This window comes from Streptomyces sp. NPDC101165, from assembly GCF_044768135.1.
Taxonomy (GTDB): Bacteria; Actinomycetota; Actinomycetes; order Streptomycetales; family Streptomycetaceae; genus Streptomyces.
Genome location: NZ_JBIWPG010000009.1, coordinates 1 through 56,029 on the forward strand (window position 1 = coordinate 1; position 56,029 = coordinate 56,029).

Annotated in this window: 55 protein-coding genes (1 of these 55 cut by a window edge); 34 read left to right on the forward strand and 21 right to left on the reverse strand. The window is 71.6% G+C overall.

Features of this window, described 5'->3' with window-relative positions:
* Positions 1-128: 128 nt before the first annotated feature.
* A complete protein-coding gene (gene ileS / locus ACIRVH_RS20035) occupies positions 129-3,272 on the reverse strand; it encodes an isoleucine--tRNA ligase (protein WP_403954963.1) in 3,144 nt (1,047 codons plus the stop codon).
* A gap of 600 nt (positions 3,273-3,872) precedes the next feature.
* Between ileS and ACIRVH_RS20040 the strand changes: the two genes are divergently transcribed.
* The 5 genes from ACIRVH_RS20040 to ACIRVH_RS20060 all read left to right on the forward strand — a co-directional run bounded on the left by ACIRVH_RS20040 (position 3,873) and on the right by ACIRVH_RS20060 (position 9,311).
* On the forward strand, positions 3,873-5,486 hold the full coding sequence (locus tag ACIRVH_RS20040; protein ID WP_403954966.1) for a TraR/DksA family transcriptional regulator: 1,614 nt from the start codon (positions 3,873-3,875) through the stop codon (positions 5,484-5,486).
* 67 nt (positions 5,487-5,553) lie between these two features.
* Positions 5,554-6,156 (forward strand): signal peptidase II, encoded by a 603-nt coding sequence (lspA, locus tag ACIRVH_RS20045; RefSeq protein WP_403954968.1) that lies wholly within the window; start codon positions 5,554-5,556, stop codon positions 6,154-6,156.
* 74 nt (positions 6,157-6,230) lie between these two features.
* Positions 6,231-7,175, forward strand: coding sequence for an RluA family pseudouridine synthase (locus ACIRVH_RS20050; RefSeq protein WP_403954970.1), 945 nt, complete (start codon positions 6,231-6,233; stop codon positions 7,173-7,175).
* Complete coding sequence (locus ACIRVH_RS20055; protein ID WP_403954973.1) at positions 7,172-7,639, forward strand: GNAT family N-acetyltransferase; 468 nt, start codon at positions 7,172-7,174, stop codon at positions 7,637-7,639. Before ACIRVH_RS20050 ends, ACIRVH_RS20055 begins: the two co-directional genes overlap by 4 nt.
* An 85-nt stretch (positions 7,640-7,724) precedes the next feature.
* Positions 7,725-9,311, forward strand: a complete 1,587-nt coding sequence (locus ACIRVH_RS20060; RefSeq protein ID WP_403954975.1) for a Na+/H+ antiporter — start codon at positions 7,725-7,727, stop codon at positions 9,309-9,311.
* Between the two features lie 40 nt (positions 9,312-9,351).
* Here ACIRVH_RS20060 and ACIRVH_RS20065 read toward each other — a convergent pair whose 3' ends face one another.
* Positions 9,352-10,434 (reverse strand): mechanosensitive ion channel family protein, encoded by a 1,083-nt coding sequence (locus ACIRVH_RS20065; protein WP_403954978.1) that lies wholly within the window; start codon positions 10,432-10,434, stop codon positions 9,352-9,354.
* A gap of 107 nt (positions 10,435-10,541) precedes the next feature.
* Here ACIRVH_RS20065 and ACIRVH_RS20070 point away from each other — a divergent pair, with 107 nt between their 5' ends.
* Positions 10,542-11,120 carry a dienelactone hydrolase family protein gene (locus ACIRVH_RS20070; protein ID WP_403954981.1) on the forward strand — a complete coding sequence of 193 codons (579 nt, stop codon included), beginning with the start codon at positions 10,542-10,544 and terminating at the stop codon, positions 11,118-11,120.
* Positions 11,121-11,182: 62 nt separating this feature from the next.
* On the opposite strand, the gene ACIRVH_RS20075 is transcribed toward ACIRVH_RS20070, so the two are convergent.
* From ACIRVH_RS20075 to ACIRVH_RS20095, 5 genes are all read right to left on the reverse strand, one after another.
* Entirely contained in the window at positions 11,183-11,533 is a 351-nt protein-coding gene (locus ACIRVH_RS20075) for a hypothetical protein (RefSeq protein WP_403954984.1), read from the reverse strand.
* A gap of 96 nt (positions 11,534-11,629) precedes the next feature.
* The gene (locus ACIRVH_RS20080) at positions 11,630-13,300 is read right to left on the reverse strand and encodes an alkaline phosphatase D family protein (protein WP_403954986.1); all 1,671 of its coding nucleotides are present in this window, start codon (positions 13,298-13,300) and stop codon (positions 11,630-11,632) included.
* A 92-nt stretch (positions 13,301-13,392) separates the two neighbouring features.
* Complete coding sequence (locus ACIRVH_RS20085) at positions 13,393-14,202, reverse strand: thioredoxin domain-containing protein (protein ID WP_403954988.1); 810 nt, start codon at positions 14,200-14,202, stop codon at positions 13,393-13,395.
* Between the two features lie 66 nt (positions 14,203-14,268).
* Positions 14,269-14,952 (reverse strand): hypothetical protein, encoded by a 684-nt coding sequence (locus ACIRVH_RS20090; RefSeq protein WP_403954991.1) that lies wholly within the window; start codon positions 14,950-14,952, stop codon positions 14,269-14,271.
* 67 nt (positions 14,953-15,019) lie between these two features.
* Entirely contained in the window at positions 15,020-16,345 is a 1,326-nt protein-coding gene (locus tag ACIRVH_RS20095; RefSeq protein WP_403954994.1) for a DUF2252 domain-containing protein, read from the reverse strand.
* Positions 16,346-16,593: 248 nt separating this feature from the next.
* Between ACIRVH_RS20095 and dnaE the strand changes: the two genes are divergently transcribed.
* Positions 16,594-20,133, forward strand: coding sequence for a DNA polymerase III subunit alpha (dnaE, locus tag ACIRVH_RS20100; RefSeq protein WP_403954997.1), 3,540 nt, complete (start codon positions 16,594-16,596; stop codon positions 20,131-20,133).
* A gap of 71 nt (positions 20,134-20,204) precedes the next feature.
* On the opposite strand, the gene ACIRVH_RS20105 is transcribed toward dnaE, so the two are convergent.
* On the reverse strand, positions 20,205-20,378 hold the full coding sequence (locus ACIRVH_RS20105; RefSeq protein ID WP_403954999.1) for a hypothetical protein: 174 nt from the start codon (positions 20,376-20,378) through the stop codon (positions 20,205-20,207).
* A 242-nt stretch (positions 20,379-20,620) separates the two neighbouring features.
* On the opposite strand from ACIRVH_RS20105, the gene ACIRVH_RS20110 reads away from it, so the two are divergent.
* From ACIRVH_RS20110 to ACIRVH_RS20125, 4 genes are all read left to right on the forward strand, one after another.
* On the forward strand, positions 20,621-21,838 hold the full coding sequence (locus ACIRVH_RS20110; RefSeq protein ID WP_403955001.1) for an NYN domain-containing protein: 1,218 nt from the start codon (positions 20,621-20,623) through the stop codon (positions 21,836-21,838).
* Positions 21,839-21,931: 93 nt separating this feature from the next.
* Positions 21,932-22,945, forward strand: a complete 1,014-nt coding sequence (locus ACIRVH_RS20115) for an ABC transporter ATP-binding protein (protein ID WP_403955003.1) — start codon at positions 21,932-21,934, stop codon at positions 22,943-22,945.
* Positions 22,946-23,021: 76 nt separating this feature from the next.
* On the forward strand, positions 23,022-23,843 hold the full coding sequence (locus ACIRVH_RS20120; protein WP_403955006.1) for an ABC transporter permease: 822 nt from the start codon (positions 23,022-23,024) through the stop codon (positions 23,841-23,843).
* A gap of 34 nt (positions 23,844-23,877) precedes the next feature.
* Complete coding sequence (locus tag ACIRVH_RS20125; RefSeq protein WP_403955009.1) at positions 23,878-24,549, forward strand: AAA family ATPase; 672 nt, start codon at positions 23,878-23,880, stop codon at positions 24,547-24,549.
* Between the two features lie 5 nt (positions 24,550-24,554).
* On the opposite strand, the gene ybaK is transcribed toward ACIRVH_RS20125, so the two are convergent.
* The 4 genes from ybaK to ACIRVH_RS20145 all read right to left on the reverse strand — a co-directional run bounded on the left by ybaK (position 24,555) and on the right by ACIRVH_RS20145 (position 28,640).
* A complete protein-coding gene (gene ybaK, locus ACIRVH_RS20130) occupies positions 24,555-25,055 on the reverse strand; it encodes a Cys-tRNA(Pro) deacylase (protein WP_403955011.1) in 501 nt (166 codons plus the stop codon).
* A 22-nt stretch (positions 25,056-25,077) separates the two neighbouring features.
* Positions 25,078-25,818, reverse strand: coding sequence for an LON peptidase substrate-binding domain-containing protein (locus ACIRVH_RS20135; RefSeq protein WP_403955014.1), 741 nt, complete (start codon positions 25,816-25,818; stop codon positions 25,078-25,080).
* Positions 25,819-25,829: 11 nt separating this feature from the next.
* Positions 25,830-26,915: a hypothetical protein gene (locus tag ACIRVH_RS20140; protein ID WP_403955015.1), complete on the reverse strand. Its 1,086-nt coding sequence runs from the start codon at positions 26,913-26,915 to the stop codon at positions 25,830-25,832.
* A gap of 147 nt (positions 26,916-27,062) precedes the next feature.
* Positions 27,063-28,640 (reverse strand): oxidoreductase, encoded by a 1,578-nt coding sequence (locus tag ACIRVH_RS20145; protein ID WP_403955017.1) that lies wholly within the window; start codon positions 28,638-28,640, stop codon positions 27,063-27,065.
* Between the two features lie 201 nt (positions 28,641-28,841).
* On the opposite strand from ACIRVH_RS20145, the gene hisD reads away from it, so the two are divergent.
* The 10 genes from hisD to ACIRVH_RS20195 all read left to right on the forward strand — a co-directional run bounded on the left by hisD (position 28,842) and on the right by ACIRVH_RS20195 (position 36,482).
* On the forward strand, positions 28,842-30,167 hold the full coding sequence (gene hisD, locus ACIRVH_RS20150) for a histidinol dehydrogenase (RefSeq protein ID WP_403955018.1): 1,326 nt from the start codon (positions 28,842-28,844) through the stop codon (positions 30,165-30,167).
* On the forward strand, positions 30,164-31,273 hold the full coding sequence (locus tag ACIRVH_RS20155; RefSeq protein ID WP_403955021.1) for a histidinol-phosphate transaminase: 1,110 nt from the start codon (positions 30,164-30,166) through the stop codon (positions 31,271-31,273). Before hisD ends, ACIRVH_RS20155 begins: the two co-directional genes overlap by 4 nt.
* A complete protein-coding gene (gene hisB, locus ACIRVH_RS20160) occupies positions 31,270-31,863 on the forward strand; it encodes an imidazoleglycerol-phosphate dehydratase HisB (RefSeq protein WP_030783530.1) in 594 nt (197 codons plus the stop codon). The genes ACIRVH_RS20155 and hisB overlap by 4 nt, the downstream gene beginning before the upstream one ends.
* A 3-nt stretch (positions 31,864-31,866) precedes the next feature.
* Positions 31,867-32,031 carry a hypothetical protein gene (locus ACIRVH_RS20165; protein ID WP_403955024.1) on the forward strand — a complete coding sequence of 55 codons (165 nt, stop codon included), beginning with the start codon at positions 31,867-31,869 and terminating at the stop codon, positions 32,029-32,031.
* Complete coding sequence (hisH, locus tag ACIRVH_RS20170) at positions 32,022-32,666, forward strand: imidazole glycerol phosphate synthase subunit HisH (RefSeq protein WP_403955026.1); 645 nt, start codon at positions 32,022-32,024, stop codon at positions 32,664-32,666. Before ACIRVH_RS20165 ends, hisH begins: the two co-directional genes overlap by 10 nt.
* A gap of 3 nt (positions 32,667-32,669) precedes the next feature.
* Entirely contained in the window at positions 32,670-33,395 is a 726-nt protein-coding gene (gene priA / locus ACIRVH_RS20175; protein ID WP_403955028.1) for a bifunctional 1-(5-phosphoribosyl)-5-((5-phosphoribosylamino)methylideneamino)imidazole-4-carboxamide isomerase/phosphoribosylanthranilate isomerase PriA, read from the forward strand.
* Complete coding sequence (locus tag ACIRVH_RS20180) at positions 33,392-33,793, forward strand: RidA family protein (RefSeq protein ID WP_403955031.1); 402 nt, start codon at positions 33,392-33,394, stop codon at positions 33,791-33,793. The genes priA and ACIRVH_RS20180 overlap by 4 nt, the downstream gene beginning before the upstream one ends.
* Positions 33,790-34,545, forward strand: a complete 756-nt coding sequence (gene hisF / locus ACIRVH_RS20185; protein ID WP_403955034.1) for an imidazole glycerol phosphate synthase subunit HisF — start codon at positions 33,790-33,792, stop codon at positions 34,543-34,545. The genes ACIRVH_RS20180 and hisF overlap by 4 nt, the downstream gene beginning before the upstream one ends.
* Before the next feature lie 84 nt (positions 34,546-34,629).
* Positions 34,630-35,217 (forward strand): ArsR/SmtB family transcription factor, encoded by a 588-nt coding sequence (locus ACIRVH_RS20190; protein WP_403955036.1) that lies wholly within the window; start codon positions 34,630-34,632, stop codon positions 35,215-35,217.
* Between the two features lie 14 nt (positions 35,218-35,231).
* Entirely contained in the window at positions 35,232-36,482 is a 1,251-nt protein-coding gene (locus ACIRVH_RS20195; protein WP_403955038.1) for an MFS transporter, read from the forward strand.
* 3 nt (positions 36,483-36,485) lie between these two features.
* On the opposite strand, the gene ACIRVH_RS20200 is transcribed toward ACIRVH_RS20195, so the two are convergent.
* Together ACIRVH_RS20200 and ACIRVH_RS20205 are read right to left on the reverse strand one after the other, a co-directional pair.
* Positions 36,486-36,893 carry a VOC family protein gene (locus ACIRVH_RS20200; RefSeq protein WP_403955041.1) on the reverse strand — a complete coding sequence of 136 codons (408 nt, stop codon included), beginning with the start codon at positions 36,891-36,893 and terminating at the stop codon, positions 36,486-36,488.
* 10 nt (positions 36,894-36,903) lie between these two features.
* Complete coding sequence (locus ACIRVH_RS20205) at positions 36,904-37,539, reverse strand: TIGR03085 family metal-binding protein (protein WP_403955043.1); 636 nt, start codon at positions 37,537-37,539, stop codon at positions 36,904-36,906.
* Between the two features lie 138 nt (positions 37,540-37,677).
* On the opposite strand from ACIRVH_RS20205, the gene hisI reads away from it, so the two are divergent.
* The 11 genes from hisI (at position 37,678) to lgt (ending at position 46,534) form a co-directional block, all read left to right on the forward strand.
* A complete protein-coding gene (gene hisI / locus ACIRVH_RS20210) occupies positions 37,678-38,070 on the forward strand; it encodes a phosphoribosyl-AMP cyclohydrolase (protein WP_403955045.1) in 393 nt (130 codons plus the stop codon).
* Between the two features lie 11 nt (positions 38,071-38,081).
* Positions 38,082-39,560 carry an anthranilate synthase component I gene (locus ACIRVH_RS20215; RefSeq protein ID WP_403955048.1) on the forward strand — a complete coding sequence of 493 codons (1,479 nt, stop codon included), beginning with the start codon at positions 38,082-38,084 and terminating at the stop codon, positions 39,558-39,560.
* 76 nt (positions 39,561-39,636) lie between these two features.
* Complete coding sequence (locus ACIRVH_RS20220; RefSeq protein WP_403955050.1) at positions 39,637-40,275, forward strand: TIGR02234 family membrane protein; 639 nt, start codon at positions 39,637-39,639, stop codon at positions 40,273-40,275.
* Positions 40,276-40,407: 132 nt separating this feature from the next.
* Positions 40,408-40,668, forward strand: coding sequence for an HGxxPAAW family protein (locus tag ACIRVH_RS20225; RefSeq protein ID WP_403955052.1), 261 nt, complete (start codon positions 40,408-40,410; stop codon positions 40,666-40,668).
* Positions 40,669-40,755: 87 nt separating this feature from the next.
* Positions 40,756-41,205, forward strand: coding sequence for a DUF2752 domain-containing protein (locus ACIRVH_RS20230; RefSeq protein WP_403955055.1), 450 nt, complete (start codon positions 40,756-40,758; stop codon positions 41,203-41,205).
* A 165-nt stretch (positions 41,206-41,370) separates the two neighbouring features.
* Positions 41,371-42,180 (forward strand): indole-3-glycerol phosphate synthase TrpC, encoded by an 810-nt coding sequence (trpC, locus tag ACIRVH_RS20235; protein ID WP_403955058.1) that lies wholly within the window; start codon positions 41,371-41,373, stop codon positions 42,178-42,180.
* Positions 42,181-42,201: 21 nt separating this feature from the next.
* Complete coding sequence (gene trpM / locus ACIRVH_RS20240; RefSeq protein WP_403955061.1) at positions 42,202-42,432, forward strand: tryptophan biosynthesis modulator TrpM; 231 nt, start codon at positions 42,202-42,204, stop codon at positions 42,430-42,432.
* Positions 42,433-42,512: 80 nt separating this feature from the next.
* Complete coding sequence (gene trpB / locus ACIRVH_RS20245; RefSeq protein WP_403955063.1) at positions 42,513-43,796, forward strand: tryptophan synthase subunit beta; 1,284 nt, start codon at positions 42,513-42,515, stop codon at positions 43,794-43,796.
* Complete coding sequence (gene trpA, locus ACIRVH_RS20250; protein ID WP_403955066.1) at positions 43,793-44,611, forward strand: tryptophan synthase subunit alpha; 819 nt, start codon at positions 43,793-43,795, stop codon at positions 44,609-44,611. The genes trpB and trpA overlap by 4 nt, the downstream gene beginning before the upstream one ends.
* An 87-nt stretch (positions 44,612-44,698) precedes the next feature.
* Positions 44,699-45,472, forward strand: a complete 774-nt coding sequence (locus ACIRVH_RS20255; protein ID WP_403955068.1) for a DsbA family protein — start codon at positions 44,699-44,701, stop codon at positions 45,470-45,472.
* Between the two features lie 84 nt (positions 45,473-45,556).
* The gene (gene lgt / locus ACIRVH_RS20260; RefSeq protein WP_403955071.1) at positions 45,557-46,534 is read left to right on the forward strand and encodes a prolipoprotein diacylglyceryl transferase; all 978 of its coding nucleotides are present in this window, start codon (positions 45,557-45,559) and stop codon (positions 46,532-46,534) included.
* 68 nt (positions 46,535-46,602) lie between these two features.
* On the opposite strand, the gene ACIRVH_RS20265 is transcribed toward lgt, so the two are convergent.
* The 7 genes from ACIRVH_RS20265 to ACIRVH_RS20295 are packed head-to-tail and all read right to left on the reverse strand — an operon-like array spanning position 46,603 to position 54,207.
* Complete coding sequence (locus ACIRVH_RS20265) at positions 46,603-47,415, reverse strand: HpcH/HpaI aldolase/citrate lyase family protein (protein ID WP_403955073.1); 813 nt, start codon at positions 47,413-47,415, stop codon at positions 46,603-46,605.
* Entirely contained in the window at positions 47,412-48,638 is a 1,227-nt protein-coding gene (locus tag ACIRVH_RS20270; protein ID WP_403955076.1) for a CaiB/BaiF CoA transferase family protein, read from the reverse strand. Before ACIRVH_RS20270 ends, ACIRVH_RS20265 begins: the two co-directional genes overlap by 4 nt.
* The gene (gene rbsK / locus ACIRVH_RS20275) at positions 48,635-49,528 is read right to left on the reverse strand and encodes a ribokinase (RefSeq protein WP_403955078.1); all 894 of its coding nucleotides are present in this window, start codon (positions 49,526-49,528) and stop codon (positions 48,635-48,637) included. Before rbsK ends, ACIRVH_RS20270 begins: the two co-directional genes overlap by 4 nt.
* Complete coding sequence (locus ACIRVH_RS20280; protein ID WP_403955081.1) at positions 49,525-50,892, reverse strand: ADP-ribosylglycohydrolase family protein; 1,368 nt, start codon at positions 50,890-50,892, stop codon at positions 49,525-49,527. The genes rbsK and ACIRVH_RS20280 overlap by 4 nt, the downstream gene beginning before the upstream one ends.
* On the reverse strand, positions 50,880-52,055 hold the full coding sequence (locus tag ACIRVH_RS20285) for an ADP-ribosylglycohydrolase family protein (RefSeq protein WP_403955083.1): 1,176 nt from the start codon (positions 52,053-52,055) through the stop codon (positions 50,880-50,882). Before ACIRVH_RS20285 ends, ACIRVH_RS20280 begins: the two co-directional genes overlap by 13 nt.
* Positions 52,056-52,063: 8 nt before the next feature.
* Positions 52,064-53,275, reverse strand: coding sequence for an ADP-ribosylglycohydrolase family protein (locus tag ACIRVH_RS20290; RefSeq protein WP_403955086.1), 1,212 nt, complete (start codon positions 53,273-53,275; stop codon positions 52,064-52,066).
* Entirely contained in the window at positions 53,176-54,207 is a 1,032-nt protein-coding gene (locus tag ACIRVH_RS20295) for an ADP-ribosylglycohydrolase family protein (RefSeq protein ID WP_403955088.1), read from the reverse strand. The genes ACIRVH_RS20290 and ACIRVH_RS20295 overlap by 100 nt, the downstream gene beginning before the upstream one ends.
* Positions 54,208-54,512: 305 nt before the next feature.
* On the opposite strand from ACIRVH_RS20295, the gene ACIRVH_RS20300 reads away from it, so the two are divergent.
* Both ACIRVH_RS20300 and gltB read left to right on the forward strand, forming a co-directional pair.
* The gene (locus tag ACIRVH_RS20300; RefSeq protein ID WP_403955091.1) at positions 54,513-55,244 is read left to right on the forward strand and encodes a VIT1/CCC1 transporter family protein; all 732 of its coding nucleotides are present in this window, start codon (positions 54,513-54,515) and stop codon (positions 55,242-55,244) included.
* Positions 55,245-55,650: 406 nt separating this feature from the next.
* Positions 55,651-56,029 carry the 5' portion of a glutamate synthase large subunit gene (gene gltB, locus ACIRVH_RS20305; protein ID WP_403955093.1) on the forward strand. Its footprint extends 4,214 nt past the window's final position, so only the first 379 of its 4,593 coding nucleotides appear in the window; its start codon is at positions 55,651-55,653; the stop codon falls past the right edge of the window.

Below are 56,029 nucleotides of genomic sequence, written 5' to 3' on the forward strand. Positions count from 1 at the left end.
ACGCTCGGCTGGGAAACCCCAGCCGAGCGCCTGCATAAACTGCTCGCGGCCTGATCAACACAACCACCTGTTGCAATGACCCCTAGAAAGCGCCCGCCGGAGGCCGGGCCCTTTCAAACGATCAGCGCTTACGCCTTGCGCAGCCGGAACGTGAGGGAAAGCCCCTCGTCGGTGAACGGCTCGCCGAAGCTGTCGTCCGCCTCACCCTGGCCGAAGTCGGTCGACAGGACCTCCTCGGCGATCAGTTCGCTGTGCTCGGTCAGGGCCGCGATGACCGCCGGGTCCGTGGAGGTCCAGCGCAGCGCGATCCGGTCGGCGACGTCCAGACCGCTGTTCTTGCGGGCCTCCTGGATCAGCCGGATCGCGTCACGGGCCAGGCCCGCCTGCCGCAGCGCCTCGGTGATCTCCAGGTCCAGCGCGACCGTCGCGCCCGAGTCGGACGCCACCGACCAGCCCTCGCGCGGGGTCTCCGTGATGATCACCTCGTCCGGGGCGAGGGTGACCGTCTCCCCGTCGACCTCGACCGACGCCGTGCCCTCGCGCAGGGCCAGGGACAGCGCCGCCGCGTCCGCGTTCGCGATGGCCTTGGCCACGTCCTGGACGCGCTTGCCGAACCGCTTGCCCAGGGCGCGGAAGTTCGCCTTGGCGGTGGTGTCCACCAGCGAGCCGCCGACCTCGGACAGCGACGCCAGCGCGGAGACGTTCAGCTCCTCGGTGATCTGGACGTGCAGCTCGGGGTCCAGGTTCTCGAAGCCGGTGGCGGCGATCAGGGCCCGGGACAGCGGCTGGCGCGTCTTGACGCCCGACTCCGCGCGCGTGGCACGGCCCAGCTCCACCAGCCGGCGGACCAGGACCATCTGCTTCGACAGGTCGGGGTTGATCGCGCCGAGGTCCGCCTCCGGCCATGCGGCCAGGTGCACCGACTCCGGGGCGCCCGGGGTCACCGGCACGACCAGGTCCTGCCACACCCGCTCGGCGATGAACGGGGTGATCGGGGCCATCAGCTTCGTGACCGTCTCCAGCACCTCGTGCAGCGTGCGCAGCGCGGCCTTGTCGCCCTGCCAGAAGCGGCGGCGCGAGCGGCGGACGTACCAGTTGGACAGGTCGTCGACGAACGCGGAGAGCAGCTTGCCGGCGCGCTGGGTGTCGTACGCCTCCAGCGCCTGGGTCACCTGGTCCGTGAGCGCGTGCAGCTCGGACAGCAGCCAGCGGTCCAGCACCGGGCGGTCGGCCGGGGCGGGGTCCGCGGCGGACGGCGCCCAGTTCGACGTACGGGCGTACAGCGCCTGGAAGGCCACCGTGTTCCAGTACGTGAGGAGCGTCTTGCGGACGACCTCCTGGATGGTGCCGTGGCCGACCCGGCGGGCCGCCCACGGGGAACCGCCGGCCGCCATGAACCAGCGCACCGCGTCCGCGCCGTGCCGGTCCATGAGCGGGATCGGGTCCAGGGTGTTGCCCAGGTGCTTGGACATCTTGCGGCCGTCCTCGGCGAGGATGTGGCCCAGGCACACGACGTTCTCGTACGACGACTTGTCGAAGACGAGGGTGCCGACCGCCATGAGGGTGTAGAACCACCCGCGCGTCTGGTCGATCGCCTCGGAGATGAACTGCGCCGGGTACCGGCTCTCGAACAGCTCCTTGTTCTTGTACGGGTAGCCCCACTGCGCGAACGGCATCGAACCCGAGTCGTACCAGGCGTCGATCACCTCGGGCACGCGCGTGGCGGTCTTGCCGCAGCCGTCGTGACGGCAGGCGAAGGTGACCTCGTCGATGTACGGGCGGTGCGGGTCCAGGCCGGCCTGGTCGGTGCCGGTCAGCTCGGTCAGCTCCGCGCGGGAGCCGACGCAGGTGAGGTGGTCGTCCTCACAGCGCCAGATCGGCAGCGGGGTGCCCCAGTAGCGGTTGCGGGACAGCGCCCAGTCGATGTTGTTGTTCAGCCAGTCGCCGAACCGGCCGTGCTTGACCGTCTCCGGGAACCAGTTGGTCTGCTCGTTCTCCTGGATCAGGCGGTCCTTGATCGCCGTGGTGCGGATGTACCAGGAGGGCTGCGCGTAGTAGAGCAGCGCGGTGTGGCAGCGCCAGCAGTGCGGGTAGCTGTGCTCGTACGGGATGTGCTTGAAGAGCAGACCGCGCTGCTGGAGGTCCTCGGTGAGCTTCTCGTCGGCCTTCTTGAAGAAGACGCCGCCGACCAGCGGGACGTCCTCCTCGAAGGTGCCGTCGGGCCGGACCGGGTTCACCACCGGCAGGCCGTACGACCGGCAGACCCTGAGGTCGTCCTCACCGAAGGCGGGGGACTGGTGGACCAGACCCGTACCGTCCTCGGTCGTGACGTACTCGGCGTTCACCACGTAGTGGGCCGGCTCCGGGAACTCCACGAGCTCGAACGGACGTTGATACGTCCAGCGCTCCATCTCGGCACCCGTGAAGGACTGGCCGGTGGTCTCCCAGCCCTCGCCGAGCGCCTTGGCGACGAGCGGCTCGGCGACGACGAGCTTCTCCTCGCCGTCGGTCGCGACGACGTAGGTCACCTCGGGGTGCGCGGCGACCGCCGTGTTGGACACCAGGGTCCACGGGGTCGTCGTCCACACCAGGAGCGCGGCTTCGCCGGCGAGCGGTCCGGAGGTGAGCGGGAAACGGACGTACACGGACGGGTCCACGACCGTCTCGTAGCCCTGTGCCAGCTCGTGGTCGGACAGGCCGGTGCCGCAGCGCGGGCACCAGGGGGCGACGCGGTGGTCCTGGACCAGCAGGCCCTTGTCGAAGATCTCCTTCAGCGACCACCAGACGGACTCCACGTACTCGGGGTCCATGGTCCGGTAGGCGTCGTCGAGGTCGACCCAGTAGCCCATGCGGGTGGTCAGCTCGGAGAAGGCATCGGTGTGCCGGGTCACCGACTCGCGGCACTTGGCGTTGAACTCGGCGATGCCGTACCTCTCGATGTCCTGCTTGCCGGAGAAGCCCAGCTCCTTCTCGACCGCCAGCTCCACCGGGAGGCCGTGGCAGTCCCAGCCGGCCTTGCGGGCCACGTGGTAGCCGCGCATGGTGCGGAAACGGGGGAAGACGTCCTTGAAGACCCGCGCCTCGATGTGGTGGGCGCCGGGCATGCCGTTCGCGGTGGGCGGGCCCTCGTAGAACACCCACTCCGGGCGGCCCTCGGACTGCTCCAGGGTCTTGGCGAAGATCTTCTGGTCGCGCCAGAAGTCGAGCACGGCGTGCTCAAGCGCGGGCAGGTCGACCTGGGCGGGCACCTGGCGGTACGTCGGCGCTGTCATCTGCGAGCATCCTCCAACGGACTTGCTGCCTTCCGTCGGAGGGACGAGAGCCTTCATTCCTGCTACGCCGTGTGCGGCGCGCTCCCGCGGTACCACCCTCCTTGGCTCCCCGTCGCGCCGTACGCGCCGGTGAGCCCCCTCATTGGGGTCGCGAAGCCGGCTCTACTCGCCGTGGGGCCTCCACGGCTTTCTTCCGGCGGCTCCGGGGTGATCTTCACGTCGCGCTCGCCCCCGGGCTCACACCGTCCCCGGGTCGCTCTGGGCTGCGTACGTCGCTACTCGTCCCCATCCACGCTTTTCGCTTCGCCCAGTGTACGGCGCCGCGCGGACAGCGGCCGACCGCTTTTCGGGGCCCGCGCGGCCCTGCCGAGGCGGCGGCGGGATGACCCGAATGGCGAGGGGTACGGGTGCGCGCATCCGGGCGCGCCCGGCTCGGCGGATTACCCGGCGGGGAGCTGGGCACAACGGATGCAGGTCCGCTGCGCGGGGGGTGCGGGCGGGCGAATCGGGCGGTGTGCCCCGTTGCCGCGGGACTCAAGTCGATTTATCGTCCCAGCACGATTCGCGGGCAAGATCACAATATGTGAAGGGGTCGCGGCCATGGTGGCGAAGAAGACCGCCGTACAGCAGCCGGCGACCGGCCGCTCCCAGGGAGCCGGCCGCACGAAGACCACGCGCGCGGGTGCCGCCTCGGCCGGCCGGGCGGGACCGGAGAAACCGGTCCACTCCCGCGCCGACGGAACAGCGCGCTCCGACCACCCTCCGGGCAGCACGGCACCCGCCAGGACGGCGAAGAAGCCGCCCGGGGAGGAGCCGAGCGCTGCCACGACGAGCGCGCCCGCCGCGGCGGCGGAGGCCCAGCGGAAGCGGGGCTCCACGGCGAAGAGGAGCGCTACGGCGGGGGCCGGGAAGGGCACGGCCGTCGAGGACGCCGGGAAGGGCACGGCGGTCGGGAAGGCCGGGACGAGCGCTTCGGTCGGGAAGGCCGGGACGAGCGCTTCGGTCGGGAAGGCCGAGAGTGCTTCGGCCGGGGAGGCTGGGGAGAGCGCTCCGGTCGGGGAGGCCGGGAAGAAGACGGCGACTGGCGAGGCGGGCGCGAAGGCTGCCGCCGGCAAGGCGGGCGCGGGGAAGGCGGGCACCAGCAAGGCGGGTGCCGGAAGGACGGCGGCCGGGAGGACGGCTGGCAAGAAGGCCGCGGTTGGGGATGTGGTGGTCAAGCAGGCTGTGGCCGGCAAGGCGGCTGGGAAGAAAGCGGGCGCCGGGAAGGCCGCGGCTGAGAAGACGGTGGCCAAGGAGGCAGCGGCCGAGGAGACGGCACCGAAGAAGGCTGCGGCGAGGAAGGCAGTGGCCAAGAAGACGGCGACGGCCGCCGAGGACTCGGCTGCGAAAGCGGTGGCCAAGAAGGGCGCGGCCAAGGAAGCGGTCGCCGAGGACTCGGCCGCGAAGGCGGGAGCCAAGAAGGCAACGGCCAAGGTGACGGGCGCCAAGAAGACGGCTGTCGGCAAGAAGGGGGCCGGGAAGGGCGCCGTCGCTGAGAAGGGGGGCGAGAAGGCGGTGGAGGTGGCTTCCGAGGTGGTGGCCGCCGAGGAGACGGTCGCCGGTGGAGTCGTGAAGGGCGCCAAGAAGGCCGCCGGCAAGAAGGCGGTCGGCGAGGGCGTCTCCACAAGGGCGGCCGGGAAGAGCACGGCCAAGAAAGCGGGCGCGGCGCGGGCCGCGAAGCAGACGGGAGCCACGACGGTGGTTGCGAAGAAGACTCCTGGCACGGCCACGGCGGAGCAGACGGCCGTTCCCAAGGCGCGGGTCGCCGCGGTGGAGCCCGGCGAGCTGGCGGTGCGCCCGGGCGAGGACCCCTGGACCCCGGAAGAGGTCGCGGAGGCCCGCGCCGAGCTGCAGTCCGAGGCGGAGCGGCTGCGGACCGAGATCAGCTCCTCCGAGGCCTCCCTGGTGGGTCTGATGCGGGACTCCGGGGACGGCGCCGGAGACGACCAGGCCGACACCGGCACCAAGAACATCACGCGCGAGCACGAGATGGCGCTGGCCGCCAACGCGCGCGAGATGCTCATCCAGACCGAGCGCGCCCTGGAACGGCTCGACGCGGGCACCTACGGCCTGTGCGAGAACTGCGGAAACCCCATCGGAAAGGCCCGCATGCAGGCGTTCCCGAGGGCCACGCTGTGCGTGGAGTGCAAGCAGAAGCAGGAACGTCGCTCCTGAGCACGAGGGCCCGCCGAGACGTGCCGTAGTCTCGTCCCCAGTCAGGCACCTAGGTTGAGGGACTCACGTGGCAGAGGCGGAGCGCATCATCGGTACGCCGGACACCCCGGACGACAGCGGCGAGCAGACGTCCGGTGTGCCCGGTGCGGGTGAGCAGGGGGCGGCGGCGCCGCAGCGGACCGGCCGCGGGCGCCGGATCGCGGTGCTGTTCGCGGTGGCCGCGTTCGCGTACGCCCTCGACCTGATCAGCAAGATGATCGTGGTCGCGAAGCTGGAGCACCACGCCCCGATCGAGGTGGTCGGGGACCTGCTGGAGCTGCACGCCATCCGGAACCCGGGCGCGGCCTTCGGCTTCGGCGCGGCCTTCACGATCATCTTCACGCTCATCGCGGCCGCCGTGATCGTGGTGATCATCCGCCTGGCCCGGAAGCTCTACAGCTTCCCCTGGGCGATCGCCCTCGGCCTGTTGCTCGGCGGCGCGCTCGGCAACCTCACCGACCGGATCTTCCGGGAGCCCGGGATCTTCCAGGGCGAGGTCGTGGACTTCATCGCGCCCAAGGGCTTCGCGGTGTTCAACCTGGCCGACTCGGCGATCGTGTGCGGCGGCATCCTGATCGTGCTGCTGTCCTTCCGCGGCCTGGACCCCGACGGCACCGTCCACAAGGACTGACGCCGACCGGCACCGCGGGGGCGTTGTCCACAGGCTCGTTCGGAGCCGTCGGAGCCGTCCGGCATACTCGTCGGGTGAGCACGATTCCCGAGATCCGTACCCTGCCCGTGCCCGACGGCCTGGAGGGCGAGCGCGTAGACGCCGCCATCTCCCGCATGTTCGGCTTCTCCCGCACCAAGGCCGCGGAGCTGGCCGCGGCCGGCAAGGTCCAGGTCGACGGGACGGTGGTCGGCAAGTCCGAGCGGGTGCGCGGAGGCGCCTGGCTCGAGGTCGAGATGCCGCAGGCACCCGCGCCCGTCCAGGTGGTCGCCGAGCCGGTCGAGGGTATGGAGATCGTGCACGACGACGATGACGTGGTCGTGATCGTCAAGCCGGTCGGCGTGGCCGCGCACCCCTCGCCGGGCTGGAGCGGCCCGACCGTCATCGGCGGCCTCGCCGCCGCCGGGTACCGGATCTCCACCTCCGGCGCCGCCGAGCGCCAGGGCATCGTGCACCGCCTGGACGTCGGCACCTCCGGCCTGATGGTCGTCGCGAAGTCCGAGTACGCGTACACGTCGCTCAAGCGCCAGTTCAAGGAGCGCACGGTCGACAAGCGCTACCACACCCTCGTCCAGGGCCACCCGGACCCGACGAGCGGCACGATCGACGCCCCCATCGGCCGCCACCCGAACCACGACTACAAGTGGGCGGTCACGGCCGAGGGCAAGCCCTCCGTGACCCACTACGACCTCATCGAGGCCTTCCGCGCCGCCTCCCTGCTCGACGTGAAGCTGGAGACCGGCCGCACCCACCAGATCCGCGTCCACATGTCCGCCCACCGCCACCCCTGCGTCGGCGACCTGACCTACGGCGCCGACCCGACCCTCGCCAAGCGGCTGCGCCTGACCCGGCAGTGGCTGCACGCGGTGCGGCTCGGCTTCGAGCACCCCGGAGACGGGCAGTGGGTGGAGTTCGCCTGCGACTACCCGGAGGACCTGCAGAACGCCCTCGACCAGGTCCGCGAGGAGACGTGGGCGTGAGCACGCCGTACACCGTCCGGATCGCCGAGGACCCCGCCGACCGCGAGGCCTGCTTCGCGGTGCGCAAGAGCGTCTTCGTCGTCGAGCAGGGCGTCCCGCAGGACATCGAGTACGACGCGTACGACGCCGTGGCCGTGCATGTGCTGGCGGTCCGCGAGGACGGCGTGCCGCTCGGCACCGGCCGCCTGCTGTACGGCGAGGAGGCCGCCGCGAAGACCGGCGGGGACGCCTCGGTGGGCTCCCTGGGGCGGCTCGCCGTCACCCGTGAGGCGCGCGGGCTGGGCGTCGGCGTGGCCCTGGTGCGGGCCGTCGAGGAGGCGGCACGCGCGCGTGGCCTGGCCGCGGTGGACCTGCACGCGCAGACCCACGCCCTGGGCTTCTACGAGCGCCTCGGGTACGAGGCGTACGGCCCGGAGTACCCGGAGGCCGGGATCCCGCACCGGGCGATGCGGCGCGTTCTGTAGCCGAGGTGCCGTGACGGCCGGGGCGCGGGGGGCCGTGGCAGGCTGGACGCCTGCCGTGTGATCGTCGACTCCCGGAGCGCCTGCCGTGGATCAGTTGACCCTGTTGTTCGTGGTGCTGCTCGGGGCCCTGGTGAGCGTCCCGGTGGGGGAACGGCTCGGGGTGCCGGCGCCGGTGCTGATGACCGTGCTCGGCGGGCTCCTGGCGGTGGCCGCCTTCGTGCCCGACGTGGACATCCCGCCCGAGCTGATCCTGCCCGGACTGCTGCCGCCGCTGCTCTACGCCGCCGTAAGGCGGACCTCGTGGCGGCAGTTCGCGGCGAACAAGCGGCCGATCTTCCTGCTGGCCGTCGCCCTGGTCTTCGTGACGACGATCTGCGTGGCCGCCGTCGCCCATGCGATCGTGCCTGGCCTGCCGGTCGCCGCCGCCGTCGCGCTGGGCGCGCTGATCGCCCCGCCCGACCCGGTCGCGGCCACCGCCGTCGCCGGGCAGCTCGGGCTGCCGCGCCGACTGGTGTCGATCCTGGAGGGCGAGGGGCTCTTCAACGACGTCACGGCCATCGTGCTCTACCACGTGGCGATCGCCGCCGCCGTGAGCGGGGAGTTCTCGGCCTGGCGCGCCGGTCTCGACCTGGTCCTGTCGGCCGTGGTCGCGGTCGTGGTGGGGCTGGCGCTCGGCTGGGGCGCCAACAGGCTGATGGACCTGCTCGGCGACCCCACGCTGCAGATCGGGATGACCCTGCTGGTGCCGTACGCCTCCTACGTGCTCGCGGAGGAGCTGCACGGGTCCGGGGTGCTCGCCGTGCTCACCACGGCCCTCTTCCTCGCCGAGTACGCCACCGACGCCGACGACGTGATGACCCGGCTGGCCGGGTACACCTTCTGGGACATCGTCGACACGCTCGTCACCGGCGTCGCCTTCGGGCTGATCGGCCTCGAACTGCACAACGCGATCAGGACGGCGACCGGGCGCTGGGGCGAGCTGCTCGGCTGGGCCGCCATCATCGTCGGCGTCGTCGTCCTCGTACGGCTGCTGTGGCTGATGCCCGCGACCTGGCTGACCAAGCGGCTGCACGCCCGGCGGGACTACGACGAGGACATCCCGGTGAGCTGGCGGGAGACCGTGGTGATGTGGTGGTCCGGGATGCGGGGCGTGGCCTCGGTGGCGCTGGCGCTGGCGATCCCGCTCAGGACGGACGACGGATCTCCCTTTCCCCAGCGCAATGAGATCATCTTCATCGCGTTCGGGGTGATCATCGCCACGCTGGTGCTGCAGGGGCTGACTCTGCCCTGGCTGGTGAAGCGGCTCGGGGTGCGGGCGGACTCCGAGCGGGAGAAGGAGTTCGAGGAGGAGTTGGCGCGACGGGCCACGAAGGCCGCGAGGCGGAGGCTGCGGGAGATCGAGCAGGTGGAGGAGTTGCCGGAGGAGTTGTCGGAGCAGATGCTGCGGCGGGCCTTCGACATCGGGATCCGGATCAGCCCGGACATGGGGGAGACGGAGCGGCGGGAGGCGCATCAGCAGCGGGAGCGGCGGGTGAAGCGGGTGCGGCGGATTCAGGGGGAGCTGTTGAGTGCGGCTCGGCACGAGGTGCTGGCCGCGCGGAGTGAGCCGGGGGCGGATCCGGAGATCGTGGATCGGGTGCTGAGGCATCTCGATGTGCGGAGCTTGCGCTGAGATTCTTCCTCCCACCCGCGTACCGCCTGTTTTCGTCGCGTCAACGGTGGTATCGGGTCGAGCCGTTGGGGGAACGTGTGGGTTGCCACGGTGGGAGGGTCGCGTCCGCTGTGTTGACGCGGGGCAGGGCGTACGGGTGTTCGGTCGTCAGCCAGGTGATCATTTGTTCGCGGACGGTGACTCGGACCGTCCAGATGTCGTCCGCGTCCTTCGCGGTCACCAGGGCGCGGATCTGGATGGTGTTCGGGGTGGCGTCCGTCACGTAGAGGTTGGAGGTGCGGCCGTCCCAGGCCGGGCACTGGCGCAGGATGTCGCGGAGCCGCTCGCGCATCGCCTCGATCGGCGCGCTGTGGTCGAGGTGCCAGAAGACGGTGCCCGTCATCTGCGGGGTGCCCCGCGACCAGTTCTCGAAGGGTTTGGAGGTGAAGTACGACACCGGCATCGTGATCCGCCGCTCGTCCCAGGTGCGGACCGTCAGGAAGGTCAGGGTGATCTCCTCGACGGTGCCCCACTCCCCGTCCACCACCACCGTGTCGCCGATGCGCACCATGTCACCGAAGGCGATCTGCAGCCCCGCGAACATGTTCGACAGCGTCGACTGGGCGGCGACACCGGCGACGATGCCGAGGATGCCGGCGGAGGCCAGCAGCGAGGCACCGGCCGCGCGCATCGCCGGGAACGTCAGCAGCATCGACGCGCTCGCCACCACGATCACGATCGCGGAGACCACCCGCATGATCAGCTCCACCTGGGTGCGGACCCGGCGCACCCGGGCGGCGTCCGGGTGGGCGCGCGCGTACCGGGTGTAGGAGGTCTCGACGACCGCGGCGGCGATCCGGATCACCAGCCAGGCAGCGGACCCGATCAGCACCAGGGTCAGGGCCCGGCCCATGCCGGCCTGATGCCGTTGCAGCAGTTTCGTGTGGTCGTAGGAGCCTCTGAGCAGGGCGGTGCACAGGACGAGCTGATAGGGGATGCGGCCGCGCCGCAGCAGGTCCCACAGCGGGGTGTCGGGGTTTCGCTCGTCGGCCTTGCGCAGCAGCCGGTCCGTGGCCCAGCCGATGGCCACGGTGAGCAGTACCGAGCCGCCGAGCACGATCAGGGGGCGGAGCACGTTCTCCATGCCTTCGCGTCTTACCAGACTCGCGGGCTCCTGAACCTGCGTCTTCGTGGCGCACCAGGGGGAGGCCGCGCTACGGCGTTGTCGTACCCGGCTGGCACCATGGCCTCATGAACATCATGCTCTTGCACTCGGCCTACGGGCTCAGGCCCGCGGTGGGCGAGGCCGCGGACCGGCTGCGCGCGGCGGGCCACGAGGTGTGGACGCCGGACCTCTTCGAGGGGCGCACGTTCGACACGGTCGAGGAGGGGATGGAGTTCAAGCAGCGGATCGGCAAGGAGGAGTTGCTGAAGCGGGCCGTGCTGGCGGCGGCGCCGTACTCGGAGCGGGGGCTCGTGTACGCCGGCTTCTCGCTCGGCGCCTCCATCGCGCAGACCCTCGCCCTCGGCGACGAGAAGGCACGCGGCCTGCTGCTCCTGCACGGCACCTCGGACCTCGCGCCGAACACGCAGGTGGACGAGTTGCCCGTGCAGTTGCACGTGGCCGAGCCGGACCCGTTCGAGACGGACGACTGGCTGAGCGCCTGGTACCTGCAGATGGGCCGGGCCGGGGCCGATGTGGAGGTCTACCGGTATGCCGGCGCCGGGCACCTCTACACCGACCCCGAGCTGCCGGACTACGACCGGGAGGCCGCCGAGGCCACCTGGCGGGTGGCGCTCGGCTTCCTCGACGGCCTGCGGGCGGCGTAGGCAGCAAGTGGCCCGGGCCTGCTGTCAGCCGCGATCACCGGCGTTGTCGAACGTCGGGAACCTCAGCCCGGGAAGCACTCCTTGGGCGGGTGCACCAACGACATGAAGTGCCCGGACCACACCCACGCCGTCGGCTGGGAGTCGTAGATCCGGAACCACCGCGCCCCCGAGGGGGTCCTGGTGGTCGAGCACTGGATCCGCAGGGTCGTCTTGAACGGCTCGACGCGGAACCTCCTCGACGAGTCGGTGGGCTGCGCGTACGTGGGGGCACCGTGGGTGTCCAGCACGGTCAGATTGACGAAGGCCGGCGCCGCCGAGGCTTCCTGTGCCTGAGCGACGGAGGCGAGTCCGGCGAGGGTCATGGCAGCCGCGATCGTCGCGGTCTTCTTCAAGGCACCTTGGGGGGTGGCCATGTGTCTCCAATCATGAGGATGGTGACGAGTTGTCAACCACCCCGTCCGATGTGGCAATTTTCGCGCTGGTTGCCTCGGACCGGCCGGAGTGATCGGCTACACCGGGGTGTAGGTCCGCTCGACCTGCTGCGTGCCGCTGCGGGTGGAGTAGGAGCGCACCCACTTGGAGGTCGCGTTCGCGTCGGTGCGGTCGGACAGGACGTAGTAGTCCATCTGCGCACGGTCGGCGGTGATGTCCAGGACGCCGTAGCCGTGGCGGTCCGTGTCCACCCAGTGGACGTGCCGGTTGGCCGCCCTGATGACCGGTGAGGCGATCGCGGAGACGGTGCCTTCGGGGACCTTCACGATGTCGTCGAGGTTGTCGGAGGTCACCGAGGTGACCACGAACTCGGTGGCCGCCGAGGCCGACAGCGGGTAGGTGCCCGCGTCCACCGGCACGTCGTTGGCCCACGCCATGTGGATGTCACCGGTCAGGAAGACGGTGTTGCCGATGGCGTTGGAGCGCAGGTGGTCCAGCAGCTCGCGGCGGTCGTCGGTGTAGCCGTCCCACTGGTCGGTGTTGGCGGCGATCCCCTCCTGCGGCAGCCCGAGCAGCTTGGCGAGCGGCTTGAACAGGTCGGCGGAGAGCGAGCCGAAGGAGAACGGCGAGATCATCACCGAGTTGCCGACCAGCCGCCACTTGGTGTCGGAGGCCTTCAACCCGGCCTTCAGCCAGTCGAGCTGGGCCCGACCGGTGATCGTACGGTTCGGGTCGTCCACCGAGCCGCTCGCCGTGGCGGCCTGCTGGGAGCGGAAGGAGCGCAGGTCCAGCAGGGAGAGGTCGGCGAGCTTGCCGAAGCGCAGCCGGCGGTAGGTGGTGCCGGCGATCGCGGGGCGGACCGGCATCCACTCGAAGTAGGCCTGCTTGGCGGCGGCCTGACGGGCCGTCCAGGTGCCCTCGGCGCCCTCGGTGTGGTTGACCGCGCCGCCCGACCAGGCGTTGTCGGCGAACTCGTGGTCGTCCCAGATCGCGATGACCGGCGCCTTCAGGTGCAGCGCCTGCAGGTCGGGGTCGGTCTTGTACTTCGCGTGCCGGATCCGGTAGTCGGCGAGCGTGAGGATCTCGTTCGCGGGCGCGTGCGGGCGCACGACCGTGCCCCGGGCCGCGTACTCGCCGGACTTGTACTCGTAGATGTAGTCGCCGAGGTGCAGCCAGGCGTCGAGGTCGGTGCGGGCCGCGAGGTGGCGGTAGGCGGAGAAGTAGCCGGCCTCCCAGTTGGCGCAGGAGACCACGCCGAAGCGCAGGCCGGAGACGGCAGCGTCCGCCGCCGGCGCGGTGCGGGTACGCGCCACCGGGGAGTTCGTGTCGCCGGCCGAGAAGCGGAACCAGTAGTCGGTGGCCGGTTGCAGGCCGCGGATGTCGGCCTTGACGGTGTGGTCGGAGGCGGCGGTCGCCTTGGTCGAGCCCTTGGAGACGACGTTCGTCAGCGCCTTGTCCGTGGCGACGACCCAGCTCACCTCGGTGTCCGGGCCGATCCCGGAGCCGGGTATCGCCTCCGGGGTCGGGGTCACCCGGGTCCACAGCAGCACGCCGTCGGGCAGCGGGTCGCCGGAGGCGACGCCGTGCAGGAAGGCGGGGGTGTCCGTGGCGGCGCGCGCCGGCAGGGCGGCGGCGAGCGGGCCGGCCAGGACAGCAGTCGCCGCCGCGGCCTTGACGACCGTACGGCGGCGGGGAGACAGGGAGTTGAGGCGCTTGGCGGCCTCGGATGGCTTGTATCGACTGGTCACGACCGATCAGGTTACTGATCGGTACGCGTCAGAGCGGGCGAACTCCGAAAGTTCGCCCGCTCTTCATCTGAAGGCCGGTTTCCGAGGAGCCGTCAGCCCTTCAGGGCCGCGTCCACCCCGCTGTTGAAGTCGGCCACCGTCAGGATCACCTTGCCGCCGCTGAGCTTCTTGCCGTCCATGACGAAGCTCGGGGTGCCCGTGACGCCTTCCTTGTTGTCGTCGAACGTCTTCGACATGGCCATCGCCCAGGCGTCGTAGGTGCCCTTCTCGACCGCGTCCTGGAACTTCGTGTTGTTCTTCAGCGCGGGCACGGTGTCGGCGACCTTGATGAGGTAGCTGTCGTCCTTGAACTTGTCGGTCTGCTCGTCCGGGTGCCACTTCGCGGAGTACAGAGCGGTCTTGTACTCGACGAACGCCTCGGGGCTGACGTCGAGCGCGGCACCCAGCGCGCTCAGCGCGTTCTTGGAGCCGACGCCGTTGTCGTGGTTGTCGATGAACGTGCCGCTGATGAACTGCAGCTTGAACTTGCCGTCGTCGATGTCCTTCTTCACGGTCGAGCCGACGACCTGCTCGAACTGGGCACACACGGGGCAGCGCGGGTCCTCGTAGATCTTGAGCGTCTTCTTGGCGCTGTCCTTGCCGATGACGACGGTGGTGCCGTTCGTGCCCGTGGTGTTGGCCGGGGCGACGACCTTGGCGTCCTTCAGGCCCTCCCAGTAGCTGGGCTTGTTCATCTGGACGACGGCGTAGCCGATGCCGCCGGCCGCGGCCAGCACGCCCACGACCGAGGCGGCCACGATGATCTGCCGCCTGGCCCTGTCGCGCTTGGCCTGCCGCTCGCGCTCCTGGCGCAGTCGTTCCCGGGCCGCCGTCTTCGCCGTCTGGCTGTTCCGCTTGCTCATGTTGGTGATCTCCATGGGGGACGCGCACACGTCGTACGCGGGATACGTAAGGGGGACTGATCGTGCTCAGATGAATGCCGGAGAGCACGGCGGTCCACGCCGTCCCAGGGAGTGCACGAGGAGCCGGTCGCGTGCGGTGACCGGGCGGGGGGCCGGGCGCGGCGGCCGGCGTGCGGGCAGGAGCCGCACGGCGACTGCGGCCACCGCGAGCAGCAGCGGCCGGAAGGTGGTGGCGGCGACCGCGCGCAGTAGCTGGGTGAGGGCACGCTCGCCCCGCCGCAGCCAGGCGGCGGCCAGCAGCCCGACGCCGATGTGCGCGGCGAGCAGCAGCCAGGCGGCGGCCGGGCTGGCGTGCGCGAGCAGTGCCGCGCCGCCGCGGCCCGAGGCGCCGGTGACCTGAGCCAGCGGGGTGCCCACGCTGCCTTGGCACAGCACGTCCAGGCCGAGGGCGCGCAGCGGTCCGGCGACCGGCCCGCCCGCCCTGCCGTAACAGGCGTGCTGGCCGGTGGTGAACACCGTGTCCGCGGCCAGCTCCAGCGGGATCAGCAGGGCCGCGATCCGGCCGAAGCCACGCTCGCGGCCCGCCAGCGCGTACGCGGTCAGGAACACACCGGTGGCGACCGTGGCGACGGTCGACACCGGCAGCGGGGCCCTGGACAGCAGAACGTGCGACGCGGTGCTGAGCGTCACGACCACGGCCGTGAACAGCGCCGCGCGCACGGCTCTGAGCTGGGTCCCGGAAATGTCCATAGCGAAAGCAGAGTCTGTCACGTACGCGAGTAAGAGACCCCTAAAGAGTGCCTGTGAGTGTGCGAGGTTACAGCCCCGGAATCCGGCCGTTGCGGAACAGGTCGACGAAGATCTGGTGGTCGGCACGCGCGCGTGCGCCGTACTCGTGCGCGAAGGCCACCAGCACGGGCGCGAAGCCCTCCTCGTCGGCCGCGAGTGCCGCGTCGATGGCCCGCTCGGTGGAGAACGGCACCAGGGACTCGCCGGAGGTGTCGTCCGCCGCCGCGTGCATCGTGGCCGTGGCCCGGCCGAGGTCCGCGACGACGGCCGCGATCTCCTCCGGGTCGTCGATGTCGCTCCAGTCCAGGTCGACGGCGTACGGCGAGATCTCGGCGACCAGCTGGCCCGCGCCGTCCAGCTCGGTCCAGCCCAGCCACGGGTCGGCGTGCGCCTGCAGGGCGCGCTGGGAGATCACCGTGCGGTGGCCCTCGTGCTGGAAGTACTCCGCGATCGCCGGGTCCGTGATGTGCCGGGAGACGGCCGGCGTCTGGGCCTGCTTGATGTAGATCACGACATCGTTCTCCAGGGCGTCGCTGTGGCCCTCCAGAAGGATGTTGTACGACGGCAGGCCGGCCGAGCCGATGCCGATGCCGCGACGGCCCACGACGTCCTTCACCCGGTACGAGTCCGGGCGGGCCAGGGAGGAGTCCGGAAGGGTCTCCAGGTAGCCGTCGAAGGCCGCCAGCACCTTGTAGCGGGTGGCGGCGTCCAGCTCGATGGAGCCGCCGCCCGGCGCGAAGCGGCGCTCGAAGTCGCGGATCTCGGTCATCGAGTCCAGCAGCTCGAAGCGGGTCAGCGAGCGGGCGTCACGCAGCGCGTCCAGGAGGGGGCCCTGCGCGGAGTCCAGCGTGAACGGCGGCACCTCGTCGCTCTTGGCGCCGGTGGCCAGGGCGTGGATGCGCTCGCGGTAGGCGGCCGCGTAGATCGTCACCAGCTCGGCGATCTGCTCGTCGCTGAGCGCCTTCGCGTACCCGATGAGCGCGACGGAGGCGGCGAAGCGCTTCAGGTCCCAGGTGAACGGGCCGACGTAGGCCTCGTCGAAGTCGTTGACGTTGAAGACCAGGCGGCCGTTGGAGTCCATGTACGTGCCGAAGTTCTCGGCGTGCAGGTCGCCGTGGATCCACACCCGCGAGGTGCGGTCGTCCAGGTACGGGCCGCCGCGCTTCTCGGCGTCGAGGTCGTGGTAGAAGAGGGCCGCCGTGCCCCGGTAGAACGCGAACGCCGAGGCCGCCATCTTCCGGAACTTCACCCGGAACGCGGCCGGGTCGGCGGCCAGGAGCCGGCCGAAGGCGGTGTCGAAGACGGCGAGGATCTCCTCGCCGCGCTGCTCGTCGTTGAGCTGGGATACCGACATCGCGGGGTGCCTCCTGGTGCAGGACGGGTGGTGCTGGAATGTGCATGAAGGGGTACGACAGCGCTTCCGCCGTCTCCAACGGGCGACGCCTCGCGGGAGTGCCCGGTTCCCGCACGAAGGTACGTCCGGATCGCCCGCGGGTGTCAGTGGCGGGGCATAGGATTCGACGTTGTCCCCCAGACCGTCCGCAGTCGGTCCACAGCCGGTCGGAAGATCGTAGACGCCTGTTTCCCTTGGAGGCCGAAACCGTGTCAAAGCCGCCCTTCACGCACCTGCACGTCCACACCCAGTACTCGCTGCTGGACGGTGCCGCGCGGCTCAAGGACATGTTCGACGCCTGCAACGAGATGGGCATGACGCACATCGCCATGTCCGACCACGGCAACCTCCACGGCGCGTACGACTTCTTCCACACCGCGAAGAAGGCCGGAATCACTCCGATCATCGGGATCGAGGCGTATGTCGCCCCCGAGTCCCGGCGCAACAAGCGCAAGATCCAGTGGGGCCAGCCGCACCAGAAGCGCGACGACGTCTCCGGTTCCGGTGGTTACACCCACAAGACGATGTGGGCCGTGAACAAGACGGGCCTGCACAACATCTTCCGGCTCTCCTCCGACGCCTACGCCGAGGGCTGGCTGCAGAAGTGGCCCCGGATGGACAAGGAGACCATCGCCCAGTGGTCCGAGGGCATCGTCGCCTCCACCGGCTGCCCCTCCGGCGAGGTCCAGACCCGGCTGCGCCTCGGCCAGGAGGAGGAGGCCCTCAAGGCCGCCGCCGACTACCAGGACATCTTCGGCAAGGACCGGTACTTCCTGGAGCTGATGGACCACGGCATCGAGATCGAGCACCGGGTCCGTGAGGGCCTGCTCGACATCGGCAAGAAGCTCGGCATCCCGCCGCTGGTCACCAACGACTCGCACTACACGTACGCGCACGAGGCGGGCGCCCACGACGCCCTGCTGTGCATCCAGACCGGCAAGAACCTCTCCGACCCGGACCGCTTCAAGTTCGACGGCACCGGCTACTACCTGAAGTCCACGGACGAGATGTACGCCATCGACTCCTCGGACGCCTGGCAGGAGGGCTGCGCCAACACGCTCCTCGTCGCCGAGATGGTCGACACCACCGGCATGTTCGAGGCCAAGAACCTCATGCCGAAGTTCGACATCCCCGACGGCTACACCGAGGTGACCTGGTTCAAGGAGGAGGTCCGCCGCGGGATGGAGCGCCGCTTCCCGGGCGGCATCCCCGACGACCGCCAGAAGCAGGCCGAGTACGAGATGGACGTCATCATCCAGATGGGGTTCCCGGGCTACTTCCTCGTCGTCGCCGACTTCATCATGTGGGCCAAGAACAACGGCATCGCGGTCGGCCCCGGCCGAGGCTCCGCGGCCGGCTCGATCGTCGCCTACGCCATGGGCATCACCGACCTCGACCCGATCCCGCACGGCCTGATCTTCGAGCGCTTCCTCAACCCCGAGCGCGTCTCCATGCCCGACGTCGACATCGACTTCGACGAGCGCCGGCGCGTCGAGGTCATCAGGTACGTGACGGAGAAGTACGGCGCCGACAAGGTCGCCATGATCGGCACGTACGGCAAGATCAAGGCCAAGAACGCGATCAAGGACTCCGCGCGCGTGCTGGGCTACCCGTACGCCATGGGTGACCGGCTCACCAAGGCGATGCCCGCCGACGTCCTCGGCAAGGGCATCGACCTCGACGGCATCACCAACCCCTCGCACCCGCGCTACAACGAGGCCGGCGAGATCCGCGGGATGTACGAGAACGAGCCGGACGTCAAGAAGGTCATCGACACCGCGAAGGGCGTCGAGGGCCTGGTCCGGCAGATGGGTGTGCACGCCGCCGGCGTGATCATGTCCAGCGAGCCCATCGTCGACCACGCCCCGATCTGGGTGCGGCACACGGACGGCGTGACCATCACGCAGTGGGACTACCCGCAGTGCGAGTCGCTCGGCCTGCTGAAGATGGACTTCCTCGGCCTGCGCAACCTGACGATCATGGACGACGCCGTCAAGATGGTGAAGTCCAACAAGGGCATCGACCTCGACCTGCTGGCCCTGCCGCTCGACGATCCGAAGACCTTCGAACTCCTCCAGCGCGGCGACACCCTGGGCGTCTTCCAGTTCGACGGCGGACCCATGCGCTCGCTGCTGCGGCTGATGAAGCCCGACAACTTCGAAGACATCTCCGCCGTCTCCGCGCTCTACCGTCCGGGCCCGATGGGCATGGACTCGCACACCAACTACGCGCTGCGCAAGAACAAGCTCCAGGAGATCACCCCGATCCACAAGGAGCTGGAGGAGCCCCTGGAAGAGGTCCTGGCCGTCACCTACGGCCTGATCGTCTACCAGGAGCAGGTCCAGAAGGCCGCCCAGATCATCGCGGGGTACTCGCTCGGCGAGGCCGACATCCTGCGCCGCGTGATGGGCAAGAAGAAGCCCGACGAACTGGCCAAGAACTTCGTCCTCTTCCAGAAGGGCGCCCGCGACAAGGGCTACAGCGACGAGGCCATCCAGGCCCTGTGGGACGTGCTGGTCCCCTTCGCCGGCTACGCCTTCAACAAGGCGCACTCCGCCGCGTACGGCCTGGTCTCGTACTGGACCGCCTACCTGAAGGCGAACCACCCCGCCGAGTACATGGCCGGGCTGCTCACCTCGGTCAAGGACGACAAGGACAAGTCGGCCGTCTACCTCAACGAGTGCCGCCGCATGGGCATCAAGGTGCTCCCGCCGAACGTCAACGAGTCGGTGCACAACTTCGCGGCGCAGGGCGACGACGTGATCCTCTTCGGCCTGGAGGCCGTGCGCAACGTCGGCACCAACGTGGTCGAGTCGATCATCAGGAGCCGCAAGGCCAAGGGCAAGTACGCGTCCTTCCCCGACTACCTCGACAAGGTCGAGGCGGTCGCGTGCAACAAGCGCACCACGGAGTCGCTGATCAAGGCCGGCGCCTTCGACACCATGGGGCACACCCGCAAGGGCCTCACCGCGCAGTACGAACCGATGATCGACAACGTGGTCGCGGTCAAGCGCAAGGAGGCCGAGGGGCAGTTCGACCTCTTCGGCGGCATGGGCGAGGAACAGAGCGACGAGCCCGGCTTCGGACTCGACGTGCAGTTCACCGACGAGGAGTGGGACAAGACCTATCTGCTCGCCCAGGAGCGGGAGATGCTCGGTCTGTACGTCTCGGACCACCCGCTCTTCGGCCTGGAGCACGTGCTGTCCGACAAGGCCGACGCGGGCATCGCCCAGCTCACCGGAGGTGAGCACGCGGACGGCGCGGTGGTCACCATCGGCGGCATCATCTCGGGCCTGCAGCGCAAGATGACCAAGCAGGGCAACGCCTGGGCGATCGCCACGGTCGAGGACCTCGCCGGTTCCATCGAGTGCATGTTCTTCCCGGCGACGTACCAGCTCGTGTCGACCCAACTCGTCGAGGACGCGGTCGTGTTCGTCAAGGGCCGGCTCGACAAGCGCGAGGACGTGCCGCGGCTGGTCGCGATGGAGCTCCAGGTGCCCGACCTGTCGAACGCGGGCACCAACGCGCCGGTGATCCTCACCATCCCGGCGGTCAAGGTCACCCCGCCGATGGTCAGCCGCCTCGGCGAGATCCTCAGCCACCACAGGGGCGAGAGCGAGGTCCGCATCAAGCTCCAGGGGCCGACGAAGACGACGGTGCTCCGGCTGGACCGGCACCGGGTGAAGCCGGATCCTGCGCTCTTCGGAGATCTGAAGGTGCTGCTCGGCCCGTCCTGCCTGGCGGGCTGAGCCGATGCGGCGGGAAGGGGCGCACCCTCGGCGGGTGCGCCCCTTCCGTGTGCCTGGGCTTCAACTGCCCTTTAGTTGTGGCCGAAGCGCTGCTGCTTCTTACGCGCAACATCCGCCGGGCTGCCCGGGACGTGCATCGGGGACTCGTGGGTCTCCGAGGACGACCGCTGCGCGTGCTCCTGGGCCTGCTGGGCCTGCGAGCGCTGCTGCTGGCTGCCCTGCTTGCGGTTCTTGTTCTTGGCCATGGTGATCTGCCTCCTGTGGGGGATCTAGGGGCCAGGGCCGCGACCAGATTCACATAAGCTGACATCACGCGCATGTCGGATAATTACCGTGTGTAACAGGGTCGATGGGCGAGCGGCATGCGCAAACGCCACGCCGAAGATCGAGTTCCGGCCGTTAACCTCCGCGTGGTCGGGCAGACTCGAAGGAAGTCCGGAGCAAAGGAAGTCCGAAGCAAGAGCCTCCTGGGAAGAGGGTGAGTCGCGTGGACCGCTGCATCGTCCTGGTGGACGCCGGGTATCTGCTGGGAGCCGCCGCCAGCCTCCTTGCCGGTGAGCCCTCACGGTCCCGGATCACCGTCGACCACGCCGCGCTGATCCAGGCCCTGCGCGAACGCGCGGAGTCGGAGACCGAGCGCCCGCTGCTGCGCATCTACTGGTTCGACGGCGCCCCCGACCGGGTCCCCCAGCCGGAGCACCGCAGGCTGCGCGTGATGCCCCGCGTCACCGTCCGGCTCGGCGCCCTCACCCGCAGTGACGGACGCTGGGCGCAGAAGGGTGTGGACGCCGCCATGCACGCCGAGCTGACCGAGCTGGCCCGCAACCGCGCCTGCTCCGACGTCGTCCTGGTCACCGGCGACGGTGATCTGCTGCCCGGCATGATGGCCGCCAAGGAGCACGGCGTCGCCGTCCACCTGTGGGCCGTACAGGCCGCCGACGGGGACTACAACCAGTCCGAGGACCTGGTCGCCGAGGCCGACGAGCGACGCGTACTGGACCGGGCCTGGATCACCCAGGCCGTCCGCGCCAAGGAGCTGACCGGCGTCTGCGCACCCCCGCCCGCGCCCCGCCCCGAGATCGCCGCGATCCTCTCCGCGCCGCTGCCCGAGTCCACGCTCGCCACGGTCGCCGAAGCACCCGCCGAGGAGGGCGGCCACGCGCCTGCCGCCGCGGCCGAGGGCGGAGCCCAGGAGCGGGTGCCCGCCCCCAAGGGCGTACCGACCCCCAAGGACCTCGCCGCGCTGCGCGCACCCGGTGCGCAGGCCGTGCAGCATCCGGCGACCGCGACCCTCAGGTGGTCCTCCGACAAGGGCTGGGTGGACCGGCCCGGCGGGGTCTCCGAGCCGCCCGAGATCGCCTCCATGCCGACGCTGGCCCAGCTCACCACCGCCGAGCAGCGCTGGGCCGACCGGGAGGAGGACATCACCACGGTCGGCGGCGACCCGTACGAGGTGGGGCAGGTCTTCGCCCGCCGCTGGATGTCCCGGCTCGGCGACCAGGGCCATGTGCAGCGGCTGTCCACGATGTACCCGCGCATCCCGCACCGCATCGACGGCGAGCTGCTGCGCTACGCCGCCCGCTTCGGGCTGCTCGCCCACAAGGACGACCAGATCGACGAGCACGACCGTTACGCCATCCGGGCGGGCTTCTGGCGGGAGGTCGACGTACCGGCCGCGGCCGAGCACGCCCCTGCCGGGGAGTGAGCCGGGACTTTCCCGGTGGCGGAACGAGAAGCCAGGGGTGAGAAGAGGCCCCAAAGACGAGTAAAGGGGCCGGACCCCGTAGTCTCGTGCCTTGTGAGTACGCGCGCGGGACAGGCACTTCGGCATGACGAGGTCGTACGCGTGCGCGGGCTCAGCAAGACCTATCCGCCCGTGAAGGGGCGGCGCGGAGCGCCGGGAGCGCCCGAGGTGCGGGCCACCGACGGCGTGGAACTGGACGTACGGCGCGGAGAGATCTTCGGGCTGCTCGGGCCGAACGGCGCCGGCAAGTCCACCCTGGTACGGCAGCTCACCGGGCTGCTGCGGCCGGACACCGGCAGCGTCGAGATCCTCGGCCACGACATCGTCAGGCATCCCGAGCGGGCCGCCCGGATCCTCGCCTACCTGGGGCAGGAGTCCTCCGCCCTGGACGAGCTGACCGTCGCGCTCGCCGCCGAGACCACCGGACGCCTGCGCGGGCTGGACCTACGGCAGGCGCGCGCCGAGCGGGACGCGGTACTCGAGGAACTGGGCCTCACACCGATCGCCGGGCGGGCGCTGAAGAAGCTGTCCGGCGGACAGCGGCGGCTCGCCTGCCTCGCCGCCGCCCTCGTCGGCGAGCGGTCGCTGCTCGTGCTGGACGAGCCCACCACCGGCATGGACCCGGTGGCCCGGCGCGCGGTGTGGGCGGCCGTGGACCGGCGGCGGGCCGAGCGGGGCACGACCGTGCTGCTGGTCACCCACAACGTCATCGAGGCCGAGACCGTCCTCGACCGGGTCGCCGTCCTGGACCAGGGCCGGGTCATCGCCTGCGACACCCCGGCCGGGCTGAAGGAGCAGGTCTCCGGCGAGGTGCGGGTGGAACTGGTGTGGCGGGAGCGGGCGCCGCTGGACGTGCCCGAGGTCGCCGTGCTGCGCGAACGGGCCACGGAGTCCGGCCGGCGCTGGACGCTCCGGCTCGCACCCGAGGAGGCCCGGGCCGCCGTCGCCACGGTGACCGGCGGGGCCGCCTTCGCCGCCCTGGACGACTTCACGCTCGCCACGCCCAGCCTGGAGGACGTCTACCTGGCGCTGGGCGGGGCGGCACGGCAGGGGCTGGTGAAGGCGTGAGCGCGAGGAACGTCGTACCCGTATGGTCCCTGTGGGACGGCGGCGCGGCTGCCGTAGGGAAGAGGAGCAGCTCGTCGTGAGTGTCGTACCCGCGGAGGTGCTGCAGGGCGGTGCCCGGCCCGTGCCGGAGCCGCCCCGGCCCGCGGCCGAGCTCGGGCCGCCCGCGCGGCTGTGGCCGTCGCTGGTGGCCGTCTACCGGGCCCAGCTGTCCCGGGCCCGGGTGGCGCGCATCCCGCTGCTGTTCGTGGCTACCTTCCAGTCCATCGGCATCGCCGTGATGATGCGGGGCGTCGTCGACAGCGGCAGTGAGGCGCAGTCCGTGGTGGCCGGGTCCTCGGTGCTCGTCGTCGCGTACGTCGCGCTCAATCTGCTGTCGCAGTACTTCGGGCAGCTGCGGGCCAGCGGTGGGCTCGACCACTACGCCACGCTGCCGGTGCCGCCGGCGGCGGTGGTGCTGGGCGCGGCGGGGGCGTACGCCTCCTTCACCGTGCCGGGGACCCTGGTGACCGCCGTCTTCGGGTGCATGCTGTTCGGGCTGCCGCTGTCCAACCTGTGGATCCTGGTGGCCGTCATCCCGCTCGCCGGGGCCGCGCTCGCCGGACTCGGTGCCGCCTGCGGGCTGCTCGCGCCGCGGCCCGAGCTCGCCACGCTGCTCGGGCAGCTGGGCATGTCGGCGGCGCTGCTGCTCGGTGTGCTGCCGGCCGACCGGATGCCGGAGATCGTACGGCTGGCCCGGGACCTGCTGCCGTCGACCTACGGCGTGGAGGCCTACGCGCGGACCTTCGGGGCCGACCCGGACTGGGCCGCCGTCCTCGCTGACCTGGGGGTCTGCGCGGGTGTCGGAGTGATCTCGCTGGCCGTGGCGACCTGGGCCTACCGCAGGGCCGCCGTCCGATGACGCGGCCCACAGCGCGACCTGGCACGATGTCAGGGTGACCGCACCGCTGACTCCGCCCACGCCGCCGCACGACGACTCCCCGCACCAGGTCTGGCAGGCGCCGCCGCCTGCCGGGGCGGCGGGCGTGAGCCTGTACGAACAGGACGGCCCTGGGATGAAGAAAGAGATCCTGGAAGCCGTCGTGATCGCGATAGCGGTGGCGCTGGGCGGGGTGCTGTTCGGGCTGCTGTGGTGGTGGCTGGCGCCGCACGTGCCGCTGTTGGGGGACGAGGTCGGCAAGAGCTGGGTCGTCTACATCAAGGACACCGAGGGGGAGCAGGCGGCCGGGGTGGACGGCACGTTCACGCTGCTGGGGCTGGCCTTCGGGCTGGTCAGCGCGGTCGTCGTGTTCGCGCTGCGGCGGCGCGGCGGTGTGCCGTTGGTGGTGGCGCTGGGTGTGGGCGGTCTGCTCGGGTCGCTGCTGGCGTGGCGGCTCGGGGTGTGGCTGGGGCCCACGTCCGACGTGATCGCCCACGCGAGGCAGGTCGGGAAGGGGGTCACCTTCTCGGCGCCGTTGAAGCTGGGGGCGAAGGGTGCGCTGCTGGCCTGGCCGTTGGCCGCCTCGCTGGTGCATCTGGGACTGACCGCGCTGTTCGGGCCTCGGGACCCCGAGCCGTACCCGCAGGCTCCGGCCCCGAAGGACGGGTACGGAGCCCCGCTGACGTAATCCCGTCAGCCTCGGCCGATCGGTGCCAGCACCGCTTCGGTCAGCTGTGCCAGGTCTCCCGGGGTCAGTTCGACCTCCAGGCCCCTGCGGCCCGCCGAGATGCAGATCGTCGCGTGGGACTCGGCCGAGTCGTCCAGGACGGTGCGGAGCTTCTTGCGCTGGCCCAGGGGCGAGATGCCGCCGCGTACGTAGCCGGTGGTGCGTTCCGCGAGGGTGGGGTCGGCCATCGTCGCTCGCTTGCCGCCCACCGCCGCGGCCAGCGCCTTGAGGTCGAGCGTGCCGGAGACCGGCACCACCGCCACCGTCAGCGCGCCGTCCACGTCCGCCACCAGGGTCTTGAAGACCCGGTCGGGTGAGACGCCCATCGCCTCCGCCGCCTCCTCGCCGTAGGAGGGGTGGGAGGGGTCGTGGTCGTAGGAGTGCAGGGTGAAGCCCACGCCCGCCGCCGTCAGGGACACCGTCGCCGGAGTGCCACCGGACTGCTGCTTCTTCGACTTCTTCGCCATCGGGGTGTCGGCCTCGGTTCGCTCAGTTCAGGCTGGTCGGCGTCCGCGTCAGCTCGAACGCGGGCAACGACGGAAGGTTACGGATGATGGCCGTCTCCGCGCGAAGGAGTTTCAGCTCGTCCCGGAGCCGGGAGGCGGTGTCCTGCGCCTGCAGCAGCCGTTGCTTGGTCGGCGTGTCCAGGACCATCGCCGCCGCCACCAGGTAGGAGACCACCGAGGGGTCGTCCGGGAGGTCCGCGCCCGTCGACAGGGAGCGCTCACGGGCGCCCGCCAGGCGCTTCTGGTACTGGCGGAAGGCGCGCAGGACGCCCTCGGCCAGGGCGCCCGCCTCGTCGCCGGGGTCCTCCGGCAGCTCCTCCAGCTCCGCCGTCAGGAACGGGCCCGACGCGTCCACGGACAGCAGCCGTACCCGGGTCGTCCCGGTCGCCAGCACCTCGAACGTGCCGTCGGCGCGCTCCCGGATGGTCGCCGCGTCCGCCACGCAGCCCACGCCGTGGAAGGACGTGAGGGGCTCCGCGCCGAAGCCCGCCGACGGGCCCCGCTCGGGCTGTGTGGTCGGATCCGGCATGCCCGGCGCGCTCGGTGCCACCTCGTGGCCGTCGCGGATCGCCACGACGGCGAACCGGCGCGGTTCGTCCTCGGGGGTCTTCAGAAGCTCGCGCATCATGGCGCGATAGCGCTCCTCGAAGATGTTCAGGGGCAGCACGAGCCCGGGGAACAGCGCTGAGTTCAGCGGGAACAGAGGGAGTCGGACGGTGGTCACGGCGCCCCAGCCTAATGGTCGGAGGCGGCGGCTCGGCCGCGGTGTTCGTTCCGCGGTCGCGCCGGTGCCGCCAGCAGTTCGGTCAGGGTGGTGCCGCAAGCGGCCGTCAGGAGTGTCTCGCGCAGGCTGAGGAAGTGGCCCAGCGGGTCGTCGGAGAGCCGCTCCCAGGGGAACGAGGTGGCGTACGGGCCGATCAGGCGCAGCTGGGTGCGGGCGTCCTCCCAGCGTTCCAGCCGGGCGAGGACGTAGACCAGTTTGTTGCGGATCTCGGCGTACGACGGCGCGGCCGCCGGGAACCGGCCGGAGAGCGCGATCGCTTGGTCGGCCGCCGCGTCCAGCCGCTCGCGCGGCACCTCGGGGCCGCAGCCGTCGGTCAGGTAGGCGAGGGCCGCCCGGGCCGGCAGCGCCTGGACGAGCGAGTCGGGCGGGGCGTCCTGCGCGGCCAGGTCGGCGAAGTCGAAGCACTCGTGGTGCGAGGCACGGGGGGTGTGGGGGGTGTCCCCCCACATGACGCAGCAGGAGCTGCCCAGATAGCGCAGGGCGGCCACATGGCAGCCGTAGTGGTGCGGGGCCCGCCGGACCGCCGCCTCCCACAGCTCCTCGAAGTAGCGGTGCCCGGCCCGGGAGCCGCGTGCGTGGTCGAGCGCGATCCGCCACGGCACCGGGTCGCGGTCGTCGGCCCGCGCGGCGGCCGTGATCAGCGGGCTCACCTCGCGCAGCAGCTCGGCGCGGGCCGGGGAGGGCCAGGCGCGGTCCACCGCGAGCTGGGCCGCGACGAGCGTCACGTCGGGGTCGTTCGGGGCGGCGGCGCGCCAGGCCTCGAACCACTCGCAGCGCGAGCGGGCGAAGGCGGCGAGCCGCCGGGTGTAGCGGTCGTGGGCCTCCCACTCGGCCGCCGCGCGGGTGGTGGCGAGCAGGGCCGAGGCAGCGCCGTACTCGCCCCGGCCGGCCGCGACCAGCACGGGGGAGAGGCGTTCGTCGGGCGCGTCGAGGACGGCCTCGTCACCGGCCGGCCGGGGGCCGACGGGGCGCGAGGCATGTCGTGTCATCCGTGTGGGGCGGAGGAACGCCGGCAGCAGAGCCATGGTGTCGACCATTGAAAGACCGCAGGTCGGGGCAGCGCCAGAGGGTCCGGGTAAGTCGTGGAAGGTTGTATGTCCGATGGTCAAGGACAGGTAAAAGGTGATTGTTCAACCAATGTGGTGTACCTGCCCAATGTGACGTACGTGCCGATGGACCGGGCGTCAGCCGCGCCGCAGCAGCCGGGTCGCCCCCGCCGCCACCGTCGTCGCCAGGATCCAGCCCAGCAGGATCATGGCCGCCGCCAGCCACTGCCAGCCGCCGCGCAGCTGCCACTGGCCGACCTGGCCCAGGTCGATCACCGGCAGCAGCAGGTCCAGCGTGAACAGGGAGGCGCTCCAGGTCGGATGGCCGCCGGGGTTCACCGGCGGATGGTCGGCGTGCGAGAAGGCCAGCGTGCCCGCCGCCCACAGCACCGCCATCCACACCGCGGCCCGGCCCGGCCGGTAGCCGTAGGCCACCGTCCAGTCCTGGACGTACCCCCAGCACTTGGCGGCCGGCGGCAGCGTCTCGCGGCGCCGGCGCTGCTTGGCGAGCAGCACCTCGCGGGCGTCCTCGTCCTCCCCGGCCGCGCGCAGCACGGTGGCCAGCCGCTCGTACGGCTCCGGGTTGTACTCGGCGGTGGCCGCCGCCACCCAGTCCAGCCGCCGGGTCAGCGGGAACGGGCCCTGCGGTACGAGGTTCTCGTACGCGAAGCCGCCCATGTGGAGGTTGCCCGGGCCCGGCCAGCTGCCCGCGTGGTCCACCAGGTTCACGATCCGCGCGCCGGACAGCACCACCTTCCCGCGCTCCGGCCCGTCCCCGAGGAAGCGCAGCTCGGGCGTCTGCACCCGGCGCAGCGACAGCTCCTGGTCGTCGGTGAAGGCGAACCGGGCCCGCTCCAGGTCCACGGCGTCCCCGAACCGCCCGTCGTCCAGCCGTATCCCGCCCCGGCACTCGAAGCGCTGGATGCGGGTCCCGCGCGCGGGGGTCGTCCCGCTCAGCAGCGGGTTGCCCACGCCGGCCGGGGTCAGGTACAGGGTGCGCTCCACCGTCAGCTGGGGGGCGTTCAGAGCCAGGCGCGCGTACGGGTTGGCCAGTTTCGCTCCCCGCAGGCTCAGCGAGACCCCGACCTTGGCGCTGCGCAGGCTCAGCTCGCCGTGCGACTCCAGCAGCTCCGCCTGCAGGTCCTGGCCCACGGTCAAGCCGTCCGCGGCGATCGAGCGGCCGCTGCGGTCCCGGTAGACGATCGCCTGGTTGAGCAGCAGGTCCGTGCCGATGTGCGCATCGGTCAGCCGCACCCCGTTCTGGAAGCGGCAGCGCGGCAGATGCAGATCGCCCTCGGTGTGCACCCGGGCCGCCTCCAGGCGCGGCACCGCGCAGTCCACCAGGCGCAGGGTCGTGAACCGGGCCTCGGGCAGGAGGATCTGTTCGTCGAAACGGCAGCCGCGCAGCTCCACGTACGGCGTGACCGTGCCGCCCGCCAGGTCCACCGAGCCGGTGACCCGCACGCCGACCAGCTTCAGCGAGGACACCCGGCCCGCGAGCGCGGGCGGCCCGTCCAGCAGCAGCCAGCAGACGATGCGCGCCCTGACGCTCCGCTCGGGCCCCCAGGGGTGCCCGCCGTGCGGATCGTCCACGACGGTGTCCCCGCTGCTCAGGTCGTACATGCTGCCGTTGCGGAAGGCCTGCCACATGCCCGCCTCGGCCGCGGTCAGGTCGTCCGGCAGGTCCCCGGCGTGAAGGCCGGCCCCCTCGGTCACCGCTCTTCCTTCCTCCTCTGACTACTCGCTGTCACCTCTTCGTACACCCGTTCATGCCCGCTGAGTGACGCCTGTTACACAAGACGTGAAGGGGATCTTCCGGGTTCCGGCCAGGCTATGTACCGCCCGCTGTCCCGCGTTCTGTATCAGCCATTGATACGCGCGGACGGCTCCGGACCCCGGTCTGAGAGAATTGACACCGTGATCTCCCGAATCGATCTGCGCGGCGACGCCCTTCCCGAGGGCCCCGCCCTGCGCGACCTGCTGCCCCGAGCCGACTTCGACGTTCAGGCCGCCCTGGAGAAGGTGCGTCCGATCTGCGAGGCCGTGCATCATCGGGGCGACGCGGCGCTGATCGACTTCGCCGAGAAATTCGACGGAGTACGGCTCGAATCCGTCCGTGTCCCGGCCCAGGCGCTCGCCGACGCGCTCGAGGGCCTCGACCCGGCCGTGCGCGCGGCCCTGGAGGAGTCCATCCGGCGCGCCCGCCTGGTCCACCGCGAGCAGCGCCGTTCGACGCACACCACCCAGGTCGTGCCCGGCGGGTCCGTCACCGAGAAGTGGGTGCCGGTCGAGCGCGTCGGGCTGTACGCCCCGGGCGGCCGCTCGGTCTACCCGTCCTCCGTGGTCATGAACGTGGTGCCCGCGCAGGAGGCCGGCGTCGAGTCGATCGCGCTCGCCTCCCCGGCCCAGGCCGAGTTCGGCGGGCTGCCGCACCCGACGATCCTCGCCGCGTGCGCCCTGCTCGGCGTGGACGAGGTCTACGCGGCCGGCGGCGCCACCGCCGTCGCGATGTTCGCGTACGGCACCGAGTCCTGCCCGCCCGCCAACATGGTCACCGGCCCCGGCAACATCTGGGTGGCCGCGGCCAAGCGCTACTTCACCGGCAAGATCGGCATCGACGCCGAGGCCGGCCCCACCGAGATCGCGGTCCTCGCGGACGACACCGCCGACCCGGTGCACGTGGCCTCGGACCTGATCAGCCAGGCCGAGCACGACCCGCTGGCGGCCGCCGTGCTGGTCACCGACTCGGTCGAGCTGGCGGACGCGGTGGCCAAGGAGCTGGAGCCGCAGGTCGCGGCCACCAAGCACGTCGAGGACCGGATCGTCCCGGCCCTGAACGGCAGGCAGTCCGCAATCGTCCTGGTCGACGGTATCGAGGAGGGCCTGCGGGTCGTCGACGCGTACGGCGCCGAGCACCTGGAGATCCAGACGGCGGACGCCGCCGCGGTCGCCGACCGGGTCAGGAACGCCGGCGCGATCTTCATCGGCCCCTGGGCCCCGGTCTCGCTCGGCGACTACGCGGCCGGGTCCAATCACGTCCTGCCCACCGGAGGCTGCGCCTGCCACTCCTCCGGCCTGTCCGTCCAGTCCTTCCTGCGCGGCATCCACATCGTCGACTACACGAAGGACGCGCTGGCCGAGGTCGCGCACCACGTGGTGACCCTGGCGGAGGCGGAGGACCTGCCCGCGCACGGCGCGGCGATCAAGGCAAGGTTCGGGTGGAAGGTACCGACGAGCAAGTGAGCTTTGGAATCGACGATCTCCCCGTACGGGACGAGCTGCGCGGCAAGTCCCCCTACGGCGCGCCCCAGTTGGACGTCCCCGTACGGCTGAACACCAACGAGAACCCGTACCCGCTGCCCGAGCCGCTGGTCGAGCGGATCACGGAGCGGGTGCGCGAGGCCGCCCGGAACCTGAACCGCTACCCCGACCGGGACGCGGTCCAGCTCCGCACCGAGCTGGCCAAGTACCTGACGAAGACCGGCAAGCACCCGCTCGGCGTCGCGAACGTGTGGGCCGCCAACGGCTCCAACGAGGTCATCCAGCAGCTGCTGCAGACCTTCGGCGGACCGGGCCGCACGGCCATCGGCTTCGAGCCGTCGTACTCGATGCACGCGCTCATCGCGCGCGGCACGGGGACGGGCTGGATCTCGGGCCCCCGCAACGAGGACTTCGACATCGACCTCGCGGTCGCCGAGCAGGCCATCGCCGAGCACAGGCCCGACGTCGTCTTCATCACCACCCCCAACAACCCCACCGGCAACGCGGTTCCGCCCGAGACGGTCCTCGCGCTGTACGACGCGGCCCAGGCGGCCAAGCCGTCCATGGTCGTCGTCGACGAGGCCTACATCGAGTTCAGCCACGGCGACTCGCTGCTGCCGCTGCTGGAGGGCCGGCCGAACCTGGTCGTCTCGCGCACCATGTCGAAGGCGTTCGGCGCGGCGGGCCTGCGCCTCGGCTACCTCGCCGCGCACCCCGCGGTCGTGGACGCCGTACAGCTCGTACGGCTGCCGTACCACCTGTCGGCGATCACCCAGGCGACCGCCCTGGCCGCCCTGGAGCACACCGACACGCTGCTGAAGTACGTCGAGCAGCTGAAGTCGGAGCGGGACCGGCTGGTGAGCGAGCTGCGGGCGATCGGTTACGACGTCACCGAGTCCGACGCGAACTTCGTGCAGTTCGGCCGGTTCGAGGACTCCCACACCGCCTGGCAGAAGATCCTCGACCGGGGTGTCCTGGTCCGGGACAACGGCGTACCGGGGTGGCTGCGGGTGTCCGCCGGAACCCCCGAAGAGAACGACGCGTTCCTCGACGCGGTACGTGAAGTCAAGAAGGAGCTTGAGGTATGAGCCGCGTAGGACGTGTGGAGCGTACGACCAAGGAGACCTCGGTCCTCGTCGAGATAGACCTCGACGGCACCGGGAGGACCGACATCGCGACGGGCGTCGGCTTCTACGACCACATGCTCGACCAGCTGGGCCGGCACGGTCTGTTCGACCTGACCGTGAAGACCGACGGCGACCTGCACATCGACTCCCACCACACCATCGAGGACACCGCCCTCGCGCTCGGTGCCGCCTTCAAGCAGGCGCTCGGCGACAAGGTGGGGATCTACCGCTTCGGCAACTGCACGGTCCCGCTGGACGAGTCCCTCGCCCAGGTCACCGTCGACCTGTCCGGCCGCCCCTACCTCGTGCACACCGAGCCCGAGAACATGGCGCCGATGATCGGCGAGTACGACACGACGATGACCCGGCACATCCTGGAGTCCTTCGTCGCCCAGGCGCAGATCGCGCTGCACGTGCACGTGCCCTACGGGCGCAACGCGCACCACATCGTGGAGTGCCAGTTCAAGGCGCTCGCGCGGGCCCTGCGCTACGCCAGCGAGCGCGACCCGCGCGCGGCCGGCATCCTCCCCTCCACGAAGGGCGCGCTGTAACCCATGAACGGTCTGTCCACCCTCCTGATCGTCGTCGGCCTCTTCCTGGTCGGCGGCATCATCTCCTTCGCCAAGCAGAAGATGCCCACGAGCCTCATCGTGCTGCTGTCCATCGGCGCGGCCATGTGCCTCGTCTCGGGCGTCCTGAGGCTGGAGGTGTGGAATTGAGCGCCAAGCGAGTGGTCGTCTTCGACTACGGCTTCGGCAACGTCCGCTCCGCCGAACGCGCCCTCGCGCGCGTGGGGGCCGACGTCGAGATCACACGCGACTTCGACCGGGCGTTGAACGCCGACGGCCTGCTGGTGCCGGGCGTCGGCGCCTTCGCCGCCTGCATGCAGGGGCTGCGCGAGGCCCGTGGTGACTGGATCATCGACCGCCGGCTGTCCGGCGGGCGTCCGGTGATGGGCATCTGCGTCGGCATGCAGATCCTCTTCGCGCGCGGCATCGAGCACGGCGTGGAGACCGAGGGCCTCGACGAGTGGCCCGGCTCGGTCGAGCCGCTTCAGGCCGACATCGTGCCCCACATGGGCTGGAACACCGTCGACTCCCCGGCCGACTCGGAGCTGTTCGCCGGCCTGGACCGGGACGCCCGCTTCTACTTCGTGCACTCCTACGCCGTCCACGACTGGACCCTGGAGACCCACAACCCGCTCATGCACTCGCCCAGGGTGACCTGGTCGACGCACGGCAAGCCCTTCGTGGCGGCCGTGGAGAACGGTGCCCTGTGGGCCACCCAGTTCCACCCCGAGAAGTCCGGCGACGCCGGTGCCCAGCTCCTCACCAACTGGATCGGAACCCTGTAGACCATGGCCAAGCTCGAACTCCTTCCCGCCGTCGACGTCCGTGACGGCCAGGCCGTCCGCCTCGTGCACGGTGAGTCCGGGACCGAGACGTCCTACGGCTCCCCGCTGGAGGCCGCCCTCGCCTGGCAGCGCTCCGGCGCCGAGTGGCTGCACCTGGTCGACCTGGACGCCGCCTTCGGCACGGGCGACAACCGGGAGCTGATCGCCGAGGTCGCCAGGGCGATGGACATCAAGGTGGAGCTGTCCGGCGGCATCCGCGACGACGACACCCTCGCCGCCGCCCTCGCCACCGGCTGCACCCGGGTGAACCTCGGCACCGCCGCCCTGGAGACCCCGGAGTGGGTCGCCAGGGCCATCGCCGAGCACGGCGACAAGATCGCGGTGGGCCTGGACGTGCGCGGCACGACCCTGCGCGGCCGCGGCTGGACCCGTGACGGCGGCGACCTCTACGAGACGCTGGAGCGCCTCGACAAGGAGGGCTGCGCCCGCTACGTCGTCACCGACATCGCCAAGGACGGCACCCTCCAGGGCCCGAACCTGGAGCTGCTGCGCAACGTGTGCGCCGCGACGGACCGGCCGGTCGTGGCGTCCGGCGGCGTGTCGTCGCTCGACGACCTCCGGGCCATCGCCGAGCTGGTACCCCTCGGTGTCGAGGGCTCCATCGTCGGGAAGGCCCTGTACGCGAAGGCGTTCACCCTGGAAGAGGCCTTGGAGGCTGTGTCGTCATGAGCGATGCCGTGCGGCGCGTGCAGAGCGGAAGTCCCTGGGAAGAGAGCTTCGGGTTCGCGCGCGCCGTCGCGGCGGGCGACCGTGTGCTGGTGGCCGGTACGACGTCCTTCCGGGGCCGTGTGCTGTACGGGGAGGGTGACCCGTACGAGCAGGCCAAGGTGGCGTTCACCAGCGCACTGGAGGCGATCGCGGAGTTCGGGCTCGACATCGGGTCCGTGATCCGCACGCGGATGTACCTGACCCATGTGCGGGACGTGGACGCGGTGGGCCGGGCCCACAAGGAGCTCTTCGACTCCGTGCGCCCGGCCTCGACCCTGCTGGTCGTGGAGGGCTTCGTCGACCCGCGCATCCTGGTCGAAGTGGAACTAGAGGCATTCAGAGGAGCCGTGAACTCATGACCCTGGCGGTCCGAGTCATCCCCTGCCTGGACGTGGACAACGGCCGGGTCGTCAAGGGCGTCAACTTCCAGAACCTGCGCGACGCGGGCGACCCGGTCGAGATGGCCAAGGTGTACGACGCCGAGGGCGCCGACGAGCTGACGTTCCTGGACATCACCGCCTCGTCCGGCAACCGGGAGACGACGTACGACGTGGTGCGCCGCACCGCCGAGCAGGTGTTCATCCCGCTGACCGTCGGCGGCGGCGTCCGTACGGCCGAGGACGTGGACAAGCTGCTGCGGGCCGGCGCCGACAAGGTGGGCGTCAACACGGCGGCCATCGCCCGCCCGGACCTGATCCGCGAGATCGCCGAGCGCTTCGGCCGGCAGGTGCTGGTGCTGTCGGTGGACGCACGGCGGACGCCTGAAGGCGCCTTCGAGGTCACCACCCACGGTGGCCGCCGGGGCACCGGCATCGACGCCGTCGAGTGGGCGCACCGGGCCGCCGATCTGGGCGCCGGCGAGATCCTGCTGAACTCCATGGACGCGGACGGCACCAAGGACGGCTACGACCTGGAGATGATCGCGGCCGTCCGCAAGCACGTCACCGTCCCGGTGATCGCCTCGGGCGGCGCGGGCCGCCTGGCGGACTTCCCGCCGGCCGTCGAGGCGGGCGCGGACGCGGTCCTGGCCGCCTCCGTCTTCCACTTCGGCGACCTGCGCATCGGCCAGGTGAAGCAGACGCTGCGGGAGGCGGGGCACCCGGTGCGGTGACGCCGTGCTGAGCTTCGACAGATAGGAAAGGGAAGTTGCGCAAAATTTGTTGTGCAACTTTTCTTTCCTGTCTAGTCTGACGGCATGGCAGACAAGGAGCCACGACGGATCACCGACGTGGGGACGCTGAAGGCCCTGGCGCATCCGCTGAGGGCGAACCTGTACCGGCTGCTGTGCGTCGAGCAGGTGGCTACGGCGTCACAGCTCGCCGAGCATGTGGACGAAGCCGTCTCCCTGGTCAGCTACCACCTGCGCAAACTCGCCGAGCACGGGCTGATCGAGGAGGCGGAGCCGCAGAGCGGGGACGCACGGGAGCGGTGGTGGCAGCCTGCGTCCGACGGGCTGAGCATCCGGGGCGAGGACTTCCGCGGCGAACCGGGAAAGGCCGCGGCCCACCTGGCGGCCAGCCGCCTCTTCCACGACCAGCGTGCCGACCGCTACCGGCGCTATCTCGACGAACGCCCCACGTGGAACCCCGAGTGGAACACCGCGTCCGTGGACAGCGAGTCCTGGATGCGGCTGACCCCGGCGGAACTCACCGCGCTGAAGGGCGAGTTGGAGGCGATCCTGCGCCGGTACGACGAGCAGGGCCGGGCCGCCGAAGCCGCAGGCGGGACCGAGGGGCGCGAACACGTCGCGCTGTTCATGTACGGATTCCCGTTCCGCGTCTGAGAGAGGGCACCGCCGTGACCGTCCTGTCCGGCATACCCGCGCGGCAACTCGAAAAGGCCGCCCACCGCGACCCCAACGTCCTGCGCTGGCTCGGTGCCTACACCTCCTCGATGCTCGGCGACAGCATCTACTACATCGCCCTGTCCTGGGCCGCCGTCCAGGCCGGAACGCCCGCACAGGCCGGTGCCGTGATGTCGGCCAGCGCGCTGCCGCGGGCCGTGCTGATGCTCGGCGGGGGAGTGCTCGCCGACCGGCTGGGCCCGCGCCGCGTCGTCATCGGCAGCGACGCCGTGCGCTGTGCCGCCGTCCTCGCGGTGGCCGCCCTGCTGCTCCTCACCAGCCCCGGGCTGTGGCTGCTCGCCCTGCTGGCCCTCGTCTTCGGCACCGTCGACGCCGTGTTCATGCCCGCCGTCGGTGCCCTCCCGGCACGGATCACCGGCAAGGACCAGCTGGCCCGGGTACAGGGCATGCGGGGCCTCGCGATCCGCTTCGCGAGCGTCGTCGGCGCCCCGCTCGGCGGCCTCGGCGTGGCGCTCGGCGGCGCGGCGGCCGCGTTCACCCTCGCCGGACTGCTCATCGCGGTGTCGGTGCCGCTGCTGGTCTCCGTACGGGTCCGGAAGCTGCCGGCGGACGACCGGAGCGACACTCGGGACACGTCCGCCCGGCGGGATCTGCGGGAAGGCCTGCGCTACATCCGCCGGCACCGCGTCCTCGCCCCGCTCATGCTGGCCATCGCCCTCGGCGACTTCGGCTTCGTCGGGCCGTTCAACGTCGGCCTGACCCTGCTCGCCGACCGGCGCGGCTGGGGCGCCTCCGGGATGGGCTGGATCCTCGCCGGGTTCGGCGTCGGCGCGGGCGCCGCCTCGTTGCTGCTCACCGCCCGCGGACGGCTGCCGCGCGCCGGGCTGGTCGCCGCGTACGCCATCCTCGGGGGCTCCGTCGCGATCGGCGCCCTTGCCTTCCTCCCGAGCCTCGCCGGGGCCGTCGGGGTGGCCCTGCTCGTCGGACTCCTCGCCGGGCTCAGCGGCGCCATGTGCGGGGCCCTGCTCCAGACCCAGGCCGACCCCGCCTACCTCGGCCGGGTCACGGCCGTCTCCAGCCTGGTCAGCCTCGGACTCGCCCCGCTGAGCATGCCGTTCGCGGCCGCCGCGATCGGCGCCTGGGGCCTCGGCCCGGTCTACGTCGTCAGTGCCGTCGTCTGCGGCCTCGGCGGGCTCGTCGCCCTGTGCGTCCCGGGCCTGCGCCGGGCCGAACTGCCCCGCTGAGACTCAGCCGTGGGCCGGCTTGGGCTGGGTCAGCTGGATCAGGTTGCCGACCGTGTCGTCGATCACGGCCGCGATCACCGGACCCTGCTCCTGCGGCTCGTGCGTGAAGCGCACGCCGAGGTTCACCAGCCGCTTGTACTCCGCCTGGATGTCGTCCACCGAGAAGACGATGCACGGGATCCCCGCCTCGTACAGGGCCCGGCGGTACGGCTCCGCGATGGGGCTGTCACCGGGCTCCAGCAGCAGCTGGAGATCGTGCTGGGCCCCGCCGGGCGCGCCGACCGTGACGAACAGCGTGCCGCCGCCCAGGTCCAGACGGGTACGGGTCTCGAAGCCGAGGACGTCCGTGTAGAAGGCGTGCGCCTTCGGCACGTCGTCCACGTACACACCGGTCATCGCGACCTTGATCATGAGGTGCCTCTCAGATGCCCAGCTGCTTGGACTCGTGCAGCTTCGCGATGGCGTTCTCGTCGCCGTCCAGCTCGACCTTCGCCGCGCTCTGCCGGCCGAACGCGAACATCAGCAGCTCCGCCGGCTCGCCGGTCACCGTCACCACGGGCGCACCCCGGTGGGCGACGGCCGTCTGGCCGTCCGGACGCCGCAGGACCAGACCCGTCGGCACACCCCGGCCCACCAGGCGGGCGGTGCGCTCCAGACGGGACCACAGCGACTCCTGGAAGACGGGGTCGAGCTCGCGCGGCGTCCAGTCCGGCTGGGCGCGGCGCACGTCCTCCGTATGGACGTAGAACTCCACGATGTTGGCCGCCTCGTCGATCTGCTTGAGCTGGAAGGGTGAGAAACGCGGCGGGCCGGTCCGGATCAGCTGGATCAGCTCCTCGTACGGCTTCGCGGCGTACTCGGCCATCACCTTCTCCAGCCGAGGCGCGAGCTGCTTGATCAGCGTGCCCCCGGCCGCGTCCGGCCGCCGTTCCCGCACCACCACGTGCGCGGCCAGATCGCGCGTCAGCCACCCCTCGCAGAGGGTCGGTGCCTCCGGACCGGTGGTCTCCAAGAGGTCGGCGAGCAGAAGCCGTTCACGCTGAGCGAAGGTCGACATGCAGTCAGCCTACGACCACGCACAGGGTCCGCCCACCCGTCACCCGACCACCGCCCCTCAACGAGGCGCTGCGCGCCGCAGGGCTCGATCAGTGGACTTGGGCCGTCACCGTCAGTACCGCGCGGCAGAATGGCACCCATGACCAGTACGCCTCCGCCCAGCAACCTGGACCCCGAGATCGCCGCGCGCCTGAAGCGCAGCGCCGACGGGCTCGTCCCCGCCATCGCCCAGCAGTACGACACCGGTGAGGTGCTGATGCTCGGCTGGATGGACGACGAGGCGCTGCATCGCACGCTCACCACGGGCCGCTGCACCTACTGGTCGCGCAGCCGCCAGGAGTACTGGGTCAAGGGCGACACCTCCGGCCACTTCCAGTGGGTCAGGTCCGTCGCCCTGGACTGCGACGCCGACACCCTGCTGGTCAAGGTCGACCAGGTCGGCGCCGCCTGCCACACCGGCGCCCGCACCTGCTTCGACGAGGACGTGCTGCTCAAGGACGCCGATTCCGGCGTGCAGGCACAGGATCAGTAAGGTCAGCCGCCATGGACCTCGAGACCTTCCGCAAGCTCGCCACCGACCGGCGCGTCATCCCGGTCACGCGCAAGCTCCTCGCCGACGGCGACACCCCGGTCGCGCTCTACCGCAAGCTCGCCGCCGAGCGCCCCGGCACCTTCCTGCTGGAGTCCGCGGAGAACGGCCGCTCCTGGTCCCGCTACTCCTTCGTGGGCGTGCGCTCCGCCGCGACCCTCACCGCACGGGACGGCGAGGCCCACTGGCTCGGCGCCCCGCCCGTCGGCGTCCCCACCGGCGGCGACCCGCTCGCCGCCCTGCGTGCCACCCTCCAGACCCTGCACACCCCGCACCAGGAGGGCATGCCGCCCTTCACCGGCGGCATGGTCGGCTACCTCGGCTACGACATCGTCCGCCGTCTGGAGAAGATCGGCCCCGGCGAGCGCGACGACCTGAAGCTGCCCGAGCTGACCATGCTCCTCACCAGCGACCTCGCCGTCATGGACCACTGGGAGGGCTCGGTCCTGCTGATCGCCAACGCGATCAACCACAACGACCTCGACACCGGGGTGGACGAGGCCTACGCCGACGCCGTGGCCCGGCTCGACGCCATGGAGGCCGACCTGTCCCGGGCGGTCGCCCAGCCCCCGGCCGTCCTGCCGCCCTCCGAACTGCCCGAGTACACCGCCCTGTGGGGCGGCCCCGACTTCCAGGCGGCCGTGGAGGACGTCAAGGAGCGCATCCGCGCGGGCGAGGCCTTCCAGGTCGTGCCCTCCCAGCGCTTCGAGACCCCGTGCACGGCGAGCGCGCTGGACGTCTACCGGGTCCTGCGGGCCACCAACCCGTCCCCGTACATGTACCTGTTCCGCTTCGACGGGTTCGACGTCGTCGGCTCCTCCCCGGAGGCGCTGGTCAAGGTCGAGGACGGGCGCGCCATGGTCCACCCCATCGCCGGCACCCGGCACCGTGGCGCCACCCCGCAGGAGGACCAGGCCCTCGCCGAGGAGCTGCTCGCCGACCCCAAGGAGCGCGCCGAGCACCTGATGCTGGTCGACCTCGGCCGCAACGACCTGGGCCGGGTCTGCGAGCCCGGCTCGGTGGAGGTCGTGGACTTCATGTCCGTCGAGCGCTACTCGCACGTCATGCACATCGTGTCCACGGTCACCGGCCGGGTCGCCCAGGGCCGTACGGCCTTCGACGTGCTGACCGCCTGCTTCCCGGCGGGCACCCTGTCCGGCGCCCCCAAGCCCCGGGCCATGCAGATCATCGACGAACTCGAACCGTCCCGGCGCGGCCTGTACGGCGGCTGCGTCGGCTACCTCGACTTCGCCGGCGACTCCGACACCGCCATCGCCATCCGCACGGCCCTGCTCCGGGACGGCACGGCCTATGTGCAGGCCGGCGCGGGCATCGTCGCCGACTCCGACCCGGTCGCCGAGGACCAGGAGTGCCGCAACAAGGCCGCCGCGGTCCTGCGGGCCGTCCACACGGCGAACCGCCTCGGACGGTAGCGGCCGGTCGGCCGAGGACGGTCGAGAGCGTCTGATCTGAACCCCGGGTGACGGTTCGCCCGGGGTTCAGGCGATAGTGGACTACGTGACTGCCGTACCTCACCCCCGTTCCGAAGCCGCCGCACCCACCCGGTCCGGCCGGCGGAGCCTCGCCGTGGCCCTGCTGTTCGGTGCGCTCGGCGCGGCCGTGGCGCTGCTCGCGACCCGGCAGCGCTGGGCGGAGGGCACCGCCACGGTGGCCGGCGGCGCGTTCCCGCTGACCGCCAAGGGCAGCGACGTCACGGGCGTCCCCGCGGCCCTCGCCATAGTGGGCCTCGCCGCGCTCGTCGCCGTCTTCGCCGTCCGCGGGGCGGGCCGCCTCGCCGTCGCCGCGCTGCTCGCGCTCTCCGGCGCGGGCATCGTCGTCGCCGCCCTCGTCGGGGCCTCCGACAGCTCCGCGCTGGACGAGAAGGCCGCACAGACCACCGGCGACACCTCGGCCACGGTCGCCGCGCTCGGCCACACCGGCTGGCCGTACGTCGCGGCCGTCGGCGGCGTCCTGATCCTGCTCGCCGGGCTGCTCGCCCTGCGCTACGGCAGCCGCTGGCCCGCCATGTCCGGCCGCTACGAGCGCGCGGCCGACCGCCCGCGGCGCAAGGCGCGCCCGGTGGACCCCGAGCGTCCCGAGGAGATCTGGAAGGCCCTGGACCGGGGCGAGGACCCGACCGGCGCCTGAGCAGTACCCCTTGGCGGTCGCTGGATGTGGCGAACCAGACGTCACCCCCGCGTCCGGCACGCGTGCGCGTACGGAACAATGGACGACGAGCGTCCGGCTCGGACTAGGACACACAGCAACGAGGAGCAAGTCATGGCGGGCAGCAGCCACGGTCACACCCCGGCCGCCTGGACCGGCGTCACCATCGCCTTCATCGGTTTCTGCGTCGCGGGCGCCTTCATGGTGATGGCCCAGCCCGTGGGCTTCTGGGCCGGCATGGTGATCGTGCTCCTCGGCGGCGTCGTGGGCGCCGCCATGCGCGCCATGGGCCTCGGCCAGCCGAAGCAGCAGGCGCACGCCGTCGCGCACGTGGCCCCCGCCGCGACCCGCGAGCCGGCCGGCGCCGAGAGCTGAGCACCACCGCTTCCCACGAGGGGCGGCCCGAACCCGCGGAGGGTACGGGCCGCCCCTCGCGCGCGTGCGCGGGGCGTGCGGGGCAGAATGCCTAGCGTGAACGCCGACAGCCGCAGCGCCCCGCGCACCAGCCCGCCGCCCGCCCTGTGGGGCCGTCTCGCCCTACCGGTCGGACTGCTCGCGGCCGTCGGCGGGGCCTTCGCGTACGTCGGCACGGTCGACCCGAACGAACCCGGCCACTACCCGGTGTGTCCCCTGTACCGGCTCACCGGCCTGTACTGCCCCGGCTGCGGCGGACTGCGCAGCGCCCACGCCTTCATCCACGGCGACTTCCTCACCGCCCTGCACGACAACGCGGTGGGCGTGGCCGCCTACTTCGGCTTCGCGGTGCTGTGGACCGTCTGGGTGGTCCGCGCGGTGCGCGGCCGGCCGCCACGGATCGAACTCGGGCGGGTACAGATGTGGAGCATCGGCGCGTTGCTGCTGGTCTTCACCGTGGTCCGGAACCTGCCGGGCGGCGGCTGGCTGCATCCCTAGACCGGGCTCCCGGACCTCTCTCGGACCCGTCCCGGGGAGTGTCCAGGTGGTGGGACCGGTATAGATCGGATGCAGGGCCATCGTGGACCTCCGGATACCATCGGAGTGACCAAGGGTTTTCAATCAGAACCCAAAAGAACAACCGTCTGAAAGGGGGCCGCTCGCGTGAGTGTGCTCGACGAGATCATCGACGGAGTCCGTGCCGACCTCGCGGAGCGGCAGGCACGCGTCAGCCTCGACGAGCTCAAGGAGCGTGCGGCGAAGGCCCCCGCCGCCAAGGACGGGGTGGCCGCGCTCAAGGGCGACGGAGTCAAGGTGATCTGCGAGGTCAAGCGCTCCAGCCCCTCCAAGGGCGCGCTGGCCGCGATCGCCGACCCGGCCGGGCTCGCCGCGGACTACGAGGCGGGCGGTGCCGCCGTCATCTCCGTCCTCACCGAACAGCGCCGCTTCGGCGGCTCGCTGGCCGACCTTGAGGCCGTTCGTGCGCGCGTGGACATCCCGGTCCTGCGCAAGGACTTCATCGTCACGTCGTACCAGCTGTGGGAGGCCCGCGCGTACGGCGCCGACCTCGCGCTGCTGATCGTGGCCGCCCTGGACCAGCCGGCTCTCGAGTCGCTGATCGAGCGTGCCGTCTCCATCGGCCTCACCCCGCTCGTCGAGGTGCACGACGAGGAGGAGGTCGAGCGGGCTGTGGCAGCGGGCGCCAAGATCATCGGCGTCAACGCGCGCAACCTGAAGACCCTGGAGGTCGACCGCGGCACCTTCGAGCGGGTGGCCCCGGAGATCCCCGAGAACATCGTCAAGGTCGCCGAGTCCGGTGTACGCGGGCCGCACGACCTGATCGCGTACGCCAACGCCGGCGCCGACGCGGTCCTGGTGGGCGAGTCCCTGGTCACCGGCAAGGACCCCAAGACGGCTGTCTCCGACCTGGTCGCGGCGGGCGAGCACCCCGCACTGCGGCACGGCCGAAACTGATCAACGGCTAGGCTTGCCGCGATGACTCCGACCACACCCGCCACCGCCACGGACCGGTACGCCCGCCTCGCGCGCGGCTGCCGCCCGCGTGGCTGCCGCGCGCCCGCCCGCAGGGTGCACGGCCGGCGGGTGCGGTACGTCATCGGTGACGAACCCGGGCAGGTCAACGGCATGCGATGGCAGCGCCCCCTCGGGGGCGCGGGACAGTGCCCGAACACGCGGCTCCGCCGCGCGGGCGCGACCAGCCACTGACGGCCGGCACTCGACCGGCAGAACCCCGCCCCCCACGGCGCACAGTGCTGTTCACACACCACTCACCGTGAGGATTCCGCATGCCCAGCCAGTTCTTCATCCCTGACCCCGAGGGTCAGGTGCCCAGTGGCGAAGGCTACTTCGGCGCATTCGGCGGCAAGTTCATCCCGGAGGCCCTCGTCGCCGCCGTGGACGAGGTCGCCGTCGAGTACGAGAAGGCGAAGCACGACCCCGAGTTCGCCCGCGAGCTCGACGACCTGCTCGTCAACTACACCGGCCGCCCCAGCGCCCTCACCGAGGTGCCGAGGTTCGCCGAGCACGCCGGTGGCGCCCGGGTGTTCCTCAAGCGGGAAGACCTGAACCACACCGGCTCCCACAAGATCAACAACGTTCTCGGCCAGGCGCTGCTCACCAGGCGCATGGGCAAGACCCGTGTCATCGCGGAGACCGGCGCCGGCCAGCACGGCGTGGCCACGGCCACCGCCTGCGCCCTGTTCGGCCTCGACTGCACCATCTACATGGGCGAGATCGACACCCAGCGCCAGGCCCTCAACGTGGCTCGTATGCGCATGCTCGGCGCCGAGGTCGTCGCCGTGAAGTCCGGCAGCCGCACGCTGAAGGACGCCATCAACGAGGCGTTCCGGGACTGGGTCGCCAACGTCGACCACACCCACTACCTGTTCGGTACGGTCGCCGGTCCGCACCCCTTCCCGGCCATGGTCCGCGACTTCCACCGGGTGATCGGCGTGGAGGCACGGCGGCAGCTCCTGGAGCGCGCCGGCCGTCTCCCCGACGCCGCCGTCGCCTGCGTCGGCGGTGGCTCCAACGCCATCGGCCTCTTCCACGCCTTCATCCCCGACGAGGGCGTCCGCCTGATCGGCTGCGAGCCGGCCGGGCACGGCGTGGAGACCGGCGAGCACGCGGCCACCCTGACCGCGGGCGAGCCCGGCATCCTGCACGGCTCCCGCTCCTACGTCCTGCAGGACGACGAGGGCCAGATCACCGAGCCGTACTCGATCTCGGCCGGTCTGGACTACCCGGGCGTCGGTCCGGAGCACTCCTACCTGCGCGACAGTGGCCGCGGCGAGTACCGCGCGATCACCGACGACGCCGCCATGCAGGCCCTGCGCCTGCTGTCGCGGACCGAGGGCATCATCCCGGCCATCGAGAGCGCCCACGCCCTCGCCGGAGCCCTGGAGGTCGGCAAGGAGCTGGGCAAGGACGGGCTGATCGTGGTCAACCTGTCCGGTCGCGGCGACAAGGACATGGACACCGCGGCGCGCTACTTCGGCCTCTACGACACCGACGCCGAGGTGGCCGCCAACGAAGCCGACACCGCCGAGATCGAGGGGGACGCCAAGTGAGCGGCAACATTCAGCTTCTGAACGACACCCTCGCCGCCGCCAAGGCGGAGGGGCGCTCCGCCCTCATCGCCTACCTCCCGGCCGGCTTCCCGACCGTGGACGGCGGCATCGAGGCGATCAAGGCCGTCTTCGACGGCGGCGCCGACGTCGTCGAGGTCGGTCTGCCGCACAGCGACCCGGTCCTCGACGGTCCGGTGATCCAGACCGCCGACGACATCGCCCTGCGCGGCGGCGTCAGGATCGCGGACGTCATGCGGACGGTCCGGGAGGCGCACGAGGCGACCGGGAAGCCGGTGCTCGTGATGACCTACTGGAACCCCATCGACCGCTACGGCGTGGAGCGCTTCACCGCCGAGCTGGCCGAGGCGGGCGGCGCGGGCTGCATCCTGCCCGACCTGCCGGTCCAGGAGTCGGGCCTGTGGAGGGAGCACTCGGAGAAGCACGGTCTCGCCACCGTCTTCGTCGTCGCCCCCAGCAGCAAGGACGAGCGGCTCGCCCAGATCACCGCGGCGGGCAGCGGCTTCGTCTACGCGGCCTCGCTGATGGGTGTCACCGGCACCCGTGAGTCGGTCGGCGTCCAGGCCCACGACCTGGTCGAGCGCACCCGGGCCACCGGCAGCCCGCTGCCGGTGTGCGTCGGGCTCGGCGTCTCCAACGCGACCCAGGCCGCCGAGGTCGCCGGCTTCGCCGACGGAGTCATCGTCGGCTCGGCGTTCGTGAAGCGGATGCTGGACGCCCCGGACCACGCCTCCGGCATCGAGGCGGTGCGCGGGCTCGCCGGCGAGCTGGCGAAGGGCGTTCGCCGACAGGCGTAACGGTTCGTAACGGAAGATTCGGTCACTCGAACGAGTGGACCTCTGGCCGGGGAGGCGCGCTGCGCCTCCCCGGTTCGTTCTGGGGGTGTGAGCGAGAAGAACCATGACGGAAAGCGCACCGCCAGGGAGCGGCTGGCGGTCGAGCGCGAGAAGCAGAAGTCCGCGGAGAAGCGACGGCGCGCGCTGATCGTGGGCGCGAGCGTCGTCTGCGTCCTGGGGCTCGCGGCGGTGATCGGCGTGATCGCCGCCAACTCGGGCAAGAAGAAGACCACCGGCGCGGGCCCGGTCGTGGCGCCCTCCGGTGCGCAGGGCAAGGACAGTCTCGCCATCCCGGTCGGCAAGGACGGCGCCAAGGCGACGCTCACGGTCTGGGAGGACTTCCGCTGCCCGGCCTGCCAGGCCTTCGAGACGGTGTACCGGCCCACGCTCCACGAGCTCACCGACGCGGGCAAGCTCAGAGTCGAGTACCACCTGGTCCGGCTGATCGACGGCAACCTCGGCGGCACCGGCTCCCTGCGCGCGGCCAACGCCGCGGCCTGCGCCCAGGACGCCGGAAAGTTCCGCGACTACCACGACGTGCTGTACGCGAACCAGCCGAAGGAGACCGACGACGCCTTCGCGGACAACGCCAAGCTGATCCAGTTGGCCGGCAAGGTGAACGGCCTCGACACCCCCGCGTTCCAGAAGTGCGTCAAGGACGGTACCCACGACAGCTGGGTGAACCAGTCCCACAAGGCCTTCCAGACCGGCGGCTTCAGCAGCACGCCCACCGTCCTGCTCGACGGCAAGAACATCTACACGGACCAGACGCTGACCCCGGCGAAGCTCAAGCAGATGGTGGAGGACGCGAACCGCGGGTAAGCGCGTTTCTCACGTGCCCGTTATGGACCCGTAGCCGGGCTGCCTGCCGTCCTCGCGGCCCGGCACGGTAGCGTCGACCTTGCCATGGAACTTGCCTACATTCCCAGCCCGTCGCGCGGGGTGCTGTACCTCGGCCCCATTCCGCTGCGCGGTTACGCCTTCTGCATCATCATCGGTGTCTTCGTCGCCGTCTGGCTCGGCAACAAGCGCTGGATCGCCCGGGGCGGGCGAGCCGGCACGGTCGCCGACATCGCCGTCTGGGCCGTTCCCTTCGGCCTTGTCGGTGGCCGGCTCTACCACGTGATCACGGACTACGAGCTGTACTTCAGCCCGGGCCGTGACTGGGTGGACGCCTTCAAGGTGTGGGAGGGCGGTCTCGGCATCTGGGGCGCGATCGCGCTCGGCGCGGTCGGCGCGTGGATCGGCTGCCGGCGCCGGGGCATCCCGCTGCCCGCCTACGCCGACGCCATCGCCCCCGGCATCGCCTTCGCGCAGGCCATCGGCCGCTGGGGCAACTGGTTCAACCAGGAGCTGTACGGACGCGAGACCCATGTGCCGTGGGCGCTGCACATCACCTCCTCCGAGGGCGGCCGGGTGCCGGGCTACTACCACCCGACCTTCCTGTACGAGTCCCTGTGGTGCATCGGCGTCGCCCTCCTGGTCATCTGGGCCGACCGCCGCTTCCAGCTGGGCCACGGCCGGGCCTTCGCCCTGTACGTCGCCGCGTACTGCGTGGGCCGCGGCTGGATCGAGTACATGCGCGTCGACGACGCCCACCACATCCTGGGCCTCCGCCTCAACGACTGGACCGCGATCATCGTGTTCCTGCTGGCGGTGACCTACATCGTGGTGTCGGCGAAGAAGCGGCCGGGCCGGGAGACGGTGGTGGAACCAGGCGCCTCCGATGCTCCGGCCGAGGACGCCGCAGGTGCCGAAGCCGACGGTGCGGAAGCCGACGCGAAGGCCGAGGCGGGGACCGAGGCCGACGTAGAGGTCGAGGACAAGGCCGAGCCGGACGCCGTGGAGGCGAAGGACGAGGCGGAGTCGGCGAAGAAGAGCTGACGGCTGGTCGTACGACACCGAGGGCGCCCGGAATCTTCCGGGCGCCCTCGGTGTGTGCGGAAGGAGGTTCAGTGCCTCCGCCCCAACGACAGAGTGCGCTGCGCTGCCGCCACCACCGCCGCGTCGACGAAGCGGCCGTCGGGCAGGGCCTGGGCGCCCTCGTTCGTCGCCGCGGCCTTGATGATCGTTTCCGCTGCCTCGATCTCCGCGGACGTCGGGAGATACGCCCGCTCGATCACCGGCAGCTGCCGTGGGTGGATCGCCGCGCGGCCCAGGAAGCCGAGGGTGCGGCCGCGGGCGCAGGAGGTGGCCAGGCCGTCCAGGTCGCGGATGTCGGGGTGGACGGACTGGGCCGGCGGTGCCAGACCGGCCGCGCGGGCGGCGACGACCACCCGGGAGCGGGGCCAGTCGAGGCCCGCATCGGCCCGTAGGCCCAGGTCGGCCCGGAGGTCGGCCTCGCCGAGTGAGACGCCCCGCAGGGACGGATGGGCGGTGGCGATGGCGTACGCGTGCTCGATGCCGAGGGCCGACTCCAGGAGGGCGTACAGCGGGACCGGAGTGGCCACGGCGACCTGTCTGATCTGGCCCGGGGACGTCACCTTCGGGAGTCGTAGCCCGGACACGCCCGGCAGTGTGGCCAGCGCCGTCAGGTCGGCGGCCGCCCAGGGCCCGTCGAGGGCGTTGACGCGGACGTGGACCGGGACGGACTGCGGTTCGCAGAGGCGCTCGGTCGTGGCCGCGCGGGCGTAGTCCTTGCGGTCGGGGGCGACCGCGTCCTCCAGGTCGATCACCACCACGTCGGCGCCCGCGACCAGCGCCTTGGCCACGACGTGCGGGCGGTCGCCGGGGACGTAGAGCCAGGTCAGCGGGAACGGCGTCACAGGGCGCCCTCCTCGCGCAGGGCGCGCAGCTCGGCCGGGGCCAGGCCCAGCTCGGTGAGCACCGCGTCCGTGTCGGCGCCGTGCGGGCGGCCGGCCCAGCGGATCGCGCCGGGCGTGGCGGACAGCCGGAAGAGCACGTTCTGCATGCGCAGCGGGCCCAGCTCCGGGTCGGCGACGGTGGTGACCGTGTCCAGGGCCTGGTACTGGGGGTCTTCCAGGACGTCCCGGGCGTCCTGGACGGGGGCCACCGCCGCGTCCGCCTTCTCGAAGGCCGCGAGCACCTCGGCGCGGGTGCGGGCCGCGATCCAGGAGCCCACCGCCTCGTCCAGGACATCGGCGTGCGCGGCCCGGTCCGTGCCCGTGGCGAACCACGGCTCCTCGGTCAGCTCCGGGCGGCCCACCAGCCGCAGCACCCGCTCCGCCACCGACTGCGCGGACGTGGAGACGGCGACCCAGCGGCCGTCGGCGGTGCGGTAGGTGTTGCGCGGCGCGTTGTTCGCGGACCGGTTGCCGGTGCGTTCCTGGACGTAGCCGAGCTGGTCGTACCAGGTGGGCTGGGGGCCGATGACGGCGAGGATCGGCTCGATGATCGCCATGTCCACGACCTGCCCCTCGCCGGTCCGGTCCCGTGCGGCCAGGGCCGTCAGCACGGAGTACGCCGTGGCCAGGCCCGCGACCGAGTCCGCGAGCCCGAACGGCGGGAGCGTCGGCGGTGCCTCCGGTTCGCCGGTGAGGGCCGCGAAGCCGCTCAGCGCCTCGGCGAGGGTGCCGAAGCCGGGCCGGTGCGCGTACGGGCCGAACTGGCCGAAGGCCGTGACCCGGGTGAGGATCAGCCGCGGGTTGGCGGCGGACAGCTCCGCCCAGCCCAGATCCCACTTCTCCAGGGTGCCGGGGCGGAAGTTCTCGATCACCACGTCGGCGGTGGCGGCGAGCCGGAGCAGGGTCGCGCGCCCGCCGGGCTTGGACAGGTCGAGGGTGATGGTGCGCTTGTTGCGGCCGAGCACCTTCCACCACAGGCCGACGCCGTGCTTGGCCGGGCCGTGCCCCCGGGACGGGTCGGGGCGGCCGGGATGCTCCACCTTGATCACCTCGGCGCCGAAGTCGCCGAGCAGGGTCGCTGCCATGGGGCCGGCGAAAAGGGTGGCCAGATCGAGGACCCGCAGGCCCTGGAGGGGCTGGATCCGCGGGGCCGTACTCGCAGCTGTGGTCGTACTCATGCTCATGCCGTGCACTGCGCGTCGATCTCCGGGCGGTACGGCATGGACGCCGACGCCCCCTCCCGCTGCACGGACAGGGCCGCGGCGGCGGCCGCCCAGCCCAGGGACTCCCGCACCGGCTTCTCCTCCGCGAGGGCCACCGCGAGCGCGCCGACGAAGGTGTCGCCCGCCCCCGTGGAGTCCACGGCCTTCACCTCGGGTGCGGGCACCACCAGGGGTTCGGCGCCCCGGGCCAGGTACAGGCTGCCGGTCGCGCCCAGGGTGACGACGACCTCCGGGACCAGGTCGAGCAGGGCCGCGGCCGCCTCCCGCGGGTCGGTGCGGCCGGTGAGGGTGACGGCCTCGTACTCGTTGGGGACCAACAGGTCGGTCGCGGCGAGGAGTTCGGGTGGGAGCGGCTGGGCGGGGGCCGGGGTGAGGAGGGTACGGACGCCGTGCCGGCGGGCCGCCTGCGCGCCCGCGACGACCGCGGCCAGCGGGATCTCCAGCTGGAGCAGCAGGGCGTCGACGGAGGCGAGCACGCCCTCGTCGCCGGGTGCGAGGTGGTCGACGGTGCCGTTCGCGCCGGGGATGACGACGATGGAGTTGCCCCCCTCGTCGTCCACCACGATGTGCGCGGTGCCGGACGGGCCCTCGACGGTGCGCAGGAAGTCGGTGTCCACACCGGAGTGTTCGAGGGTGTCGCGCAGGCGCACCCCGAAGGCGTCGTTGCCGACCGCACCGATCATCGAGACCGTGGCGCCGGCGCGGGCCGCGGCGATCGCCTGGTTGGCGCCCTTGCCGCCGGGGATCGTACGGAAGTCCCGTCCCGTCACGGTCTCGCCGCGCTGCGGAGCCTTGGTGACGTAGGTGACGAGGTCCATGTTGGTGCTGCCGAGGACGGCGATGTGGGTCATGGTCGGGTCGCCTCCAGGTGCGTGAGGTGGGCGAGGGTGTCGAAGCCGGTGCCGTCGAAGTCGGCGACGGAGGTGGCGAGCCGGTTCTTCAGCGGGGCCCGCCAGCGCTCGGGGAGCGCGCTCGGGGTGCCGGCGAGGAGCCCGGCGACGCTGCCGGCGGTCGCTCCGTTGGAGTCGGTGTCCCAGCCGCCGGACACGGCCCGGCAGACGGAGCCGGTGAAGTCGCCGTCCGCGTGGGTGAGGGCGGCGACGATCAGGGCGGTGTTGGGGATGGCGTGGACCCAGTGGTGGGTCGTGGAGTAGGCGGTGTGGAGTTCGTCCACGACGTCGTCGAAGTCCCGGTGTTTCCGGGCCGTTCGGAGGGCGTGGTCGATCGCGTGCGCCAGGCGGGAGCGGGGTGGGACCACCGTGCGGCCGGTGCGCAGACAGGCGTGGATGTCGTGGGTGCCGGTGGCCGCCGCCGCGAGGGTGGCCGCCGTGAACATCGCCGCGTAGACGCCGTTTGTGGTGTGGGTGAGGCGCGCGTCGCGGTGGGCCTGTGCGGCGGCGGTCGCGGGGTCGCCCGGGTTGGTCCAGCCGTGCACGTCGGCGCGGATCAGGGCGCCGATCCATTCCCGGAACGGGTTGCGGTGGCGGGCGGTGTGCGGGGGTTCGATGCCGTTGAGGAGGTTGCGGAAGGCGATGCGTTCGGCGGTGAAGGTGCGGCCGGGTGGGAGTTCGTCGAGCCAGAGCTGTGCCACGTCGGCGGTGGTGAAGGTCCTTCCGTGGCGCTTGAGCAGGAGCAGGTTGAGGAGGGGGTAGTTGAGGTCGTCGTCCTCGGGCATGCCGTCGATGTTCTCGGCGAGGGAGGTCGCGGCGGAGCGGCGGTTCCAGGGGTACCGGGCGAGCAGGTCTTCGGGGACGCCCTTCGCGGTGAACCAGGTGGACAGGGGCCAGTTGCCGACGGACCGGGCGAGGGCGCGGATGCCGTCCAGGGGCAGCTTCTCGACGGGTTTGCCGAGGAGACAGCCGATGGCCCGGCCCAGCCAGGACGCTTCGAGGGCGAGGGGGGTGAGGGGGGAGGTCGGGCGTCCGGAGGGTTCGGGCCAGTCCGGGCACAGTGCTTTGACGCGGGCCAGGTCCGTCGGCTCGTCGTCGGTCAACCTGCCGGGCAGGTCGGCGAGTTCGTCCAGCAGGTCATCCGCAAGCAGCCGAAGGTACCGCGACGCCGGTCGCGGTGAGGCTCCCGCGCGCTCAGGCGGCTCCATGCCTCCCGCCGCCCGCCATCTCGCCTCGATCCTCGACGGTTCCCGGCCGTCCAGGCGGGCCTGGTGGAGTTCGTGGCCCAGGAGGTCCTCCGGCTGGACCCAGGTCAGGCGGAGCATGCCGTGCCTCCGAGCGCCGCGAAGGCCTGCTCGTGTGCACGCCGGCGGCGCACGTCACGTGCGAAGACCTCGCGGGTGACCGCGGCCAGGGTGCGGGCCGGCTCCCACAGGTCCAGGCGGCTCTCCTCCGCCACCGTCTTCGCCCAGTCCTCGGGGACCGGGGAGCCCAGAGCGCCCGCGAGTGCACCGGCCATGGTGGCGGTCGAGTCGCAGTCGCGGCCGTAGTTGACCGCGCCCAGGACCGCCTGTCGGTAGTCGCCGCCGGCGACCAGCAACATGCCCAGCGCGATGGGGAGTTCCTCGATGGAGTGCAGCCGGGAGGGCCGGCGGGCGCCGAGCGAGGGGGCGCGGTAGTCGGGGCCGACCGTGTCGTACGGGGCCACCGCCTCCCGGAGGGGGACCAGGGCCGACTCGAAGTCGCCGTGGTCGCACGCCACTTCGCAGACCTTCTCGATCGCCGTGCGCGTGCCGTCCTTCGCCAGGGACAGACAGGCGGTCACCACCGAGTCCGGGGTCGCGCCCGGCGCGGTGGCGGCGGCGACCGCCGCGGCGAAGACTCCGGCGGCCTCACGGCCGTACGACGACTGGTGCGCACCCGCGACGTCCAGCGCCTCGGCGTAGGCCCCGGCCGGGTCGGCCGCGTTGACCAGGCCGACGGGGGCCATGTACATCGCCGCACCGCAGTTGACGATGTTGCCGACGCCCGCTTCCCGGGGGTCCGCATGGCCGTAGGCCAGCCGTGCCACGAGCCACTTCTCGGCGAGGAAGACGCGGTGGAGCGGCAGCGCCTCGGTCTCCAGCTCCGGGATCCAGCGGGGATTGGTCATCAGGTCCGGGACCAGGTGGTCGGCGACGGCGTACGCGTCGAGGTGGTCGCGGACACGGGCGTAGACCCTGACCAGCGCGTGGGTCATCAACGTGTCGTCGGTGACGTGGCCGTCGCCCTTGTGGTACGGGGCGATGGGGCGTGCCGTGCGCCAGTCGTCGCCGTGCCAGGGGCCGACGATGCCGTGGACCCGGCCGCCGTGGCGGTCGGTGATCTGGTCGGGGGAGTAGCCCTCGACGGGGCCGCCGAGCGCGTCGCCGACGGCGGCTCCGACCAGGGCTCCGGTGATCCGCTCGTCCAGGCCGGGCCCGCGGTTTTCTTCTCCTATGGGCGTCATGCCCCGAATCATCCTCCTGGTCGGGCCCGTTGCGTGGCTTCCAGGAGTCCGGCGAGTTCCACCAGGTCGGTGCCGGTGAGGCGGGGGAGGGCACAGCCGGAGAGGATGCGGCAGGCGTCGCGCCAGCCGGCCGGGACGGCCGCGCCGCCGCCCAGGGCGCCGGTGAGCGCGCCCGCGAGGGCGGGGGCGGAGTCGGCGACCCGGGACAGACAGGCGGCGGCCGGGACGGCCTCGGCGAGACGGCCCCGGGCGGCCGTGGCGAGGGCCAGGGCCACGGGGACGGTCTCGGCGGCGGCGATGCCGTAGCTGTAGACATGGTCGACGATCTGGTGTTCCAGGAGGGGGACGAGAGCGAACGCCGACTCGCTGTCCTCGGCCAGGGCGAGGGCGTGGCGGGTGTTGCGGCCGATCTCCGTCGCCGCGGGGAGTTCGGCGAGCGCGGCCGTCACGCAGGTGTCCGGGTCCGCTCCGGTGAGGGCGAGCGCGAGGGCCGCCGCCATCGCGCGGGCGCCGTGCACGCCGTCGCCGTCCTGGGTGTAGCGGGCGTCGAACTCGGCGAGGTCGGCGGCGCGTTGGGTGTCGCCGGGGTGGGCCACCGCGAGGACGCAGGCGCGGACGCAGGCGGCGTCGTCGAAGTAGTGCGGGTTGTCGTGGCCGGTGGCGGGCGGGCGCAGGCCGGCGGCGAGGTTGCCGAGGCCGGCGCGGACGGAGATGCGGGCGCGCAGGGGCAGTACGGCGGACTCGATCTCGGGGGCGCGGTCCGCCGCCGCGGCGACCTCGGCGGCCACGGCGGTCCAGGTGAGGTCGATGGCGGCGCGCATACGACGTTCCCGGCTGAGGTCGCCGAGCACGTCGTCGTCGCCGGCCCGCAGAACCGCCTCCGCGGCGAACGCCGCCCACTCGGCGTCGTCGGAGGGGCCGAGGCGGAGGGGTTCCGGCGGCTGGTTGAGCGCGATCGGCACGGGCAGGGTGGTGGTGGCGTTCTGCTCGGCGAAGGTGTCCAGCTCGCGGGTCAGGCGGCGGGTCCACTCGGGCATCCTGGCGGCTCGGTGCCGGGCGGCCGGCCAGCCGGCGGCGTCTCCCGCGGCGAGGCCGAGCAGCAGCCCCTCGATACGGCGCGTCATGACACCCGCTCGCTGTCCTGGAGGGCGGTGGTGGGGGCGGGGACCAGCAGCTCCGCCACGTCCAGGACGTGATGGCCGGCCATGGAGGGCAGGCATCGGCCCCGCACCGGGCCGATGGCCGACGCCCACTCCGGGGGGATCGCCGAGAGTCCCTGGGTCGCCCCCGACAGGGCGCCCGCCACCGCCGCCGTCGTGTCCGCGTCGCGGCCCATGTTGACCGCCGTGAGGACCGCCTCCCGGAAGTCGCCGTCCGCCGCCGCGTACGCGCCGAAGGCGAGGGCGACCGCCTCGGGGGCCAGATCGGTCCAGGGGTAGCCGCCGATGACCACCGCGGAGCGGACCGCGCGTTCGCCGCGGTGGGCCACGGTCACCGCGCGCCGCAGCGAGCGGGCCGTCCAGGAGTCCTCGGGGACGACGGCGAGCGCCGAGGCGATGACCACCGCGGGTGAGGCGCCCGCCATCGCCGCCGCCACTCCCGCCGCGACCGCCTGGCCGCCGTAGATGCCCTCGCCCTCGTGGCTGACCAGGCCGTCGATCGCCACCAGACGGGCCGCTTCGGCCGGACGGCCCGCCGCGAAGACGCCGAAGGGGGCCGCCCGCATCGCCAGACCGTCGCTCCAGGCGTGCCGGTGCTGGGCGGAGATGGGCGCCGCGAGGCCGCGGCGGAGGTTCTCCAGCGTGCCCCGCTCGCTGAAGCCCGCGCCGCGGAAGGAGCCCTCGGCGCGGTCGGCGATCCACTCGTGCCAGGCGGCCTCGACATGGGCGGGGGTGAGTGCCGAGCCGTGCCGGGCCAGCAGCAGCCCCGAGAAGATCGCGTACTCGGTGTCGTCCGTGCCGCAAGGCTCCTCGGTGACGTATCCCGTGATGCGGCCCCAGCGGGAGCGGATCTCGGAGGGCTTCAGGTTCTCCGCGGGCGCCCCGAGCGCGTCTCCGACGGCCAGGCCGAGCAGGGCGCCGCGGGCCCGTTCGCGCAGTCCGGTGGCGTCCCCGGGCGCCGGGGCCGGGGGAGTGCAGGCGATCGATGCCATGGGCGGCCTCTCCTTCACGGGACCACGACGGGGCCACAGCGGGGCCGTGCCGGGTCCTCAAGGGGGTCACGGGGACCTTTGCGGATGTCTCCCACGGGAGGGGCGCGGGTGAGCCTCGGCGGGCGCCGTGTCACCCAGTCGGCATCTGAGCAATAACCAGCACGGATGAGCGAATGACGGCAAAGCCGCAGGTTAGCCCAGCCTTTCCTTGCTGGCGACGATGAAATTATCGGCGTACGTTCGGTGTTGTCGAAAAGTAGAACTTATCCAAAGTTAGCTTTGGCTAATCTTCCTGGGGGACCCGCATGGCCATCATCGAAACCGAGGCGGCGCTGCACGAGGCGCACCGCGACAACCACACGCACCGGGACGTGAACGGCGGGTGGCTGCGTCCCGCCGTCTTCGGTGCGATGGACGGCCTGGTCTCCAACCTCGCTCTGCTGACCGGTGTCGCCGGCGGTTCCGTCGGTCACCAGACGATCGTCATCACCGGGCTCGCGGGCCTCGCCGCCGGCGCCTTCTCCATGGCGGCCGGCGAATACACCTCCGTCGCCTCGCAACGCGAACTCGTCGAGGCCGAACTCGACGTCGAGCGGCGCGAGCTGCGCAAGCACCCGCAGGACGAGGAGGATGAGCTGGCGGCGCTCTACGTGGCCCGTGGGGTGGAGCCGGAGCTGGCCCGTGAGGTCGCCCGGCAGCTGTCCCAGGACCCCGAGCAGGCCCTGGAGATCCATGCCCGCGAGGAGCTGGGCATCGACCCCGGTGACCTGCCGTCGCCGCTGGTCGCGGCCGTGTCGTCCTTCGGTTCGTTCGCGCTCGGCGCGCTGCTGCCCGTACTGCCGTTCCTGCTGGGTGCGACCGCCCTCTGGCCGGCCCTGCTCCTCGCGCTCGCCGGGCTCTTCGGCTGCGGTGCCGTGGTGGCCAGGGTGACCGCGCGGACCTGGTGGTACAGCGGCCTCAGGCAGCTCGCGCTGGGCGGTGCGGCGGCCGGTGTGACGTACGCCCTGGGCAGCCTGTTCGGAACGGCCGTAGGATAGATCGACCGCTACCTATGCGATGGGCCGCATAAGTAGCCGTTACTTGCTGGTTTCGAATGCTTAACCACCGGGCATGAGCCGTAAGCGCTGTGGGCAATGACGCCTGCGGCGCACTCGCGGGAGGAGCGACGACGCTCCGCCCGCCCCCCTTCGGGCCGACGGACACCGATCTGATCGATCTTGTCCCGCTCGGTCCCCCCATACTTTCCGCCGCTCGTGCGCGGCACAGCCGCGACCCCGCGGCACCTGCCGTAAACCCGGGCGGCGTCCGCATGTTGGAACGGAGTATCCGGTTCCCGAGAACCGCTCCATCATGTAACCTGCACGAAATTTAGCCACATCCGCAGAGGGCCAACGTCGTCCCTCGGCACTTGCCACATGCCACATGACGACGACGGGAGAGCCGATGCGTACGCCGCGCCAGCCGTCCCAGCATTCCGCGAATGGCCAGAACTGGTCGTTCATGGATGCTCGCCCTGCTGCGCAGGGTATGTACGACCCCCGCAACGAGCGCGACGCCTGTGGCGTCGGCTTCGTGGCCACCCTCACCGGTGAGGCGAGCCATGCGCTGGTCGAGCAGGCGCTGACTGTCCTGCGCAACCTCGAGCACCGCGGCGCCACCGGCTCCGAGCCCGACTCGGGCGACGGCGCCGGAATCCTCTCCCAGGTGCCCGACGCCTTCTTCCGTGAGGTGGCCGGATTCGACCTTCCCGCAGCGGGCTCGTATGCCGTAGGCATCGCCTTCCTGCCGGGTGAGGGGACGCAGGACGCCGTCTCGCAGGTCG

Bases quoted from the DNA above. Each gene is read 5' to 3' on its own strand.
- ACIRVH_RS20190 (WP_403955036.1), top strand. From the start codon at position 34,630: ATGGCAGACAAGGAGCCACGACGGATCACCGACGTGGGGACGCTGAAG.
- ACIRVH_RS20165 (WP_403955024.1), top strand. From the start codon at position 31,867: ATGAACGGTCTGTCCACCCTCCTGATCGTCGTCGGCCTCTTCCTGGTC.
- hisI (WP_403955045.1), top strand. From the start codon at position 37,678: ATGACCAGTACGCCTCCGCCCAGCAACCTGGACCCCGAGATCGCCGCG.
- ACIRVH_RS20270 (WP_403955076.1), bottom strand. From the start codon at position 48,638: ATGAGCATGAGTACGACCACAGCTGCGAGTACGGCCCCGCGGATCCAG.
- ACIRVH_RS20280 (WP_403955081.1), bottom strand. From the start codon at position 50,892: ATGCTCCGCCTGACCTGGGTCCAGCCGGAGGACCTCCTGGGCCACGAA.
- ACIRVH_RS20180 (WP_403955031.1), top strand. From the start codon at position 33,392: ATGAGCGATGCCGTGCGGCGCGTGCAGAGCGGAAGTCCCTGGGAAGAG.
- trpM (WP_403955061.1), top strand. From the start codon at position 42,202: ATGACTCCGACCACACCCGCCACCGCCACGGACCGGTACGCCCGCCTC.
- ACIRVH_RS20225 (WP_403955052.1), top strand. From the start codon at position 40,408: ATGGCGGGCAGCAGCCACGGTCACACCCCGGCCGCCTGGACCGGCGTC.
- lgt (WP_403955071.1), top strand. From the start codon at position 45,557: ATGGAACTTGCCTACATTCCCAGCCCGTCGCGCGGGGTGCTGTACCTC.
- ACIRVH_RS20140 (WP_403955015.1), bottom strand. From the start codon at position 26,915: ATGGTCGACACCATGGCTCTGCTGCCGGCGTTCCTCCGCCCCACACGG.
- ybaK (WP_403955011.1), bottom strand. From the start codon at position 25,055: ATGGCGAAGAAGTCGAAGAAGCAGCAGTCCGGTGGCACTCCGGCGACG.
- ACIRVH_RS20200 (WP_403955041.1), bottom strand. From the start codon at position 36,893: ATGATCAAGGTCGCGATGACCGGTGTGTACGTGGACGACGTGCCGAAG.
- hisB (WP_030783530.1), top strand. From the start codon at position 31,270: ATGAGCCGCGTAGGACGTGTGGAGCGTACGACCAAGGAGACCTCGGTC.
- ileS (WP_403954963.1), bottom strand. From the start codon at position 3,272: ATGACAGCGCCGACGTACCGCCAGGTGCCCGCCCAGGTCGACCTGCCC.
- ACIRVH_RS20070 (WP_403954981.1), top strand. From the start codon at position 10,542: ATGAACATCATGCTCTTGCACTCGGCCTACGGGCTCAGGCCCGCGGTG.
- ACIRVH_RS20065 (WP_403954978.1), bottom strand. From the start codon at position 10,434: ATGGAGAACGTGCTCCGCCCCCTGATCGTGCTCGGCGGCTCGGTACTG.
- ACIRVH_RS20300 (WP_403955091.1), top strand. From the start codon at position 54,513: ATGGCCATCATCGAAACCGAGGCGGCGCTGCACGAGGCGCACCGCGAC.
- ACIRVH_RS20075 (WP_403954984.1), bottom strand. From the start codon at position 11,533: ATGGCCACCCCCCAAGGTGCCTTGAAGAAGACCGCGACGATCGCGGCT.
- rbsK (WP_403955078.1), bottom strand. From the start codon at position 49,528: ATGACCCACATCGCCGTCCTCGGCAGCACCAACATGGACCTCGTCACC.
- ACIRVH_RS20285 (WP_403955083.1), bottom strand. From the start codon at position 52,055: ATGACGCCCATAGGAGAAGAAAACCGCGGGCCCGGCCTGGACGAGCGG.
- ACIRVH_RS20230 (WP_403955055.1), top strand. From the start codon at position 40,756: ATGCCTAGCGTGAACGCCGACAGCCGCAGCGCCCCGCGCACCAGCCCG.
- trpB (WP_403955063.1), top strand. From the start codon at position 42,513: ATGCCCAGCCAGTTCTTCATCCCTGACCCCGAGGGTCAGGTGCCCAGT.
- ACIRVH_RS20295 (WP_403955088.1), bottom strand. From the start codon at position 54,207: ATGGCATCGATCGCCTGCACTCCCCCGGCCCCGGCGCCCGGGGACGCC.
- ACIRVH_RS20040 (WP_403954966.1), top strand. From the start codon at position 3,873: ATGGTGGCGAAGAAGACCGCCGTACAGCAGCCGGCGACCGGCCGCTCC.
- ACIRVH_RS20205 (WP_403955043.1), bottom strand. From the start codon at position 37,539: ATGTCGACCTTCGCTCAGCGTGAACGGCTTCTGCTCGCCGACCTCTTG.
- ACIRVH_RS20105 (WP_403954999.1), bottom strand. From the start codon at position 20,378: ATGGCCAAGAACAAGAACCGCAAGCAGGGCAGCCAGCAGCAGCGCTCG.
- ACIRVH_RS20095 (WP_403954994.1), bottom strand. From the start codon at position 16,345: ATGTCGGTATCCCAGCTCAACGACGAGCAGCGCGGCGAGGAGATCCTC.
- ACIRVH_RS20090 (WP_403954991.1), bottom strand. From the start codon at position 14,952: ATGGACATTTCCGGGACCCAGCTCAGAGCCGTGCGCGCGGCGCTGTTC.
- priA (WP_403955028.1), top strand. From the start codon at position 32,670: ATGGCCAAGCTCGAACTCCTTCCCGCCGTCGACGTCCGTGACGGCCAG.
- ACIRVH_RS20290 (WP_403955086.1), bottom strand. From the start codon at position 53,275: ATGCCTGCCCTCCATGGCCGGCCATCACGTCCTGGACGTGGCGGAGCT.
- ACIRVH_RS20215 (WP_403955048.1), top strand. From the start codon at position 38,082: ATGGACCTCGAGACCTTCCGCAAGCTCGCCACCGACCGGCGCGTCATC.
- hisF (WP_403955034.1), top strand. From the start codon at position 33,790: ATGACCCTGGCGGTCCGAGTCATCCCCTGCCTGGACGTGGACAACGGC.
- ACIRVH_RS20085 (WP_403954988.1), bottom strand. From the start codon at position 14,202: ATGAGCAAGCGGAACAGCCAGACGGCGAAGACGGCGGCCCGGGAACGA.